The organism is Streptantibioticus silvisoli (assembly GCF_027947535.2).
GTDB classification, from domain to species: domain Bacteria; phylum Actinomycetota; class Actinomycetes; order Streptomycetales; family Streptomycetaceae; genus Streptantibioticus_C; species Streptantibioticus_C silvisoli.
Map to the genome: position 1 here is coordinate 1 of NZ_JAAGKO020000019.1, position 57,671 is coordinate 57,671.

General features: G+C 70.2%; 40 protein-coding genes and 5 pseudogenes (1 of these 45 running past the window's edge). 18 read left to right on the forward strand and 27 right to left on the reverse strand.

Annotated features, from left to right (window positions below; translation table 11 throughout):
• Positions 1-308: 308 nt before the first annotated feature.
• Positions 309-938, reverse strand: coding sequence for a TetR/AcrR family transcriptional regulator (locus POF43_RS14610; RefSeq protein ID WP_271313584.1), 630 nt, complete (start codon positions 936-938; stop codon positions 309-311).
• A 120-nt stretch (positions 939-1,058) separates the two neighbouring features.
• Between POF43_RS14610 and POF43_RS14615 the strand changes: the two genes are divergently transcribed.
• Positions 1,059-2,264, forward strand: a complete 1,206-nt coding sequence (locus tag POF43_RS14615) for a saccharopine dehydrogenase NADP-binding domain-containing protein (protein WP_271322259.1) — start codon at positions 1,059-1,061, stop codon at positions 2,262-2,264.
• Positions 2,265-2,396: 132 nt separating this feature from the next.
• Here POF43_RS14615 and POF43_RS14620 read toward each other — a convergent pair.
• Positions 2,397-3,032: pseudogene (locus tag POF43_RS14620) on the reverse strand (MFS transporter); the annotation flags it as partial.
• A gap of 91 nt (positions 3,033-3,123) precedes the next feature.
• Positions 3,124-3,699 (reverse strand): annotated as a pseudogene (locus POF43_RS14625) (hypothetical protein); the annotation flags it as partial.
• On the opposite strand from POF43_RS14625, the gene POF43_RS14630 reads away from it, so the two are divergent.
• The 6 genes from POF43_RS14630 (at position 3,647) to POF43_RS14655 (ending at position 9,930) form a co-directional block, all read left to right on the forward strand.
• Positions 3,647-3,832 (forward strand): hypothetical protein, encoded by a 186-nt coding sequence (locus POF43_RS14630; RefSeq protein ID WP_271322260.1) that lies wholly within the window; start codon positions 3,647-3,649, stop codon positions 3,830-3,832. The pseudogene POF43_RS14625 and the gene POF43_RS14630 sit on opposite strands and share 53 nt — an antisense overlap.
• A gap of 839 nt (positions 3,833-4,671) precedes the next feature.
• Positions 4,672-4,809: a hypothetical protein gene (locus tag POF43_RS14635; RefSeq protein ID WP_271322261.1), complete on the forward strand. Its 138-nt coding sequence runs from the start codon at positions 4,672-4,674 to the stop codon at positions 4,807-4,809.
• 483 nt (positions 4,810-5,292) lie between these two features.
• Positions 5,293-6,594 (forward strand): phosphatidylserine decarboxylase, encoded by a 1,302-nt coding sequence (locus POF43_RS14640; protein ID WP_271322262.1) that lies wholly within the window; start codon positions 5,293-5,295, stop codon positions 6,592-6,594.
• Positions 6,595-6,623: 29 nt separating this feature from the next.
• A complete protein-coding gene (locus POF43_RS14645; protein WP_271322263.1) occupies positions 6,624-8,084 on the forward strand; it encodes a S10 family serine carboxypeptidase-like protein in 1,461 nt (486 codons plus the stop codon).
• Between the two features lie 303 nt (positions 8,085-8,387).
• Entirely contained in the window at positions 8,388-9,548 is a 1,161-nt protein-coding gene (locus POF43_RS14650; protein ID WP_271322264.1) for a PLP-dependent cysteine synthase family protein, read from the forward strand.
• Between the two features lie 34 nt (positions 9,549-9,582).
• Positions 9,583-9,930 carry a hypothetical protein gene (locus tag POF43_RS14655; RefSeq protein ID WP_271322265.1) on the forward strand — a complete coding sequence of 116 codons (348 nt, stop codon included), beginning with the start codon at positions 9,583-9,585 and terminating at the stop codon, positions 9,928-9,930.
• A gap of 387 nt (positions 9,931-10,317) precedes the next feature.
• Here POF43_RS14655 and POF43_RS14660 read toward each other — a convergent pair whose 3' ends face one another.
• Positions 10,318-10,884: a Uma2 family endonuclease gene (locus POF43_RS14660; RefSeq protein WP_271322266.1), complete on the reverse strand. Its 567-nt coding sequence runs from the start codon at positions 10,882-10,884 to the stop codon at positions 10,318-10,320.
• Positions 10,885-12,612: 1,728 nt separating this feature from the next.
• Here POF43_RS14660 and POF43_RS14665 point away from each other — a divergent pair.
• On the forward strand, positions 12,613-15,741 hold the full coding sequence (locus POF43_RS14665) for a pectate lyase-like domain-containing protein (protein ID WP_282704588.1): 3,129 nt from the start codon (positions 12,613-12,615) through the stop codon (positions 15,739-15,741).
• Between the two features lie 416 nt (positions 15,742-16,157).
• On the opposite strand, the gene POF43_RS14670 is transcribed toward POF43_RS14665, so the two are convergent.
• On the reverse strand, positions 16,158-16,676 hold the full coding sequence (locus POF43_RS14670; RefSeq protein ID WP_271322269.1) for a hypothetical protein: 519 nt from the start codon (positions 16,674-16,676) through the stop codon (positions 16,158-16,160).
• A gap of 13 nt (positions 16,677-16,689) precedes the next feature.
• Here POF43_RS14670 and POF43_RS14675 point away from each other — a divergent pair, with 13 nt between their 5' ends.
• Positions 16,690-17,439, forward strand: a complete 750-nt coding sequence (locus tag POF43_RS14675) for a transposase (protein ID WP_271322277.1) — start codon at positions 16,690-16,692, stop codon at positions 17,437-17,439.
• 197 nt (positions 17,440-17,636) lie between these two features.
• On the opposite strand, the gene POF43_RS14680 is transcribed toward POF43_RS14675, so the two are convergent.
• From POF43_RS14680 to POF43_RS14690, 3 genes are all read right to left on the reverse strand, one after another.
• Complete coding sequence (locus POF43_RS14680; protein ID WP_271322270.1) at positions 17,637-18,398, reverse strand: SDR family NAD(P)-dependent oxidoreductase; 762 nt, start codon at positions 18,396-18,398, stop codon at positions 17,637-17,639.
• Positions 18,399-19,097: 699 nt separating this feature from the next.
• Complete coding sequence (locus POF43_RS14685) at positions 19,098-20,696, reverse strand: bifunctional 3-(3-hydroxy-phenyl)propionate/3-hydroxycinnamic acid hydroxylase (RefSeq protein WP_271322271.1); 1,599 nt, start codon at positions 20,694-20,696, stop codon at positions 19,098-19,100.
• A 957-nt stretch (positions 20,697-21,653) separates the two neighbouring features.
• On the reverse strand, positions 21,654-22,262 hold the full coding sequence (locus POF43_RS14690; protein ID WP_271322272.1) for a TetR/AcrR family transcriptional regulator: 609 nt from the start codon (positions 22,260-22,262) through the stop codon (positions 21,654-21,656).
• 328 nt (positions 22,263-22,590) lie between these two features.
• Here POF43_RS14690 and POF43_RS14695 point away from each other — a divergent pair.
• A pseudogene (locus POF43_RS14695) lies at positions 22,591-23,178 on the forward strand (transposase); the annotation flags it as partial.
• Positions 23,179-23,506: 328 nt separating this feature from the next.
• On the opposite strand, the gene POF43_RS14700 reads toward POF43_RS14695, so the two are convergent.
• Both POF43_RS14700 and POF43_RS14705 read right to left on the reverse strand, forming a co-directional pair.
• Positions 23,507-24,034 carry a hypothetical protein gene (locus POF43_RS14700; RefSeq protein ID WP_271322273.1) on the reverse strand — a complete coding sequence of 176 codons (528 nt, stop codon included), beginning with the start codon at positions 24,032-24,034 and terminating at the stop codon, positions 23,507-23,509.
• A 79-nt stretch (positions 24,035-24,113) separates the two neighbouring features.
• The gene (locus POF43_RS14705; protein ID WP_271322274.1) at positions 24,114-24,644 is read right to left on the reverse strand and encodes a recombinase family protein; all 531 of its coding nucleotides are present in this window, start codon (positions 24,642-24,644) and stop codon (positions 24,114-24,116) included.
• A gap of 290 nt (positions 24,645-24,934) precedes the next feature.
• On the opposite strand from POF43_RS14705, the pseudogene POF43_RS34875 reads away from it, so the two are divergent.
• Both POF43_RS34875 and POF43_RS14715 read left to right on the forward strand, forming a co-directional pair.
• Positions 24,935-25,081 (forward strand): annotated as a pseudogene (locus tag POF43_RS34875) (DUF255 domain-containing protein); the annotation flags it as partial.
• Between the two features lie 228 nt (positions 25,082-25,309).
• A pseudogene (locus tag POF43_RS14715) lies at positions 25,310-25,992 on the forward strand (site-specific integrase); the annotation flags it as partial.
• A 153-nt stretch (positions 25,993-26,145) separates the two neighbouring features.
• Here the strand turns inward: POF43_RS14715 and POF43_RS14720 are convergent.
• The 6 genes from POF43_RS14720 to POF43_RS14745 form a co-directional block, all read right to left on the reverse strand.
• Complete coding sequence (locus POF43_RS14720) at positions 26,146-26,565, reverse strand: hypothetical protein (protein WP_282704590.1); 420 nt, start codon at positions 26,563-26,565, stop codon at positions 26,146-26,148.
• Between the two features lie 20 nt (positions 26,566-26,585).
• Positions 26,586-30,659 (reverse strand): DUF6531 domain-containing protein, encoded by a 4,074-nt coding sequence (locus POF43_RS14725; RefSeq protein ID WP_282704591.1) that lies wholly within the window; start codon positions 30,657-30,659, stop codon positions 26,586-26,588.
• Positions 30,660-31,213: 554 nt separating this feature from the next.
• A complete protein-coding gene (locus tag POF43_RS14730) occupies positions 31,214-33,967 on the reverse strand; it encodes an ATP-binding protein (RefSeq protein ID WP_282704592.1) in 2,754 nt (917 codons plus the stop codon).
• 170 nt (positions 33,968-34,137) lie between these two features.
• Positions 34,138-36,159 carry a hypothetical protein gene (locus POF43_RS14735; protein WP_282704593.1) on the reverse strand — a complete coding sequence of 674 codons (2,022 nt, stop codon included), beginning with the start codon at positions 36,157-36,159 and terminating at the stop codon, positions 34,138-34,140.
• A 774-nt stretch (positions 36,160-36,933) separates the two neighbouring features.
• Positions 36,934-37,773, reverse strand: coding sequence for an RNA polymerase sigma factor (locus POF43_RS14740; RefSeq protein ID WP_271312718.1), 840 nt, complete (start codon positions 37,771-37,773; stop codon positions 36,934-36,936).
• Entirely contained in the window at positions 37,770-38,645 is an 876-nt protein-coding gene (locus tag POF43_RS14745; protein ID WP_271312719.1) for a haloalkane dehalogenase, read from the reverse strand. Before POF43_RS14745 ends, POF43_RS14740 begins: the two co-directional genes overlap by 4 nt.
• Positions 38,646-38,955: 310 nt before the next feature.
• On the opposite strand from POF43_RS14745, the gene POF43_RS14750 reads away from it, so the two are divergent.
• Both POF43_RS14750 and POF43_RS14755 read left to right on the forward strand, forming a co-directional pair.
• Positions 38,956-39,453, forward strand: a complete 498-nt coding sequence (locus tag POF43_RS14750; RefSeq protein ID WP_271312720.1) for a hypothetical protein — start codon at positions 38,956-38,958, stop codon at positions 39,451-39,453.
• Positions 39,454-39,935: 482 nt separating this feature from the next.
• On the forward strand, positions 39,936-40,067 hold the full coding sequence (locus POF43_RS14755) for a hypothetical protein (protein ID WP_271312721.1): 132 nt from the start codon (positions 39,936-39,938) through the stop codon (positions 40,065-40,067).
• A gap of 322 nt (positions 40,068-40,389) precedes the next feature.
• Here POF43_RS14755 and POF43_RS14760 read toward each other — a convergent pair whose 3' ends face one another.
• Positions 40,390-40,728, reverse strand: coding sequence for a helix-turn-helix domain-containing protein (locus POF43_RS14760; protein WP_271312722.1), 339 nt, complete (start codon positions 40,726-40,728; stop codon positions 40,390-40,392).
• Between the two features lie 1,252 nt (positions 40,729-41,980).
• Here POF43_RS14760 and POF43_RS14765 point away from each other — a divergent pair.
• The 4 genes from POF43_RS14765 (at position 41,981) to POF43_RS14780 (ending at position 47,595) form a co-directional block, all read left to right on the forward strand.
• Positions 41,981-42,283, forward strand: coding sequence for a response regulator transcription factor (locus POF43_RS14765; RefSeq protein WP_271312723.1), 303 nt, complete (start codon positions 41,981-41,983; stop codon positions 42,281-42,283).
• 681 nt (positions 42,284-42,964) lie between these two features.
• Positions 42,965-44,257: a histidine--tRNA ligase gene (gene hisS / locus POF43_RS14770; protein ID WP_271312724.1), complete on the forward strand. Its 1,293-nt coding sequence runs from the start codon at positions 42,965-42,967 to the stop codon at positions 44,255-44,257.
• Positions 44,258-44,348: 91 nt separating this feature from the next.
• Positions 44,349-45,428 (forward strand): S66 family peptidase, encoded by a 1,080-nt coding sequence (locus POF43_RS14775; protein WP_271312725.1) that lies wholly within the window; start codon positions 44,349-44,351, stop codon positions 45,426-45,428.
• A gap of 364 nt (positions 45,429-45,792) precedes the next feature.
• Complete coding sequence (locus tag POF43_RS14780) at positions 45,793-47,595, forward strand: AfsR/SARP family transcriptional regulator (RefSeq protein ID WP_271312726.1); 1,803 nt, start codon at positions 45,793-45,795, stop codon at positions 47,593-47,595.
• A gap of 5 nt (positions 47,596-47,600) precedes the next feature.
• On the opposite strand, the gene POF43_RS14785 is transcribed toward POF43_RS14780, so the two are convergent.
• From POF43_RS14785 to POF43_RS14830, 10 genes are all read right to left on the reverse strand, one after another.
• On the reverse strand, positions 47,601-48,293 hold the full coding sequence (locus POF43_RS14785; protein ID WP_271312727.1) for an aspartate/glutamate racemase family protein: 693 nt from the start codon (positions 48,291-48,293) through the stop codon (positions 47,601-47,603).
• A complete protein-coding gene (locus POF43_RS14790) occupies positions 48,290-49,483 on the reverse strand; it encodes an acyltransferase (protein WP_271312728.1) in 1,194 nt (397 codons plus the stop codon). Before POF43_RS14790 ends, POF43_RS14785 begins: the two co-directional genes overlap by 4 nt.
• 58 nt (positions 49,484-49,541) lie before the next feature.
• Entirely contained in the window at positions 49,542-51,050 is a 1,509-nt protein-coding gene (locus POF43_RS14795) for a class I adenylate-forming enzyme family protein (protein ID WP_271312729.1), read from the reverse strand.
• A 54-nt stretch (positions 51,051-51,104) separates the two neighbouring features.
• Positions 51,105-51,923, reverse strand: coding sequence for a sugar phosphate isomerase/epimerase family protein (locus tag POF43_RS14800; RefSeq protein WP_271312730.1), 819 nt, complete (start codon positions 51,921-51,923; stop codon positions 51,105-51,107).
• The gene (locus POF43_RS14805) at positions 51,920-52,660 is read right to left on the reverse strand and encodes a class I SAM-dependent methyltransferase (RefSeq protein ID WP_271312731.1); all 741 of its coding nucleotides are present in this window, start codon (positions 52,658-52,660) and stop codon (positions 51,920-51,922) included. The genes POF43_RS14800 and POF43_RS14805 overlap by 4 nt, the downstream gene beginning before the upstream one ends.
• Positions 52,647-54,068, reverse strand: a complete 1,422-nt coding sequence (locus tag POF43_RS14810; protein ID WP_271312732.1) for a pentapeptide repeat-containing protein — start codon at positions 54,066-54,068, stop codon at positions 52,647-52,649. The genes POF43_RS14805 and POF43_RS14810 overlap by 14 nt, the downstream gene beginning before the upstream one ends.
• 96 nt (positions 54,069-54,164) lie before the next feature.
• Complete coding sequence (locus POF43_RS14815; protein ID WP_271312733.1) at positions 54,165-54,830, reverse strand: PIG-L deacetylase family protein; 666 nt, start codon at positions 54,828-54,830, stop codon at positions 54,165-54,167.
• Positions 54,818-55,738: an NAD-dependent epimerase/dehydratase family protein gene (locus POF43_RS14820; RefSeq protein WP_271312734.1), complete on the reverse strand. Its 921-nt coding sequence runs from the start codon at positions 55,736-55,738 to the stop codon at positions 54,818-54,820. The genes POF43_RS14815 and POF43_RS14820 overlap by 13 nt, the downstream gene beginning before the upstream one ends.
• Before the next feature lie 49 nt (positions 55,739-55,787).
• Positions 55,788-57,089 (reverse strand): UDP binding domain-containing protein, encoded by a 1,302-nt coding sequence (locus tag POF43_RS14825; RefSeq protein ID WP_271312735.1) that lies wholly within the window; start codon positions 57,087-57,089, stop codon positions 55,788-55,790.
• A gap of 4 nt (positions 57,090-57,093) precedes the next feature.
• Positions 57,094-57,671, reverse strand: the 3' portion of a protein-coding gene (locus tag POF43_RS14830) for an ATP phosphoribosyltransferase regulatory subunit (RefSeq protein WP_271312736.1). The gene runs 622 nt beyond the window's last position; only the last 578 of its 1,200 coding nucleotides appear in the window; the start codon falls outside the window, past its right edge; its stop codon occupies positions 57,094-57,096.

The following is a 57,671-nucleotide window of genomic DNA, read 5'->3' on the forward strand; positions in this document are numbered from 1 at the left end:
GTCGGCGGGGGCTGCGACGTGGTTGGCCGGAGCCTCGACGCGGGCGGCCGGAGCCGAGGGGGTGTGGTGGTTGCCGGGGGGCGGCGGGGGGTTGAAGGCGGTCGGCGCGCGGGTTCATGCGGTCGGCGTGGCCGGAGCCTGCGGGCAGTGGCGCCGAGCGACGCGCCGGCCGGGTGGGGTCGCTCGCGGCGCGGGGGCTGCGACGCGGTCGGCGGGGGCTTCGACGTGGTTGGCCGGAGCATCGACGCGGGCGGCCGGAGCCGAGGTGGGGCGTGGTGGTTGCCGGGGGGCGGCGGGGTGGCGACGCGTCAGCGGTCGCCCTCCGCGGCCGGCGTTTCCCGGAGGGTCGCGGCGGCCGGCGTCTCCCCGAGCGTCGTGGTGGCCAGCGTGTCCCGCAGGGTCGCGGCGACGGCCCACAGGTGGGGCGGGAAATCGCCCTTTCCCTGTGCGTCGACCCAGCGGGCGAACGCGTTCTGGAAGGCGACCGTGGCCAGTTGCGCCACCAGTCCTGCCGTGTCCGCGTCCACGCCGCGCCGCAGGAGCGCGTCGCGGATCGCGGTGGTGATCGTGGCGAGCTTGGTGCGCTCGCGTTCTTGCAGGTCCTGGCTGCTGTCGATCACGGCACGGCGTTCCGCGGCGTGGTCGACGTGGGCGGTCAACCGCGTGCCGACCCGGGCGAGCGCGTCGAGGGCCGCGGACAGCGGGGAGGCGGCGCCGTCGGCGTCGAGTACCGCCTCGGCCACCGCGACGGGCAGTTGCCCGGAGCCCGCGAACAGGACCTCGCGCTTGTCGGGGAAGTAGCGGAAGTACGAGCGCCGGGTGATGCCGGCGCGTTCGGCGATCTGCGTCACGGTCACGTGGTCGTAGCCGTGCTCCCGGTAGAGCTCCAGCGCGGCCTTCGTGAGCCGCTCTTCCGTCCCGGGGTCCCATCGCGCCATGGGCCGACCCTAGCAAAGTGATGTCTCAGTGCGTCGTCGGTGCTAGCCTGAGTGATGACACAGTGAGACATCAGCGCGGGACAGGACCCCAGCGGCCCGGCCCGGCGGAAAGGACCCCCGATGCCGCAGAACCCGCGGACCGACGGGCAGCCCGACGAGCGGATCGACGGACAGGCCGACGAGCAGGCAGATGAACGGACCGACGAGCGGATCGACGGACAAACCGACAGACAGACCGACGAGCGGGCCGATGAACGGACCGGCGAGGTGTGGATCCTGGGCGCGACGGGCCGGATCGGCCGTGCCGTCGCCGCGCGCCTCGTGGCGCGCGGACGCACTCCGGTGCTGGTCGGACGCGACCGGGAGCGCCTGCGCGGGGCCGCGGCGGATCTCGGCCGGGGCGACGACGTGCGGATCGTCGTCGCCGACACGGCGGAACGCGTCGCCGCCGAGATCACGCGCCGCCGGCCCGGCGTGGTCGTCAACACCATCGGCGACTACGCCGCGACGGCCACGACGATCGCCCGTGCCTGCATGCCGGGCGGGCACTACGTGGACCTGGCCGCCGACCTGGCCGCCGTCCCCCGGTTGCTCGGCCTGCACGACGAGGCGACCGCCGCGGGCAGCACGCTCGTGACCGGCGCGGGATTCGGTGTCCTGGCGACGGAGGCCGTCGTGGCGAGGCTGTGCGAAGGCCGGCCCACCCCGCGCGAGGTACGCGTCGACGCGCTGTCCTCGGTGGCCACCGAAGCCGGGACCATGGGCGCCGCCTTCGCCGGTTCCGTCGTCGGCGCGCTGACCACCGGCGGGCGCCGCTACGACAACGGACGCCTGGTCAGGACCCGGCTCGGCGCGAACCCGCGAGAGGTCACCCTCCCCGACGGGCAGCGCGTGAAGTCCGCCGGCGCCCCCTCGGCCGAACTCGTCGCCGCCCGGCGGGCCAGCGGAGCGCCGTCCGTCACCGTCACCTCCGCACTGATCCCCACCTCGCCCGCGGTACGCGCCGCACTGCCGGTGCTCGGGCTGCTGCTGACGGTTCCCGCGCTGCGGCGCCGGGCGGTCCGCCGGCTGGCCGGCACCCCTTTCGAAGCCGCGCCCCGGCCGCGCCGGCACTCCTGGGGACACGCCGTCGTGACCTGGCCCGACGGCACGAGCCGCGAGGGGTGGCTGCGCGCGGCGGACGGCATGGACTACACCGCCGACGTCGTCACGGAGACCGCCCTGCGCCTGGCCGGTGGCGAGGCCCGCCCCGGCGCGTACACCCCGACCGCCGCGTTCGGCCCCGACCTCGCCGAGGCGGCCGGGGGAGAGTTCCTCCTGGACTGAGGGGGCTCGGGGCGGAGGCGTCTCGGGGCGGAGGGCGCCTGGGCGGAGGCGTCTCGGGCGGAGGGCGCGATCCCGCGCCGGTGCGAACGCTGCGTACGGGGGCGGTGCGAGCGCTGCGTACGGGGCCGGTGCTCAGCTCGTCACGGGCACGCGGCGTACCAGCACGGCCAGCAGGGCCGCGAGCACGCACATGGCGCTGAGCACGAGCCACACCGAGGTGTACGAGCCGGACGCCTCCCGGGCCAGCGCGCCGACGAAGGCGGACGTGCCGGCCCCGAGCTGGTGGGCGACGTTGGTCCAGCCGAAGACGATGGGGCCGTCCTCGCGGTAGCGCATCCGGCACAAGGCGATCACCGGCGGCACGGTGGCCATGTCCACCAGGCCGTAGACGATCACGAAGGCGATGACGGACGGCCCGACCGTCGTCGCGAGCACGCCGGGCAGCAGGATCAGCGTGACCGCGCGCACGCCGAAGTAGACGGTCAGCAGCCGCCGGGGATCGAAGCGGTCGGTGAGCCAGCCGGAGGCGAGCGCCCCGACGGTGGAGAAGACGCCGATGAGCGACAGCAGCGAGGCCGCGACGGTGGCCGGCATGTGGTGGTCGCTCGCCGCCGGGACGAAGTTGCTCCACATGATGCCGTTGGTCGACGCGCCGCAGACCACGAACATCCCGGCCAGCAGCCAGAACATGCCGGTCCTGGCCGCGCCGGACAGTACCCGTACGGTGCGGATCGCGGCGCCGGTCTCGGGGGCCGGCTTGGGGACGAACCCGGGCACGGACCACGTACGGCCCGCAGGCCGCGGTCAGGTAGCGCCCCAGCTCCATGATCAGCCGGCACCGCGGGTGGCGCCGGGCGAAGTCGCCGACCACCTCCCGCATGCCCTCGCCCAGCCGGGCGAGGTCGGGGTCGCTCTCGCCGTCGAAGTGGGCGACGCCCAGTCCGCCGCCGACGTCCACGGTCTCCAGCGGGATGCCGAGTTCGCCGGCCAGCCGCTCGGCGGCGGCCAGGATTCCCGCCGTGTTGCGCACCACGTCCGCCGGTTCCAGGAAACGGGCGCCCATGTAGGCGTGCACGCCCTGGACGCGGACGTGCCGCAGCCGCGCCACGGCGTCCTTGGAGTCCCGCAGGATCTCCTCGTCGATGCCGAACTGCCGCGGCTTGCCGCCCATGGCCGGACCGGAGCCCCTGGTGGCGAACGACGGGTTCACCCGCAGGACGACCGGGCACCGGCCGCGTCCCCCCATCGTCGGTTGCCGGCGGCCGGGATGTGTACCGGGGCGGATCGGTGGCATCCGCTTCCTATTGTTCAATGCCGCGTCCGACTCCCCGTCACGCGAATGAGGAAGCGAAGGTGTCACGATGTCCCAGTCTTCTCCCCGGATGAACACCAGCATCAAGGGCAACGTCATCTCCGGGCTGATCGCCCTGGTCATCTACGTCGTGATCGCCCTGGCCACCGGTGACAACCCCGGTGCGGCGATCGGGGTCGGGGTCGGATTAGGAGTAGTGGTCTTCCTGCTCTCCTTCGCCATCAGCCGCACCATCCGCGCGAACCGGGCCCGTTGAGGCGAACCGGCCCGTTGAGCCGGGGTCCGTCCGGCCCCGGCCGACGCGTCGGCACACGGCAGGCGCCGGGGTGGACGGAGCTGCCCCGGTGCCCGTGTCCGCCGGGGCCGTGGCAGGTGGCGTCGGCCGGGGGTGACGTCGTGCCGCGGGCGTGCGGTTGCTCCTGGCATCCTTCGGCGGGCGTCCGTACGATTCCCCGCCCGCCAGGCACGAGGACGACCTTGAGCGGGGTGCGCGGCCGTCGCAGATCGGGTGGTGAATGATGCGGGATCAACCACCGGGCCGCCAGGGGGCGTAAGGCGGCAGACCGTGCTCCCGGGCAACGGGTTTTCGGCCGACTTCATCGGTTCGTGGAAGGGGCGGCGACGACTGAAGGCGTCGAGGCCGAGGCGTCCGTCGCAGGCGGTCCTCACCGTCGATGCGTGAGCAGGGCGCCCGGTCAGCGGCCGAACGTACGACCTGCGAGCAGCCGAACCCGCCGGCAGCGCCACGGACGCACCGCCGGCCCCTTCGCCGGACGGCCACCGGGGCACCGGCCGAGCACGACGATGCCGTGCCCACCAGGCCCCGGGCCGCCGCCCCGCCGCCGTCGGTCGGGGCCGGGCCGTCGCCCTCGGTTGCCAGCTCATCCACCTCGGCCAGGACGGCGGCGGGCCGTCCCGCCGCGTCCACGTCTTCGGGTACGCCAGCGACCTTCAGCGGGTCGAGCTGCTGTACACCTCTCTCCTGCTCCGGTCTCTCCCGCTCCGGATGAGCACGGCCCGGCGGCTCAGCCCGTCCCGCCGGGCCACGGTGCGCGTGCCTGGCGGCGCTCCTGGCTTCTCGGCTTCGTCGGCCGGGTGGGCGACCGCGTCGAGCAGGCCGAGCGCGACGCACACGAAGAGGCCGGCGCCGAGACCACCGTCACCGGCCGCGGTGCGGCCGTGGTGCTCGCGGACCGCAGGGCCGTGGTCGAGCGCAACTACCGCCAGGCGTAGCCGCGTTGCCGAAATGGCGGCCCCACCACCATGGCCGGTGACGGATACGGGTCGGGTTGGGTCGCCGGCAGCCGGGCCGACATCGGCGGCCGGCGGATCGGCCGTGCCGCCGCCGGGGCCATCGGCGCGTAACCGCACCGCGCCGCGGAGGTGCTCGCCGTGACCTCGGCGGTCGCTCCGGCCGGTTTCTCCGCGCGCCGCGGAGCGGTGGAGCCGCCGGGCACACCGGAGTGACCGTTCGCCCTCCTTCGCCGCCTGCCCGGTCGCAGACCGGTGGGTCACAGGCTCAAGGAGTCTCGTCACGTTGACCGTCGGCGGGATCTCGATTTCACGTGCGGGGAAATGCGGGGCAGACGCGGAACGGTGTTCGACGGCAATCGCATGAGTTCGGCCCCTCGGTCCGGGAGTCACCCGTATGGATGGTTGTCCCGGTTGGGTGAGGCAACGTCGGGCGGATTCATGCGCGATTCGGGAAGATCGTGCATGGGTGCAGCCGTGCCTGATGGTTTTCTTCGCACGGAAGGACGCGTGAGCATGGGCCGGGACGAGAAGTGGTGTGACAGTCATCTCAAGAAATTCCTCAGTGATGTCCAGGATTGGTATGACCAAAACAAGAACGGTTTTCAGACCGATTTTGACGTGGCGATCAAAGGTGTGAAGCCGTGCCCACCGGAACTACAGGGTGCCCAGAAGGAAAAGGTCTGGAAGGATTGGCAGCAGGCAACGATCAAAACCCTGATCGACTTCTTCACAGAATGGTGCCAGTGGGGCTGGGGGCAAGGCGTTCACGAGGGGCTGGACTATATCGAGAAGTTCAGCTGGATCAACTACCACAACGATGCCGGCACGGACTTCATGATCAAGGGCCAGGGCGCTGTCATGCTGGCCGAGTTCACGAAGCTGCAGGGCGAGCAGATGGACGACGAGCGGTCGGAGAAGCTCGTCCAGCAGTGGATCGAGGAGCTCGGCCCGAAGACGATGGCCGACTACCGGCCGGGTGACTGGTCGACCTACAACAAGTTCTTCATCAGGGAATTGAAACCCGGCGTGCGGCCGATCGCCGCCCCGCTCGACCCGAGCGTGGTGGTCGCGCCGACCGACTGCGTCATCAACATGGTTGTCGATGAGCTGACGGATGAAACACTGATCCCGGTCAAGACGGTGGCCATGAACGTCCACACTCTGCTGCACGGCTCCCGTTACGCGAAACACTTCACCCACGACAGGGACGGAAATCCCGGTGGTGGTACGGCCGTTTCGTGCATTCTGATGCCCGACACCTATCACCGGTACCATGCGCCGGTGGGTGGTGAGGTGGTGGAGGCCCACGATGACATCGCCGGCGCCTACTACGGCATGCAGAACTTCCCCGACCTGGTGAACAACGGGAACGTCGGCTACGGGTACGACTACAAGGCATTCTCTGATTTCCGACGCGGGTACGTCATTTTCAAGACCCCGTACCTGGATCACACCGGAAAGCCGGATGGCGAGGGCTACGTCGGCCTGGTGCCCGTCGGGCTCAACTCGATCGGGTCCGTGCAATTCCTCGACAAGTTCAAGAACGTCAAGCACGGCCAAGCCGTCGCGGTGGAAAAGGGTGACGAGATCGGCTGCTTCCAGTACGGCGGGTCGCTGAACATCCTGCTGTTCGAGAAGGGGCGCTTCCCCGCGCTGCAACTTCTCATGGGGCAGCGCATCGGCGTCCTGGACGACCCGGGCCGGTCCAAGAAGTACTTCAGCCGGTCGTACCGCGCCCGGTCGTCCCGCACGTCGACCCTCTGACGCCGACCCCCGAACGGAAGGTGAAAGCCATGCCGCGCAGCCCCGTTTACGGCATCCCGGCCAACGTCGCCGGCACACAGCGCATCGGGTTCTACCCCAGAATCCCGCATCCGGGCGAGGGGGAGGACGACACTCCGAAGACGGTCCGCTCCTACGCCGGGTATGTGGACGTCAACGGCCCGGGACCGGCGAAAAGCCACCTGTTCTACTGGTTCTTCGAAAGCCAGACCTGCGACCCCCACCGGGAGCCCGCGGAGCAGAAGAAGCTGATCGAGGACACCCCGCTGCTGATCTGGCTCAACGGCGGCCCCGGGGCTTCCTCCTCGGCGGGCCTCTTCCTGGAGAACGGCCCCCTGCGCATCGCGGGCGACGCCGCCGGGACCATTTCGGTGAGCCCCGACAGCTGGAACCAGGAAGCGCACGTCATCTACTGGGACCAGCCCGTCGGCACCGGGTACAGCTACTGCGAGACGCCGAAGACCTATGTCCAGGACGAGGGCACCCTCGCCACGATGTTCTGCGAGGGCCTGGAAAAGTTCTACGCGACGTATCCGGAGTACAAGTCCTGCCCCCTGTACGTCTGCGGCGAGAGCTACGCGGGAAAGTACGTGCCGGCGATCGCTCTGGAGATCGCCGAACACGCGGACATCGAACTGGCGGGCATCGCCGTGGGCAACGGCTGGATCAAGCCCGAGCTTTCGGTCAAGGTGATGATCGACTACGCCTATGCGTCCGGACTCCTCGGTAAAGGGCAGCAGAAGGCCCTGGACACGTTCTACAAGACATTCAAGCGCGTCCTTGAGGAAGGCGAGAAGGATGCGGACCTTCAAAAACTGAAGCAGGCCACCGACCTCGGCAACGGGCTGGTGAACGCGGTCCTGGCCTGTGGGGGAGACTTCGACGTCTACGACGTACGGCGCTGGGACGACCAGTCCGCCGGGGCGTTGAAACCCTATATGGACAGCGAGGATGTCAGGAAGGCCCTGAATGTGCATGATGCGGGCGTGGGCTGGCAGTTCGCCGACAACTCGGGTCCGGTGGCCGTGGCGCTGAAGGCCGACAACATGGCGGACGCCTCCCAGAAGTACGCCGCAATCATTGACATGGGCTACAAGGTCCTGCTCTACACAGGGAACTTCGACACCGCCTGCGGATACCGCAGCACCGAGGAGATCCTGGACGCCATCGTCACTCCGCACGACGCGTGGCATGCGTCCCGCCGACTGATCTGGAAGCAGGCCCAGGGAAACCCGAAGGGCTTCGTTCGCACCCTCAAGACCGATAAGGCGGGCACGTCACCCGGAAAGAACGTGACACAGGTGGCCATCCCCGACTCCGGACACGAAGTGCCGGCCTACCAGCCGCAGATCGCCCGGGAGATGCTCTACAACTGGCTCTTCGACCGCCCCTTCTTCGGCCAGGACCCGCAGAGCGTGGTCGAGGGAATCCTGGACAAGGCCAAGAAAGACGCTGCCGACGAAACGGGATGAGTGCGCCCGTGCACAGGGCGTGCCCTCCTCCGGCCAGGGGCGGGTTGGCGGCCACCATCGGTGAGCCGCCTTGTACGTAAGCCGTGCGGATGCCGGGTCCGGGCCAATTCGTCCCGGCGAAGTGGCGTCGGCGCCCGGTGGTGCCCGAGCCGTTTCCCGGTTCCTGGGATTGCGCCGCAAGGATGAACCGTGCACGTCGTCACCTGTCGCATCCCGCCCTCGCGATGGTGGCGCTGTTAGTCATGACCGGGTGCCGTCCCCTTCTCGCGGGCGGTGAACTGCCGAAGCCGACGGAGGTTGTCGATGAGTGTCACAGAGCGGGCGAAGGTGCTGGACGGGACCGATGACGACGACCTGTCGGACAGGTACCGGGACGAACGCGACTGGGTGGCCGGGCGCATCGAACTCATCCGCGGCCTCCCCCACGTGGAGACACCGCTGATCGAAGTCCCGCTGCCCGCCAAGCTCGACGGGCTGCGGCTGTGCGTCAAGAACGAGTCCGTCCACCCTTCGGGCAGCCACAAGCACCGCCTGGCCGAGGCGCTGTTCACCAACGCACTCGCCAGTGGGTGGCTGCGCAGCGAAGGGCCCGTGGTCGAGGCGTCCAGCGGTTCCACGGCCATCTCCGAGGCGTGGTTCTGCCAGCAGCTCGGCCTGGCGTTCGCCGCGGTGGTGCCCAGCGGTACGGCCAAGGAGAAGAAGGACGCCATCCGCGATCTCAACGGCAACGTGGTCGAGGCGCCGCCGGGCGCGGACCTCTGCGAACACGCCCGGCAGTACGCGCTGAAGGTCGGCGGCCACTTCATGGACCAGTTCACCTACGCGGAGCGGGCCTACGACTGGCACGGCGAGCACGGCCTCGCGCCGGAGCTGCTCGGCGCGGTGGACCCGGACTGGTTCGTGATGGGCGCGGGCACCGGCGGCACCGTGACGTCCGTGGGCCGCTACGCCCGCAACACGGGCCGCAAGGTGCGCGTGTGCGTGACCGATCCGGAGAACTCCGCGTTCTTCGCCGGCTGGCGGGACGACAACCCGAAGGCCACGGACAAGGGCTCGCGGATCGAGGGGATCGGCCGGCCGAGAGTCGAGCCCTCGTTCCTGTTCCCGATGGTCAACCGGATGATCCGGGTGTACGACGCGGCGTCGGTGGCGGCCATGCGGGTGGCCGCCGACCACCTGGGCTTCAGGCCCGGCCCCTCGACCGGGACCGGCCTGTTCGGCGCGCTGCGGATCCTGCACGGCATGCAGGACCGCGGTGAGCGGGGAACGGTCGCCACCCTCATGTGCGACGACGGCTCGCGCTACAACAACGAGTACTACAACAACGACTGGTGCGCGGCCCACGGAATCGACTTCGAACCCTGGCTGGACCCCATCACAGAGTTCTTCCAGACCGGTGACTGGCGGCCGCCGACCACCTTCGACACCGCTCCCCGGCCGAGCGACACCCTCTGGAACATGTGACTCCGTCGCCACCTGCGGAAGGACCGCTCACCCCATGAACCGCTTGCGCGCCCTCGGACACCGTGCGGCGACCACGAGTGCGGCCCTCCTCACCGGCGCCGCCGTGCTGGCCGCTCCCACCGCCGCACACGCCGCCGACCAGGAGCCCGTCTACACCTGCCAGTTCGTCCTGGCCGACTCGATCAACCGCGTCGCGGGAGAGGACTGCACCGGTGGCCCCGCCGGCTACGAGGGCGCCGGCGACATCAGGACGGCCGGCAACGACACCGTGTGGAAGTGCGCCCTGCTCGGCAGCGCCAACGACACCGCCCGCCCGGGCAGGCTCACCGTCGTCGGCCTCGTCGGCTGCGAACAGCCCGGCGGCGACGTGGTGTCCGGGTAGGACTGGGGGCAGGGGGCGATTGCCCACCCGGCCCGGCCTCCTCGGGGAGCGGTATCTGCGGGCCCTTCGTCATGCGCTGTGCTCCAGTTGCTACGCGAACCTGGCCGCGGGGGAAGTGCGCGGGGGCGGTCCGGACCGTGCGTTGCTCCGGCGCGGTGAGATTCGGTCGACTGGGGCGTGGGGGCCGGAGGGGTTCGAGGAGGCTGTTGTCCGTGGGGTACGGCCGGCTACGGCCGCATGCCGCTGGTGCCGGTGAATTCGCAGGCCCGGTAGTCGGTGGCGCTCGCGGTCGGAGGTGAGCCAACCGCAGTGAAATGACCCTCCTGGCGCTCCCGGAGTTTCCGCTTTCCTTTGTGACCGGTCACGGAGAAGAATCGTCCGGAACTGTCAGATGGTCCCCAGGTCGACAGTGACGGAGAAGGGTGCGGCAGCCTTGATCGCACCGGGGAACATCTCGCCGTCCCGGTAGGTCCTTGTGGCGGGGTCGAGAACGTAGGTGTACGTGATGGGGACACCGGTGGCTGCCTGTTCGATCCGCCAGTAGAAGGGGATGCCGGCCTTGGCGTACTGGTCCACCTTCACGATGCGGTCGGTGGTCTCCGAGCCGGGTGAGACGACCTCGACGACCAGGAGCACGTGTTCGGGGCGGGTGGGTGTGACGTCGATGGTCTCTGCCCGGTAGACGACGACGTCCGGACGGCGATTGGTGAGCGGAACGTCCTGCAGGCGGACGTCGAAGTCCGTGTCGGCGTTCCAGTCCGAGCCCGCGGCGGTGTCCAGGGCATTGGCCAGGATTCGGGCCAGCCGGGTGCGCCGCTTCGACGCGCTCGGGCTCACGACGACCATCCCGTCCACGATCTCGATGCCGGCGCACTGCTCCTCGGACCAGGAGTCGTACTGCTCCACGCTGATCTGCGCGTGCATCCACGCGGGCGCGACCATCTCAGCGGTCATGGCACACCTCCTTCGAGGATGCTCGTTGGTTCTGTGCTGCTCGGCTCAGCGTACTGTCCTGCGTCGTCAGGACACCCGCTTTGGAGGGGAACGTCCACGCCCGGGTGGACGGCCCGTGGGCTTCGTCCGTCGCGTCGTCGAAGTGGAGGTGCGGAGGCTTCCCATCTCCGCGCCCTGCGGTGCGGGAGGCTGCACAACATGAACCGCCTGCGCCGAGCCCGACTACCTCATGCAGGTGGCGGAGGACCCCGATGGTTCCCGGCGCATGCCCTCGCCCGTCGCCGAGATCGTCCGGGCCGCATCCGGGTGCTCGGCGAGTGACGTGGGCCTGGGAGTGCCTCCCCCTGCGAGGAACAGGTGATGGGTGGTGCGCCGCCGGCCTTCGTCTGCGGAGTCGAGAAGGGGGCCGACGAGTTGGTTCGAACTGCGGAAGCCCTCTATCTCGACGGGACCTCGTACCGGGGTGAGATCGCCAGGAGCAAGACCGCCGATGTCCCTTGGGCGGCATGTTCGCGCCCGACAGCGAGATCGGCCTTCGTGGGCAGCTGAGGGACCCGCCGGCACGGGCGGTGGCGCGGGCTACGCCCAAGACGTCACTACGCCCCTGACGGCCGTGTCCAGCAGGGAGACGATCGGCTCCGTATCCGCGGCCGACGAGGCCTCGGGTACCCGTCCGGCCGCGTGAAGAGGTGGCCGTCGTTCTGCCGGTCCGGTCCGGCACTCTGCCTCTCCTCGGCCTGACGCCGACGGTGTGCGTGCAGGAAGGCGACGCGGGAGTTCGGCAAGGCGTTGCGCCTCTGGGGCCGCGATCCAGGAAATCGCATGAAGTCCGCTGAGGTGTGGGGCGTAAGGGTGTTCGCGCCGGAGGCGTCCTTGGTCCCGGTGCAGGCGCAGAGGATTCGCCCGAGGCGGTCATTTCGCTCATCAGGTGCTACTGCCGTGTCCGGGAGGCGCCGAGGATCGTACAGACCCGTGCCAGGCGGCGGGTGGCAATCCGCGGACCAGCATGGAAGACGGTCAAGGGGTTGCGCTCACGGACACCTGCGGCCTGCACGGGCAGGGCTTCACCGCGCCGGCCCGGCCTGCCCGATCACCCGTCGCCCCGGGGCGCGGAAGGGTGGATCCATGCTCTGCCACGGGTGGCGGAGTCGCTTCCCGGTATGCCCGGGTCGCTTCCCCCGGCCACCGGTGAGTGCTGGTTGGCGGCGCGGGGGCCGCCGGCGTGGTGGGTTCGAGCGAGGCGCTCATTCGGATGACCCGATCCCTCTGATCGGGCAGGCGTGGCGCGAAAGCGAGGCGAGAAGTCGCGTTCGCATATATGAATTGTGGTCGCCAGCGTGAACTACTGGTAACGATAAGCGTGTCCTCGCGACGGCGTCAATGCCCCGCGGTTCCGAAACCCCCCCTCGCCGCACGGGACGGGCAACCTCGTCGCACGGGGACGCGCAACCTCGTCGCACAGGACGGGCAACGGCGACGCACGGGACGGGCAACCTCGCCGCACGGGACGCGCAACCTCGTCGCAATTGGACCCGCAACGGCGACGGCCGAATCTGACACGACGTCTTGACGGTTCACGCCGGGGGCAACTAACTTCCGAGCACGGTCGTCAGGAAAGCTTCCTAACCGTCCCTGTGTGCGAGAACCGGGGGCGGCCGCGCATCCTCCAGTCCGACCTGCAGCCGGACCGATCCGGCCAGAATCTGAAGGCTTCTCATGAGATCACTCATGCCAACACGGAAGCCGGGCGGCCGCCGCTTCGGCATCCGCACGTTGCTCCTCGCCGGAGCCACGCTGCTGGCGTCCGCCGGCCTCGCCGTCACGACGCCGGGCAGCGCGTCCGCTGCCACCGACACCGCTCTTCCCGCGCACGTTTTCGCGCCCTACTGGGAGTCCTACAGCGGGGACAACGCCCTGACGGTCTCGCAGCAGTCGGGATCGAAGTACCTCACCGCGGCGTTCATCCAGACCGCTGGCGCCGGCTCGTGCACGGCGTACTGGGACGGGGACACCAGCCAGCCGATCTCCTCGTCCACCTTCGGCAGCCAGATCTCCTCGATCCAGGCGGCCGGCGGCAACGTGATCCCGTCCTTCGGCGGCTACACGGCCGACACCACGGGCACTGACATCGCCGACAGTTGCACAAGCGTCAGCGCGATCGCGTCCGTGTACGAGAACGTCATCACCACCTACAACGTGCCGCGCATCGACCTGGACATCGAGCAGGACTCGCTGACTGACACGGCCGGCTACGAGCGGCGCAACGAGGCGGTCGCCGAAGTCGAGTCGTGGGCCGCGGCCAACGGGCGCACGATCCAGTTCTCGTACACGCTCCCGTCCGACACCACCGGCCTTGACTCCACCGAGCTGCCCATCCTGCGGAACGCCGTCTCGGTCGGCGCCAAGGTCGGCGTGGTCAACCTGATGACCTTCGACTACTACACCGGCACCTCGCACGAGATGGCCACCGCGACCGAGACCGCGGCGTCAGGCCTGGAGAGCCAGCTCGCCTCGCTCTACCCCTCCGACGCCGCCTCGCAGCTGTGGGCCATGATCGGCGTGACCGAAATGCCTGGCATCGACGACTACGGTTCGGGCGAAACCTTCACCGAGGCCGACGCCTCAAAGGTGCTGAGCTGGGCTGGGAGCGAGGGCATCAACACCCTGTCTCTCTGGGCGATCGAACGGGACAACGGCGGCTGCGTCGGCACGGCCGGATCGGACAGCTGCTCCGGCATCTCCCAGCCGACCTGGTACTTCGCCAACGCGTTCGAACCGTTCACCACTTCCTCGGGCGGCTCCACGCCGGCAGGCACGATCGTCGGGAACCCGTCGGGCCTGTGCCTGGGCGACAGCGGCGGATCGACCACGCTGAAGACGACCGCGGACATCGACACCTGTGACGGTTCCGCCGCTCAGAGTTGGACCGCGTCCGGCGGCACGCTCGTCGACGGCAACGGCCTGTGCCTGAGCGTCACCGGCGCCTCCACGGCGCCGAAGGCGACCGCCGAGGTCTATACCTGCAACGGCAGCGTCAGCGAGAACTGGACGGTCGAGTCGAACGGCACCATCGTCAATGACAACTCGGGCCTGTGTCTGAGCGTGGTCGGCAGCGCCACCACCACCGGCTCGATCGCCGACATCTACACCTGCAACGGCAGCGCCAGCGAGAACTGGACGATCTCGACCGGCTCGTCACCGCCCTCAACGCCAACCTTCGGCTCGAACGTGTACGTGTTCAACACCTCAATGTCGACCACCACGATCCAGAACGACATCAACGCCGTGTACGCGACGCAGAAATCAAACCAGTTCGGCACCCAGCGCTACGAGCTGATGTTCGAACCGGGGACGTACGACGTCACCGTCCCGGTCGGCTTCTACACCGAGGTCGTCGGACTCGGTCAGAAGCCGACGCAGACCGTGATCACCGGTGGTGGGATCTACACGGACGCGAGCTGGAACGGCGGCAACGCCACCGAGAACTTCTGGCGCGACGTCGAGAACATCACCATCGACCCGTCCTCCGGCAGCACCGAATGGGCCGCGTCCCAGGCCGCGCCGCTGCGCCGGGTGCAGATCGACGGCAAAGCCGTGCTCGCCGACAACAACGGCTGGGCCTCGGGCGGCTTCATCGCCGACTCGGTCGTCACCGGCCAGGTCAACGCCGAGACCCAGCAGCAGTACATCTCCCGCAACGACCAGTACGGCAGCTGGACGGGCTCGAACTGGAACATGGTGTTCGTCGGCGACACCGGCGTTCCCGGAACGAGCTTCCCGAACCCGCCGGACACCACGGTCAGCAACACCCCGGCCGTTGCCGAGAAACCGTACGTCTACGTCGACTCCTCCGGGAACTGGGACGTGTTCGTGCCCTCCGACGAAAGCAACTCGCAGGGCACGACATGGGCGAACGGCAACACGCCGGGGACGTCGCTGCCGCTGAGCGACTTCTTCATCGCGACCCCGAGCGACACCGTCAGCGACATCAACAACGCGCTCGCGGCCGGAAAGGACCTGCTGTTCACCCCGGGCGTCTACCAGATCGACGGCACCATCCAGGTCAACAACCCGGACACCGTGGTGCTCGGCCTCGGTCTGGCGACGCTGGTGTCGAACGGCGGCAACACGGTCCTGTCGACCGCGGATGTCAACGGCATCCGTATCGGGGGGCTGCTCTTCGACGCCGGAACGACGAACTCCGCCGAACTCGTGCAGATCGGCCCGGCCGGCTCCTCCGCCGACCACTCGGCCGACCCGACGATCCTGTCCGACGTCTTCGCCCGGATCGGCGGCGCAACGGTCGGGCAGGCATCGGAATCACTGGTGATCAACAGCAACAACGTCATCGGTGACGACCTGTGGCTCTGGCGCGCCGACCACGGCAACTCCGGAACCGTCGGCTGGACCACCAACGTCGCTCCCAACGGCCTCGCGGTCAACGGCGCGAACGTCACCATCTACGGACTCGCCGTCGAGCACTACCAGCACATCCAGACCCAGTGGAACGGCAACGGAGGAGCCGTCTACTTCTACCAGAGCGAGATGCCCTACGACCCGCCGAACCAAGCGTCCTGGATGAACGGCTCGGCGGACGGCTACGCCTCGCTCAACGTCCACTCCACCGTCACCGACTTCCAGGCATACGGCCTCGGCGTCTACTGCCTGTTCACGGACACCAGTATCCAGTCCGCCAACGCGATCACCGCACCGAACACATCGGGTGTGCAGTTCCACTCGATGGTGACGATCTCGCTGGGCAACGGCGCGGGTGGCATCATCGACAACATCATCAACGGCACCGGCGGCCGGGTGGGCCCCGGTACGACCAAGGAGGACCTCGCCAGCTACAACTGAGGCACCCGACCACCCTGACGACCGGCCCAGGCATCGTGTGCCCCTGGCACATGCCCTGCCCGGCGGGTGGCGGAGCAGCCCGCGTAGGCGATGGCGGGCCGACCGGTCATGGCGATGACCGGTCGGCCCTGGATGACCACCGCGGGCTGCGCGGCGACCGGTTCGGGGGCGGGCGGCGGTGCGGTGTCCGGTCCGGTGGTGGCCGAACCGGCCGGCACCTCACGGCCGGGCGGCCAGAGGTTCGGCGGCCGGCACGCCGGTGACGGCCCCGGGCCTCGGTCCACCCCACCGGCCCGTCCGGCGTCGTGCCCGCGCCGAGCAACCGGACGGCCCCGCCCGGCACCCGCACATCGATCGGGGTCTCCACCAACAGCAGCGGCCGGCCCTGCCCGTCGCAGAGTTGGAGCACCGAGCCGTCACCGAGCGACCGCAGCCGCAGGTCGGGCCCGGCGGCGGCCAGGGCCGCGGCGAGCGTGCGCGGGTCGGGCATCCGCAGCGAGGTGGCGAGCGTACGGTCGGCGCAGGAGTCCCCGGGGCGTTGAGCCGCTGGGCCCGAGCGGACGAGGATCCGGCGCGAACGCGACGCTGTTGAGCGGCGGAATATCTCGGCGGACCGGTCCCGGAACGCCGTCTGCGCCGTCCCGGACCGGCCGTTCGGCGGTCCGCGCCATCAGGATGTAGAGGTGCACGGAGCCCGCCAGCGCCAGTGGCGCGAGCATCGACAGCCCACCGACGACACCGTCACCCAGGTGCAGGGCGGACCGTCCGGCCTGCGGTCCGTGGTTCAGCGTGATGGCGTGCAACGCGTTCGCGCCGAGGCTTGGGCTGGTGGCCGCGAGGAAGAGGAACCAGGCGTACAGCCGGGCACCGAAGTGACGGTGACGAGGGAGCAGGATCGCTCGCACGCCGTACGCGATGAACCCGCCGATGAACACCGGGAACAGATAACTGAGCCCGCGGTTGTTCGGTCGGCTGGTGACCGCGTTGCGCCGTGAGGGTGCCGAGGCGGTGCGGCGGGGGTGGCCGTGGGGTCTGCCGCTGGAGGACCGGGTACTGCTGGTGGCCGCGTACTGGCGCACGAACCTGACGCTGCGGCAGCTCGCGCCGCTGGTCGGGGTGTCGAAGTCGGCGGCCGACCGCATCGTCGACCACCTCGGCCCGTGTCTTGCGCTCCGGCCGCGTAGGCGGTTCCGCAAGGAGACCGTGCTGATCGTCGACGGCACCCTGGTGCCCACACGCGACCACGCCGTGGCCGAGCGGTCGAAGAACTACCGGGGTTCCACGAACCACCAGGTCGTCATCGATGCCGACACCCGCCTGGTCGTCGTGATCGGCCGACCGCTGCCCGGCAACCGCAACGACTGCAAGGCGTGGGAACTGTCCGGTGCGAAGAAGGCGGTCGGCCGCACCATGGTGATCGCCGACGGCGGCTACCGCGGAACCGGCCTGATCATCCCGCACCGACGCGAACGCGGCCGGGCCGAACTGCCGGCCTGGAAGGAAGAACACAACACCTCCCACCGCAACGTCCGTGCCCGCGTCGAGCACACCTTCGCCCACATGAAGACCTGGAAGATCCTCCGCGACTGCCGCCTGAAAGGTGACGGCGTCCACCAGGCCATCCTCGGCATCGCCCGACTCCACAACCTCACCATCGCTCGATCGCCACCCCGGCTCCAGACAGAACCATGCCCATGATCAACGCTTAGGCAGGTAACTGACACCCGACCTGATCGCGCACGCCGTGGTCTTCGTGGCCGGCGATGAGGGGCCGCCACGACACGGAGGGCGGCACCGGAAGTGCGCGATCGCCGCTGGCGCGTGATCGCGCCGGGATCGTGTTTGCCATGTTCTGTTCTGGCAGCGTGAACCCCGACCTCGGCGCGATCATCGGCTCACATGCCCCCGTCGACCGCCAAGGTCGAACCCGTCACGTAGGACGCGTCCGGCGAAGCGAGGAACGCCACGGCCGCAGCGATCTCCTCTGGCTGCGCGAGACGGGCGAGGGCGACGTTGGGGAGGATGTCGCTGCCGTCCTCGTCCTTGAGGGTGAAGCCGGCGTAGTTCTCGGCGTTCTCGGTGGCCATGTCGGTGGCGGTGCCGCCGGGCGCGACCGCATTGATGGTGATCTTGCGGTCCGCCAGCTCAACGGCCAGCTGATTCACCATCGTCGAGACGGCGGCCTTGCTGGCGGCGTAGAGGGTGTGGTTGCGCACCGCCATCTTCGTACTCGCCGACGAAGTGAGGACGATCCGACCGCCCTCTGGAAGCACTGCGGCGGCGGCCTGCACGACAAAGAGCTGGCCGCGCACGTTGGTGTCGAAGACACGGGCGAACTCCTCAGGCGTGATCTCCGCCAGCGCGCCGAAGTGCTCGATGCCAGCGTTGCTGACCACGATGTCGAGCCCGCCCAGTTGTTCGACGGCCGTCGCGGTTACCCGCGTGATGTCGGCGGGATCGCTGACGTCGCCCTGGACGGCGATGACCTTCGTCGCGGCGCTGTCGAGCCGGTGGACCAGTTCCTTCGCTCGCTCGGCGTTCGACCGGTAGTTGATGGCCACCGATGCGCCCTCCGCGACGAGGCGGCACACAATCGCCGCCCCGATGCCGCGACTGCCGCCGGTGACCAGAGCCTTCTTGCCCGCCAAACTGCTCATATGCTCACTCCTTGCCGTATTGGATAATTTTTCCCGGTTTCACAGTCCGCTTGCCCTGCGCGGTCCAGCACAGGGCTCGCCCCACGTCACAAAGGAGGATTCAAGATGCCCCCAGAGCCTGCTGCGTTGCCGCCGCGAAGCGGACTCGACGCCGCCGCCGGTGTCCCCCCACCGGGCTTCAGGCGACGCTCAAAAAAATCGCCCGCGAGGCCAGGGCGGTCATCGCCACGCCCTGCAAGCAACTCGCCGACTGCGACGAACCGCCCGTTGCGCCGGCCCCCGCGCGTTCGTTCTTGTCAAGGCCCTTCGCCGCTATGACCGGCGACCACGGCGCCGCGCCGCTGGAGGCGGTACGGACGTTCCCACTGCGCCTGCTGGAGCACCGCAACCGACTGCCCCTGCTGTTCCTCGGCACCGGACGCGCCGCCGGGGGGACCGCCCCGAGGACGCCCTTTTCGCCGACGCTCTCGACGTGGCGCTGCGCCACAGGGGCGCCGACGCCACGGTCCGGCCCCGTCTTACCGCAGTCGACCTGCCGTTCGCCGGGACAATGCTGGTCCGTGCCCTGCATTCCGGCGGACGTGGCGGCAGGCCGTACGGGTACCCCATCGTCTGGGGGTCCGCGGGTGGGCCGGCCACGCAGCAGCTCACCGTGCCGATGAGCTCCGACGGGCTGGACCGCTGCCTCGGCTCGGCGACTCACGCCGCAGGCACGGCCGCCGGCAGGCGGAGCTGCGCTGCCAAGGAGAGCACGAGCGCGTCGGTATCCCCGATGTCCGCGGACGCACCGTAGACCTGCATGTCGGGGCGCACCAGCGCCACGGTCGCGCCCAGCTCGCCGAACCAGCGGGCGTAGGTCCCCTCGACGTCGCGGTAGCCGTCCGCTCCAATCATCATCCCGATCCCGTCCAGCTGGTTCCAGACTTCGCGCGCCCGATCTGACAGTCTGGTGAGCGGGTCGACGCCGTCACCGATCAGCACGAACCGGCCGGAGCCAACGAGGTCGTCGAGCAGCCCAGTCACACCGTCCTTCTCGACCAGTCCCTGCCACGAGGGGAACCCGGCAGTGGGATCGTCGACACGCAGGCAGCCAGGACCGAGCCGCCACTGGGACTTCATGCCCGGCGCATCCGTGCCGTCACCGTCACGCATCGCAAGGAACTGCGCGACCCGCGCCTCAACGGCTTCCCGGCCGGTGGTGCACGTCAGCTGCCCGGCGGCGACCGACGCCTCCACGATCTCCCGCACGTGGGGCAGGCGCTCAGTGGTGTAGCTGTCGAGCAGTTCGGGTCCCGTCGTGCCGGTGAGTACCAGGTCTAGCCGCCAGGCCAGCGCTACGGAGTCGCGCACACCCGAGTTAAAGCCCTGCCCGAGGAACGGCGGCATCTGGTGTGCAGCATCGCCCGCCAGCAGCAGGCGCCCGTCGCGCCACGCATTCGCCCACCGGCCGCGGAACGTGTAGACCGCTGAGCGCGCCAGCTCGACGTGCTCTGCGGTGACCTCCCAGCGCTCCAGGAGGTCCCACACCACGTCGTCGTCGGTGAGGTGGGCGGGATCGTCACCGGGCAGGACCATCAGCTCGAAGCGCTGCCGATCCTTACCGGCCGGCGCCAGCGTGGCGGGCCGGTCGTAGTCCAGGACGTGCCCGAACAGGTCGAGCGGTTTCCTCCCGGGCCGCAGCAGCGTGTCGATCACCAGCCAGCTCGACGAGAAGCCGGTGTCGGTCACCTGGGTGTCCATCAGCGAGCGGATCACGCTGTTCGCGCCGTCGCAGCCGACGACATAGCGGGCGCGCGCGGTAACGGGATCGCCCGCGCGCGGCTGGTCGCCATCGATCGGGTCGAAGGTGACCACGGCGCCCTCGGCGGCCTGCTCGACCGCCGTCGCATCCCAACCCCGGTGCATCTCGATAAGCGGATGAGAGTCGCACACTCGCCCGAGCACCCCATCGACGTCGGGCTGGTGAAACCCGACCATGGCCGGAAATCCCGACTCCCCGTCACCGGGAAAGGTCACCACCGCCAGTTCCTCGCCGCCGGGCGCGAACAGCGACGTCGAGACCTTCCCGCGTTCGAAGTTCAGGTGGGGCGCAAGCTCGTCGAGCAAGCCGACGGCCTGGAACGTCCGCACCGTCTCGTGGCTCATCCCGGCCGCGCGCGGCAGCGGGAACACCGTCTGCCAGCGCTCGTAGACCGCGACCGTGCGTCTGCGCTTCGCCAGCAGGAGCGCCAAGGTGAGCCCGGTGGGGCCTGCCCCGACGATCACCACCTCGGTGTCGCTGTGCTTTGTGCCGTCCATGATCCATCTCCCGGCTGGAGCTTCACCTCTGATGCTTCAAAGGTACATCACTGTACCCATTGCAAACAAGGCAGTCGGGCCGCTTGCACGCTGCATCTCTCCAGCACCGCACGGTCGGTTCTGAAGCCAGCCATGCGTCAGTCGGACGCGCTCGGATCCTGGTGCCACCCACGTCGGCTGGATCGGAGCCGTCGGATCGCTTCGTCGACGAACGGGTGCACAACGTCAGTCCAGTCGAGCACCCCGGCGCCCCCAACCACGACGGCCCTCCGGTCGAAGATCATCACGGCCTCGCCGGCGGATCCCACACCGTTTACGAGTGCGCATCTGCATCCTCCGCCGCGAAGCGCTCCGCGTTGTCCAGGAGCGCGAAGGCCTGCTACACGTGGTGGCCTGACGCGACGATGCAGATCCGGGGTCCCATGGGACGAGAGTCGGCCCAGTCGTCCACGTCAAAGCGGTTTCCGGCAATTGGACGAGTTCCACCGGCTGGTCCGAACCACCAGGGAGCCTGGGCTGTCTGAGCGCGGTCCGGTTCACCGCGAGCCCAAAGCGCTGACGACGGTCGCGATCCCCTGTAGCTGCGTGCCGGGCCGCCAGAGTCCGCGTCGACCCCACGGCCGCAGGAGGGTGATCGGATCGAGGGCAAGATCCGATCTGGGGCGCATGGCCGCGACGATGCCGCTCACGGCAGCTTCAGGCATCGGGATGGACGCAGCCGGACGTCGTCGACGAGGTCATGGCCGAGGCGCCGAGGTGAGCCGCCGGCGACGCCGCGTTCGGCATCGGGTTGGGAACCTGCGCCGAAATGTGGGCCTGACATGCTGGACCGAAATCCGCTGCCGGGAGACCTGCGGGCACCCGGCGCCGACGGATCCATGGCGATGGCGGGAGAAGCACTTGGTCTGACGGACACTCCCGCAGGCCGCGCCCCGCCCGGGGCGAACACCGGCCATGCTAGATCGCCTCGGAGACCCCGTCCCTGGCGTAGGTCTCGCTCTGCACAATCGACAGCAGCACCCGGTCGACGAACCGGGCCGCGGTCTCCTCGCTGATGGGCTCGGAGCCGAGGCAGAGCTGATGGAACGAGACGGCGCTGATGACCATCAGGATCTCGGGGTCCAGTGCCGACGGATTGGCCTCACCGCGGGCGATGGCCTCAAGCAGCAACTGGCGCAGACCCGACAGGCTGGCCGTCATCAGCCGTTCCCGCAGCTCGGCCAGCGAGTCGGGATCCCGATAGGACTCGGCGACGACGCTGCGGGCCGCGCGCCCGAGCGTGCCCTCGAATTGACTGACCCGCGGAAGGTACTCGATGAGATCGGTGCGCAGGTCACCGGAAGAGGTGAACGAAACCGCGGTGGGCACGAACGGCGCGATCGAGTCGTAGATCATCTGATCCTTGTTCGACCACCGCAGGTACAGCGCACGCCTACTGGTACCGGCGCGGCGGGCCACCCCGACCATCGTCAGGCCCTGATAGCCGAGCTCGGCCAGCTCCTCGCGAACGGCCTCGCACACCGCGTCGCTGACGTCGGCCGTGGATCGTCTCGTCCTCTCGCTCACCGAACCAGACTAACGCGGCGGGGTCAGAGGCGTTTCGGATTGACGATGACGACCGCCCTGGCACGCTTTCACCGCTCGTCATCGCGCCGCGTTCCTCCTGACTGCAAGCACCACGCCGGTTCCTTACGAGCTGGTGCGTGATTGCGGCGGCGATGTGACTGGCTGATCGGGGGCGTTTGGTCGGCTGGTGGCGGTGCGGTCGGAGATGTGGTCGGCCGGGGTATTGCTGCCCGCGGGGCCCGGCCGCAGCAGGGCGGGGCTATCCAGGACGGCTCCGACGCCGTGATCACACCAGCCACACCAAGATCATCCCAACCCCACCGGCACTTACGGGACAACGCCTTCGGCGGCCGACCGCATCGTCGACCACCTCGGCCCGTGTCCTGCGCTCCGGCCGCGCAGGCGGTTCCGCAAGGAGACCGTGCTGATCGTCGACGGCACCCTCGTACCCACACGCGACCACGCCGTGGCCGAGAAGTCGAAGAACTACCGATACTCCACCAACCACCAGGTCGTCATCGATGCCGACACCCGCCTGGTCGTCGTGATCGGCCGACCGCTGCCCGGCAACCGCAACGACTGCAAGGCGTGGGAACTGTCCGGTGCGAAGAACGCCGTCGGCCGTACCACGGTGATCGCCGACGGCGGCTACCGCGGAACCGGCCTGATCATCCCGCACCGACGCGAACGCGGCCGGGCCGAACTGCCGGCCTGGAAGGAAGAACACAACACCTCCCACCGCAACGTCCGCGCCCGCGTCGAGCACACCTTCGCCCACATGAAGACCTGGAAGATCCTCCGCGACTGCCGCCTGAAAGGCGACGGCGTCCACCACGCCATCCTCGGCATCGCCCGACTCCACAACCTCACCATCGCTCGATCGCTACCCCGGCTCCAGACAGAGCCATGCCCGTGATCAATTACGGGACAACGCTTAGTGGCGTGCGGTCCTCGCATGGCGCGTCACTGCTTCCAAACGGGGGTGAGTCTCTTGGGGCCCGGCGTCTTGTTCCCCCTCTTTCCGGCGTTACTTGAATTGCGGCGAATGCTTCAAACAAGACGCCTCGCTTCTGTTCGAGATCGTACTATCCGGCTGGCCACTTCTTGGTTACGTCGCCCGGTGCTTCATTTCCGACCTGGGTGGCCATTTAAAACTGCTTGCACTCCCGGCGTAGTGTCTTCACTTCCTTTTCCAGCTTTGGTGCCAGTCGGTAAAACATCTCGCTACTGATATTGTCTGCGTTTCATTGCTGCTCCAACTCGGCCAGTTTGTCTGCCCTCTGCGTAAGCTGAACTGCCTTCGGCCATGTGATGTCAGGCGAAATGAAAGTTGCCTGAGCTTGCTTCAGCTTCGCCATGAGCAAGCGTTGAACTTGCTCATCCACCATGGGCCCTGAGATTGAGTTGCGAGAGCATGTGGTGCGGGTGTAGACGTAGGGGCTTCGCTTGCTGCTGGTTTTCGACCCGCCCATCGGGGTGTTGCAGACTCGCGTCACCTGCGTACCGTCTGCTGCCTCATCCGGGAATCGGTACTGGCAGCGCAGCAGCGACGAGCTGAGGTATTTGATCGTCTTCGGTATGCCGGTGATCCGTGGAGTGCAAGAACCGCGGGCGAGGTACGTGCTTCCATCCCCGAAGGTCGCGCACAATGCACTCCACTCCTCCGGTGCGCAGACCGGTTGCCAAACACCCACGATCGGAGAGCCGTCGTCATCCAGGACGAGGACGCCACGGTTCGCGCGATAGCCACACACCCGTGGAGCGGTCATCATCTGCGTGACGGTCTGCGGGATGATCTCACCGCCCCGGCTGCCCCTCAGCCCGAGCCGTTGGCCTCGGCGCACAAGGTGCTCACGCCTTCCCCCTGATCCGCTCGCGGATCGCCCGGGCCAGAAAGCCCGCTTCGTCCGGCCGCAGAGTTGTCCGGTCCTCCTCCCAGCCGAAAGGGCGGGGGCCGCTGTGGGGGAGGCCGTCGAGTATGCGGTCCTGGTGCCAGTCGCGGGTGCGGCGTTTCTTCTTCAGGGACTCCGCCTTGTTCACGGCCGCCATGACACCGGTCTTGATGATCTCGCTCTCCTCGGTGAGATCCATCGGTCCCGACGGGGTGTAGAAGCGCCGACTCGTGTCGAGCGTCAGGGCGTCCTCGAAGTCTTCCCAGTCCCGGGCTGTGCGTTGCACGCCGTCCTGGTCCACGCAGATGACCCCGTGCACCGGGTAGCCCTCGGGGGTGTGCCCGCGCCGCAGGTCACGAAGCATCGCTAGAAAGTCGGTGCGCACGACGCCCCGCTTCGAGGCCGGCAGGTCGTTGTCGGTGTACCGGTGGACGATCACCGCGCCGTGTCGAGTGGCGTTCCTGTTGCTGCGGCGGTGCTGGTTCGCCACGCCTTGCCAGCCGACCACGACGACGTGGCGGCCTTCCTCCGGTTGTGCTTGCGCCAGTCGTCGCAGATCCGGGAGTACGCCATGAGGAAGGCCGAGTGCGGGCGGGCAAGCTCCGCTGGGGAGCGAGGCCGGCGGCCTTGCCTCGCAGGTGAAGATCGGTTGGGCCTGTCGTGTCGCTTGGAGTAGGGCCGACAGCCTCTGGATTGGGTACTGCGTCTTCTTCCCGGCTCCACGGCCTCGCAAGGTGGGCCGCACGGACCCGGTCGTGCGACGATGCCGGGAAGAACCGCCTGGCCGACGCGACCTCCCCGTACCTCCTCCAGCACGCCGACAACCCCGTCGACTGGTGGCCGTGGTCGCCCGAGGCGTTCGAGGAGGCTCGGCGGCGGAACGTGCCCGTGCTGTTGTCGGTGGGTTACTCCGCGTGCCACTGGTGCCAGTGCACTTAGACAACCAGGTAGCTGTGACCTGGGATGTTCACAGGGAGCGTCAGTATGGACACGTACGACGAGGAACTTGGCCACAAGATAGACGCCTGGGTCCGGGAGCAGCTGACGGCTTCGCCGCAGTGGGCGCCCGAGCAGTACATCAGCATTAGTTAGGCAGCACCTTGAAGGCGAGGCTTTGTCCACCCAGCGCGACGGGTAGGTGAGGTGAGAGCACGCGTCCGCGAAGAGGAGAGCCCGCGCAACGGCGCCGCAATGTCCGCATGGGCACACCCCGACCCCGCTGCTTCGAACCCTCACCGCCCAGGAAGCCCGCGCATTCCTCGCGGCCACCCACGGCCACCGGTTGCACGCGCTGTTCGAACTCGCCCTCCACGCCGGACTCCGCAAGGGCGAACTCCTCGGCGGAAGACCGCGCCACGGGCACCGCCGCCATCCGCTGCACACCCCAGCGCGCCAGCGCCGGCGGTTTCGCCACGCTGCCCACCAAGACGCGGGCCTCCGAGCGTCGCATCGCCCTCCCCGCCCGCTGCGTCCCGTTGCTGAAGCTCCACCACGAACAGCGGCAGGGTGAGTGCAGGGCAGCAGGCACGACATGGCAGCACGGCGGGCATGTGTTCACCGCTACGCAGGGTGGACCGATCGACCCGACCAATCTCACCCGCGCCTTCATAGTGCTCCTTCGCAAGGCTGGCCTTCGCCGCATCCACTTCCACGACCTCCGGCACTCGACCGCAATATTGCTCCTGGATCAGGGCGTCGAACTCGTCGTGATCAAGGAACTCCTCGGTCACGCCCACATTGGCGTCGCCGCCACCGTCTACGCCCACGTCCGACCGTGCCGCCAGCAAAACGCCATCGGCGCCCTCAGTATCGTCCTAGGCAGCCCGGAGACCACCGAGAAGGCCAACGGTGACGGCGCTGAACTGCCACGCTGCACCGCGCGTCCGCTGACGTTGCCGTCAACTACTACCTTCACCCCAAACAGAAGCTCCGCCAGGACACAAATGGCGGGCTTCTAGTTTGCCTCAGCGACTACTGATGTTCGCCGCCTTCTATCCCGTCTCGACTCTATAGCGCGCTCGGAGTCTTGCCGCGAGAGCAGATGCCCCTCCGATGCCGGCGTCAATCTCCACCGACCACCAGGTGCTGTCGCTCGCAGTTAGAACCAAGGGGAATCCTGCAAAATCGCCCGCAGTGAATCGTTCTGGATCAAGCAGGCGATGTTCTCCTGCTGCTACGAGCAGCAGATCGAAGCACTGGCGGACACCGGTCGCGAATTCCCGAACCTGAGTCCACGACATGACATACCCCTGCGGCGAGGAAGCTATCTTCTGCCGGAAATCTGCATATTCCAGACCGGTCGCCCCCTGCACAATCCCGTCAAAGTCGAGTACAGACCACACCCAGTTGTTGTCCGGGACAAGGGAGAGTAGGCTGCCGAGACCGACTATTCCGCCTTCAGTGTCATGCATCCGGAATTCTAGAAGTTCGCTCATCGGTCACCCCAATCCAACGGTTCCGCGCCATCGCGGCTTCGGGTGCCGCCGGTCACGTTTTCATTCCAGGGATGCTGATGCGGATTGTCATGGTTCTGCGGCCTCCCGTGATCAGTAAAGTCGACATCCCGGACGGGTTTTTCGTCTGCATCGAACTCTCGGGCCTGAGCGTACGGGGGATTGCGCCTGCTTCCCTTCACCCCAAGTTGTGTGTGTGGATAGCCGGCGGCCGCCGGATCAGGAGCTGGCTCACCAGTCCGAGGATCCCTCGGAAGCTCTCGGTCGGGAAAGCCCCGAGGTGTATTGAAATTTTGAACGAGTACCGGTGTCTCGCCCGCCAGCACATAACACGTATGAAGGTCGGCCTCGGCAGGGGAACTAGCGTTCTGGTCGGTGGGGCTCAAGCCCAAGGGGTCGGTTTGAGCGAACGGATTGCCGACGTAGGCGTTGGCGTTCGGTGCTGCTGTCAGGCCTAGGGGGTCGGGGGTGGTGTAGTGGGCGATTTCGGGGTCGTAGTAGCGGTGGTAGTTGTGGTTCAGGCCGGTTTCGGAGTCGTGGTACTGGCCGGGAAAGCGTAGGGGGCAATGGACGCCGCTGTCGGGGGTCGCTTCATGTATTCCCCACAGAGTTGCGTTTTCATGCCACGCAACGCGCCCGTCGGTGGTGACAAGTTCTCTCGGAGTGCCGAGGTGGTCGGTGATAATCGCATAAATGGTGTGCTTGGGATCGTCCGATAGAGGACGACGATGGGTCTGGGTGACGGCCCGGTGCGTGCCGGGTTGCCAATCCCAGCTAATGGCAATGGAGTTGGCGTCCTCGGGGTGCTGGATTTCCTCCGCGAGGCGGGTGCCGTCCCAGGTGAAGGCCGTGCGATGCCCCGCCTTGCTGTTGGACCCGAGGCGGTGTTTGCCCGTTCGGCGGCCGAGGGGGTCGTAGGTGTAGCGCCAGCGGGTGCCGTCGGGGGTGGTGACTGCGGTGAGGCGGTCGTCGGGGTCCCAGGCGTACGTGGTGACGTCCCGGCGGCCGGAGAGCGTGCGGCGGACGGTTCGGGTGCGGCGGCCCTGGGCGTCGTGGTCGTAGGTGGTGCGGCCGGCCCGGCGGACGCGGGTGGCGGTGTGGGTGCGGGCGCCGATGGTGGTGGGGTCGGCCGGGGGTGCGGTGGTGTGGGTGAGGTTGCCCAGGAGGTCGTAGGCGTAGGTCTCGGTCCAGGTGTCGGAGCGCACCGCGGTGACGCGGCCGGCGGGGTCGAGGTCGTAGTGGCGGGGGCCGGTGAGCAGGTCGGTGATGTGGGTGGGGATGCCGTCGGCCCGGTAGGTGTACGTGCGCTGCTGGAGGATCTCGGCGGTTGCGCCGTCCGTGGGATGCGCCTGGACGGTCTGGGCGGTCAGGCGGTGGTCGATGTCCCAGGTCTGGGTGAGGGTGGTCTGCGTGCCGAGGGTGCGGGTGGTCTCGCGGCCGGCCGGGTCGTGGGTGAAGGTGAGGGTTTCGTCGGCGGTGCTGAGGGTGCGGGGGCGGCCGTTGGCGTCGTAGGTCCAGACGGAGCGGACGCCGGTGGAGGTGGTGCGGTGGGTGCGGCGGCCGAGGAGGTCGTAGGCGTTGGTGAGGATGCGTCCGTCGACGTCCTCGGTGAGCACGCGGCCGCAGGCGTCGTAGGTGAACTGCACGGTGCTGTCCGGCGAGGTCGCTCGGACGAGGCGGCCGGCGGAGTCGTGCTCCAAGGTGGTGGTGGCGCCCTCGTCGTCTGTACGGGCGATGGTCCGGCCCATGGGGTCACGGTGGAGGCGGACGGCCTGGCCCGCGCCGTTGACGCGTTCGGTGAGGTGTCCGGCGGCGTCGGTGCGGTAGGTCAGGACGCGGCCGTCGAAGTCCTGTTCGCCGGTGAGGCGTCCGGCGGGGTCGTAGGTGTAGGTCCAGGTGTGGTCGTGGGGGTTGGTGACGCGGGTGAGGCGCAGTTCGGTGTCGTAGGCGAAGGTGTAACGGGCGCCGTCGGGGGCGGTGCGGGCGGTGAGCAGGTCGAAGGGGCCGTAAGCGAACGTGGTGTCCTCGCCGAGGGGGCCGCGGTGGCGCAGGAGGTTGTTCTCGGCGTCGTAGGTCCATTCCTCGCGGGCGCCGCCGGGGTGCACGCGCCAGGCGGGGAGTCCTTCGGTGGTCCAGCCTGCGCGGGTGGTGGCACCGACGGGATCGGTGATCGCCGTGGGACGGCCGAAGGCGTCGCGTTCGATGCGGGTGGTGTGGCCGAGGGCGTCGGTGATGGTCAGCGGGAGCCCGGCGGCGCCGGTGGTGCAGTGGTGGCGGTGGCCCAACGCGTCGGTGGTGCGGAGCAATCGGCCCTGGCTGTCGTGGGCCCAGGTGGTGGTGGCGCCCGCGGGGTCGGTGGACGACACGGGGTTGCCGCGGTCGTCGTAGGTGTGGTGGCGGGTGGTGCCGTCGGGCTGGGTGACGCTGGTGGGCTGGTGGAGGTCGTTGTAGGTGAGGGTGTGGGAGGCGCCGTCGGGGCGGTCGAGGCGGACGACGTCGCCCCGGGCGTCGCGGATCAGCCGGGTGGTGCGGCCGAGTTTGTCGGTCCAGGACAGTAAACGGCGGTAGCGGTCCTGCTCGATCCGGACGCTCGCGCCGAGGGTGTCGGTGATCGCGACGACCTGGCCGGTGTCGTTCCAGTGGTGGACGGTGTCGTGGCCGAGGGAGTCGGTGACCGTGGTGGTGCGCGCGGGGAGGTCGTAGTGGAAGCGGGCGGCCATCAGGCCGTCGGGGCCGCCGGTGCGGATGACGCGGCCGGCCGCGTCGAACGTGTAGTGGTAGCGGACGCCGTTGCGGTCGGTCCAGCCGGTGATGCGGTCCCGGTCGTCGTAGGTGAAGGTCAGGGGCTTGCCGGAGGAGTTGGTGACGCTCGTCAGCCGGCCGCGGCCGTCGTAGGCGAGGGCGACCAGGCGGGTGCCGACCCCGGTGCCGTCCAGCAGGCGCAGGGCGGTGACGCGCGGGCCGGCGGAAGTGGTTCCGGTGTCGACGGCGATGCGGTAACCGCCGCTGTGCCGCACCTCTTTCGGGCGTCCGTCGGGGTGGTAACGGAACTCGATGCGGTGGTTGTTGCGGTCGGTGACGGCGGTGATCCGCCGGGTGGAGCCGCGGGGGGTCGGCACGGCGGACGCGGTGGCGAAGTGCCGGGTGACGCCGGTGAACGGGTCGTGGATCCGGATGCCGTCGTCGTCCTCGGTCAGCGGGTGCCGGGCGCCCTCGGTGGGCAGCACGCTCTCGCCGGGGTGGGTGGGGCGCGGGTAGTGCAGGACCGCGCCGTCCGGGGAGGCGTAGTGCACGCCCCCGGCATCGACGTCCACGCGCTGGTCGAGGGTGGAGGACCAGGAGCGCCCGAACCACAGCCCCTTGAGGTAGTGGGAGGCGTGCGACCGCTTGAGGACCAGGGGGAGGATGCCGGGCAGGGCGGCGTCGACGTGGGAGAGGAACATCTCGCCGGTGACCACGTCCACCGGGTCGCTCGCCCCGACCCGCTCGTGGTTCTCCACCGACTCCTGGACGGGGGACTCGATCCCGGTCAGCGGTTCCTGCGCGTCACCGCCCCGGAGGCGGACGTCGGGCTCTTCCGCCTCAACCTCCGGCGCGAGGGCAGGCGGTAGGGCGGCATCGATCCCGTCCGCATCCGTGTCGGGGGACGGCTGCTCGGCGTCGGCGGGCGCGCGGGTCGGGATGGGCGCCTCCGGGGTTCCGTTCTCCACGAGGACGGTGTCGGCCTCCGCTGCGGCGAATACCTCCGCCCCTTCGCCGGAAAGGATTCCAAAGGCTCCTGCGGCTTCCGTCCTGTCGACGCCGGCCGGTGTGCTGTCTGCCTCCGGTGTGCCGGGGGAGTCGTGATCGCTGCTCGGCCCCTCCGGCGGGCTGCCGTCATGCCCGGAGATGTCGGTGGTGTCACCGTCGGTCGGCTGTCCTTCCGCGGTCGGCGGGTGTTCCGGGCCTCCGGGCTCGATCCGGCGCGTCTCGGCGTTCTGCGCCCGGTGGGCGTCGTCGGAGCCGGTGGCCTCCGCAGCGGCGGGGGTGGGAGGCGGCTGACCTGCGTCCAACGGGTGATGGGCATCGAGGGTGCTCGCCTGCGGGGGAACGTCGATGCTGCTTGTGCTGGCGGAGTCCGGGATGGGGGCGTCGGTCGGGGGTACATCGGGGGTGTTCGTGGAACGGATTGCCGGGTTCGATTCGGTGGTCGCGTCGAGGTCGGCGGGTGCTCCTTCGGCTTGAACCGGTCCGGGAAGCTCCGACTCCGCCGGAGAAGCCGCGCCCGCGAACTCGGCCTGTCCCACGCTGGCGGGCAGTTCGTCGCCGCTGTCTCCCTCCGCAGGGAAGGGCATCGCCTCGGGCGACTCGTCGTGCGTCCCCGGCAACTCCCCAGGAGGCTGAGAGGCCCCGACGGTCGGCTCACCGCCCGGCCACACTGCCCACGGCAGGGGCAGGCGCGACTCGTCAGCCGGCGGGGTGTCAGCAGAAGTGTCCGGGCTGGAATTTTCCCCAGCGGGCGGGGCGTCGGGGGCATCGAAGACGGCCGCGTCGGGTGGCGTGGCCGGCGCCTCGTCCGGGGTGGACGCAGGCGGGTCGTCGGGCGCCCCCGACGGGCTGTCCCATCTCATGAGCTTCCCTTCGCGGGAGCCGCGGGCCGGACGTCGCCGTAGAGACGGGTGTTCGGCCAGTCGGAGGTGAGGTGGAGGAAGGACAAGGTGTTCTTCAGCCGGACGGCGGGATCGGGGTCGCCGTCCAGCAGTGCGGTCGCCACGTCGACGGCGGCGGGCACGGCATGCCCGGCAGTGACCTCGGACGCCGGTTTGCGGTTGTCGGGGTGACACTCGAACGCCCGGAACTGCTGGGCGGTGGTGGCGCCGGGCAGGTCGAGCCCGCGGCGGCGCCACGCGGCCGTGTCGGGGTGTGGTCGGTCAGCCGTCGTGGCCGTGACGAGAGCGCGGCAGATGTCGACCCAACGGAACGGTCCCGCCTGCCAGTTGGTTTCTGCGCCGTCGCAGGCCGTCTGTGCGCCCGCCAGTTGGCCGCGGGCGACGGAAACGAGGTGTGCGGCGAGTCCTGCGGGGTCGTAGTGGAGGGCCAGGGCGGCGTGGCGGGTCTCGACGGCGGTGTGGACGCGGTGGGCGACGGCGCATTGCAGGGTGCGGGGCCGGCTGCGTTCGCGCAGTCCGGCCAGCCAGTCGGGGTCGGGCTTCGGAGAGGGTTCGCCGGCGAGGTGGGCGACGGTGAGGAGTTCGAGCCACAGGGTGAGGCGTGCGTCGTCGGCGAGGCGGCCTGCCTCGGTGATTTCGCGCAGGGTGCAGGGCCGGGCCTGGCAGAGCGGGCCGCAGGCGACGCTGCGGGGCTGGACGGGCGGGACGTGATCGGCGTGGGTGGCGTCCTCGGTGTCCTCGCGCAGCGGCATGGCGGTGAGCAGGGGGCGGTCCATGCCGTCGGTGAAGACGGCGGCGCGGCCGGACGGGAGGGTGACGAGGTGGCGGGACTGCTCGTCGGTGAGGTTCATCGTGGCGCCGACCGTGTCCCGGTCGTCCTCGGCCGGGAGGCGGTGGACGATTTTGACGGCGGAGTTCTTGATGACGTCCGGGATGATCTTCGACGGGATCTGCTCGGCGACGACGACGCCCTCGCCGTAGGCGCGGATCTCGGCGAGCAGACCCGCGAAGAGCTCGACGGCGTGCGCGGCCGGGCTGCCCGGCTCCGCATGGCGCAGGAGCCGGTGGGCCTCTTCGATGACGGTGACGTGGTGCAGGCGGACCGGGCCCGCTGTCGCGCGGTGGCGCAGGTGCTCGGTGATGCGCAGCAGGACGGCGCCGATGAAGAACGCCTTGTCCTGGTCGTTGCCGATGTCCTCCAGTTCGAGGACGACGTTGCGCTCCAGGAGGGCTTCCATGTCGAGGGGGTGGCCGCCTTCGAAGAAGCGGCCGGGGGTGCCGAGGCGGAGGCTGGCGATGCGGACGTCGATGAAGCCGCGGACGTTGTCGGTGATCTCCCGGCTGTAGCCGATCTCCTCGACGACCTGGAGGGCGGCACGGCGCAGATCCCCGAGTGTGGGATAGCGGGGCTCGATGGTGGGGTTGATCGGTTCGCTCAAGGTGACGTCCCAGCCGGCTTCGCGGTAGCAGCGGGTGAGGGCGTGGGCGAGGACCTGGGGGAAGGGCTCGGCGGCCTCGAAGGCGGCGAGGAACAGGGCCCTGACGAGGTCGATGTGGGTTTGCAGGGGGAAGCCGGGCTCGGGTTCCAGGGGGTTGAGGCAGGCGGGTATGACGTCGGGGTCTCCGGGGCGGATGACCAGGACGGTGTCGTGGCCCCGGAGCCGGCCGGCCATCCGCGCGTACTCGGACTTCGCCGGCTCGATCACCAGCCACGGCACGGACGGGTTCCGGCGGCTGAGTGCCTCCAGCAGGGTACGGACGCTCTGCGACTTGCCCGCGCCGGTGGCACCGCAGACGAACGCGTGCCGGTTGAGCGTGGTCAGCGCGACCGGCAGGGGAGCGGTCGGCGCGTCGTCGTGATCGAGAACGTGCCCCAACTCAACGCCCTCATCGACGGTTTGGGCTTCCGGGGTGACGTCGAAGGTGGAGCGCTCCACCATCCGCACCCCGGGAACCTCTGTTCCCGGCACCTGCGCGAGCGCGGAGAGCAGGAACGACCCGGAGAGGAAAGGGGATTGCTGGTCGCCGCCGCTCCAGGAGTTGTCGGCCTTGGTGTCGAGCGCGGTCGCCAGGCCGTCGACCGGTGGGAGGGGCGCGAGGGCGTAGGGGGTGGCGGTGAGGTCGAGGCCGGCGATCAGGAGTCCTGCGACGCCGGCAGCCGCACCGGGGTCGGGGCCGCCGGCCAGCAGGTGGGTGCGCCACATCCCGGTCGAGCGGGCCGCGCGGGTCTCGCGGTGCAGCCGGGCGAGACGTTCGGCGCGCACGGTGTAGTCGGGCGAGGAACCCCGGGCACGCGCGTCGCGTTCGGCCGCCGCGAGCCGGGCCGCCTCGCGCTCCAGCTCGTCCGGCGGAACCGGGTACGCCAGCAACAGCCAGGCGAACGGGCCCTGCCAGGCCCCCAGCAGGCTCTCCTCCAGGAGTCCTGCGGCGGGCGACGGTGTCCGGTCGGGGTTCAGCAGGGGAAGGAGGGCGTCGACGGTACCGGCCAGCGGCGACCACCAACGGTGTGCGGCCAGGCCGGCGGCAGCTTCCGCCGGGGCGAGGGGGCGACCGCGGGTGCCCGGAGGGAACGTGAGAGTGGTGGGACAGGTCCGTGCGGCGGGGGTGGTCGCGCACAGTACGGTGACCGGCCCGCCGGCCCGGGTGCGGGACCAGGACATCAGCAGCGGCCGCCCACCGGAGGCCAGGTTCCGGTGGTAGGCGGCGACCACGGCTGCCTGTCGGTTGGCAGGGCGAACACCGGTCGCCGTTCGGGGGTCAGGTGAGGGCGCCGGTCGGTAGATCTCCTCGACCCGGCACAACGGGCCCGCTATCTCCAGCCAGGGGGCGACCGGATTCCTACCGGGCCGGGGAAGAGGGACCGGGAGGGAAGGAGGAAGGTTCATGGGAGCCGCCTCGGCCCGCTGCGCCGAAGCCCGGCCCGTGAGGCTGCCTGGGTGAGAGCCTTGCCGGCGTTGCGCAAGCTGTCGGCCCCCCATCCGCCGCTCGTCCGCTCGATCTCCGGACGACGCGGGCCGGGGACAACGGCGTGCTCCTGCGGCGGACGAAATGACTCCGGGGGCGGCACGGATTCTGCCGGGTTCCGGCGCAGGAGGGCGATCTCCGGGTTGATCTCCACCGGCCCGACCCGGGTGTGCCCGTCGCTGTGGTCGACCAGGACCATGGCGTAATCCGGCAGTTGCTGAAGTGTTCTCGGCTCGACGGTGTGCTCGAAGACGCGCTGGCGGGTGCTGGTGTCCGACCAGCTCGTGCCCGCAGCCTCGTTCACGCTGCGGCCCCAGTTGCGCGAGATGTTCCACGTATAGGAGTCGGACGTACTCCACGTGCGGGAGCCGGAGCCGAGGAAACCCGGCCCGCCCCCGCCTTCGCTGGACCCCTTCCCCGTGGTGACACTCTCGCCCAGCGAAGCGCCGTCCGAGATGCCGAAGCTGTGCGTCTCGTTACCGCCGAAGGTATGGGCCAGCTGAGAGACCTCGAAGCGGTGCTCACGACCGATGAAGTCCGCCGCCCGCGCCGCCTCCTCGTGGTTGCCGAGCCGCATGAAGCCCACCGGTCCCGCGCCCAGCAATCGCGCCACCGGCTCGCGCAGATGCCGGAACATCACCACCAGCCGCACCCCGCGCCGCTCGCACATGTCCGACAGCCGCTCCACGTGCCGGACCGCCAGATCGTCCGCGCCCGCGACCACCAGGGTCGCCACCATCCCGCCCAGCACCTGCCGAGCCGCCCACGCCACGATCAGGTCAGCGAGGAACTCCCCACCGCTGCTGCGCCATTCGGTCGACATCACCACACACCGCAACTCCGCATGAGGACGGGCGGAGCTGCGGCTTCCCAGCTCCCCGAGCTGATGGGCGAACGCCTCGATCCGCCGCAGACTCTCCGACGAGCGCATCCGGTAGTCCTCGGAGAACAACTCATCCATCACCAACCGGCGCTCGGCGTCGCCCAGTTCACCCTCGCGAGCCGGCTCTCCCAGCAGCACCCGCAGCCCGGCGGCGATCCGCGGCATCGACAGACCACCGGGCTCAAGGGCCTCGCACACGGCTGTCAGCAGCCGAGTGTCCATCATCCGTTCACCCCGGTCCGCATCCTGTAGACCCCCGTAGAGCGACTCCACGAACAAGTTGGCCAATACCCCAGCGTTCAAGCCCACGATAAGGTCGCTAACCGCCATATCCATGGGCAAAATCTGTACATCGACCGATGTACCCGCAGCCTCCGCACCCCGGGCGAACTCACGCACCACCATCTCGCCCGACAGGTCCAGCACCGTCACCGCGCCACGATCCGTGAGAGCCGAGGAGCCGAACACCGTCACGAACGCCTCCCACCCCCACGAACTCCCGCCCACCACATCGATACGCGCCCACCCCGGCGCGACCGCCACCTGCTGCCACTCCTCCAGCAACGCCACCCGCCGCCGCTCCGCCACCTCGAACACCGCACGCCGCTGCGACCACTGCGCCCGTCGCACCCGCAGAAGATCGCGGTGACGCTTGCGGCGCCAGGAACCGTAGGAGCGCACCGCCGCCAGGTGCGCGACCACCGACAGGCACCACACGAGGCCCGCCGCGACCCCGAAGATCACAGCACTCAGGAACAACACGGGCAGCTTGAGGGAACTCACGGAATGGACAGTGCGCCATACCATCCAGGGCAATCCCGCCACCGATCCGAGCAGAACGACGTGCCTGATCCGCAGAAGGCGGGCCAGCAGCTTCGCCCTCGCGTTCACCTCGTACGAGGTCCGGTCCTGCGAGGCATCCCCCTCCGGCGGCTCAGGCTCTTCAAAGGGCCGGAGAAAACGGTTCCGATCGCTGAAGACCCACCCCAGGCGCTCACCCGAAACGAACAGCGCACGCCACGGCCCGCCACCTCCCGTGCCCCACGTGCCCGACACCTGCGCACCCCCGTGGCGTCATCGGGCCCTCGCACCCGAGTCCAGGACCTCACCGCACGACCGAACAGCTAACGCTGCATCAGATTCCCAAGGTGGAACAGACGTAGAACCAGCCATACCGGGAGGACGCATGCGCGCTCGACGGGGCGCCGGGACATCCGCACGGCGTACGGCCGGGTGGCGGCGGGTGCGACGGAGCGGGCGCCAGGTGAATCGCTTTGCCGCTGCGGCCTCTGCCTACCTGCTGTGCCGGGCTTCAGCCGTGAGATTGAACCCGGGAATCACGCTGACGTACGCGGACGACAGGCTGAGCCGGGCCGAAGCTGAAGGGGGCAACGCGCGCGGTGCGCAGGACTACTTGGCCGCGTACACCGTCGCGGTGCACAAGACCGGCCCCGTGCTTCGACAACTCTTCGCACAACCCGACCTGGCAGCTGGGATGTACACCACGGTTCCCCCCAGCAGTCGGCGCCGTTCGCGATCGTGCGGCGGGACCGCGTGGAGTTCGTCAACGGGCAGAAGATCGAGTTCGACCACCAGCGGGGCCTCCCCGCGCCGGCCGACGCCCCTGGTCCGCGGAGGACAGGCCGTGCAGGGACCGCATCTACGTGGCCACCTTGTGGGTGCTTGGCCACCCGCCCGTCCGTCAGGGCGGGACCAGCATCATGTTGAGGGTAGGCGTCACGTGCGAATCGCTCGCCGTCGGCGGTTGGTGCTTCAGCAGCTTTACCTTAATCAAGCCACTTTCCCGTTCACGGCCTCGGCATCTGCAGGTCATTCCAGCAACGGAAACCGTCCGGACCGGAGCAGCGCCACGATGGCGTCGACCTTGGCCTGCGGTGCGGCATAGTCCGGGTGCGCCCGCAGGACGGCAGCGGTGTCGTGCAGGCGGTGGAGCTGGGCTGCGGCTTCTGCCACGCCGCGACCCGACGGGCTGACCGGATGTGCGGTGAACGATGGCATGCGCTGGTTGATGCGGCTGGTGGCGACCGCTTTCGGTACCCGCCGGGCGCAGCGGCAGAACGCTTCAGGGTTCACGAGACCGCACGTGGACTCCATGAACGCGCGGATCCGGTGCCGCGCCCTCTGCAGCCGTTTGCGGTACGCCGCCGGGCTGGTTTCGAGTATCCAAGCCGCATCCGTTGATGAGAGCTCGAAGATGTCGCCGAGCACGAAGGCCACCCGCTCGCCGCGCTCCAGGCACTGCAGCATCGACTGGGTGCAGGACAGCCGCACCTCCTCGGCCAGCACCGCGGCCTCCGGGCCCTGGTAGTCGACGTCCGCCAGCCCGTCGGCCAGGTCGGCCCGGAACTCGTCAAGGCTGAGCTGCTGCGCCTCCCGCGGGGTCTTGCGGCGAAGGTTGAGCAGGTAGTTGACGCCGATCCGGTACGCCCAGGTCAGCAGCTGCGCCTCGCCGCGCCAGGACGCCAGCCGCGTCACGACCCGGATCAGGATCTCCTGAGTCGCGTCCTCGGCATCGGCCGGCCGCCACGTCATCCGCAGCGCCAGCCGGTAGAGCGAATCCTGTAGGAGGCGGACCACCTTCTCCAGGGCTGCCTTGTCGCCGTCGACGGCCCGCGCTACCAGTTCGGCTTCGTCCGCCTCCGCGCTCACGGCCTCGCCGCCTGCGTGACCAGCGCGTGCCGACGCAGCCAGTCCGCGATGGCCGCTCCCATCGCCGCAGGCTGGTCCTCAGGTATCTGGTGGCCGCCCGGCCCGACAGATACGACTTCGACACCGGCGAAGCTCTCCGCAGCCCAGCCGACCACCTCGGGCGACCCCAGTCCCACGCCGCCCTCCACAGCCATGATCAGCTTCGGCACCCCGGGAGTCCCGGCCATCCAGCGACCGCAGCCGAGAATCACCTCAACCACCTCGGCGGGCTCGCCGTCGAGCGGGAACTCGCGCGTCCAGGCCAGCATCGGCTTCCGCGAGGCTGGCTCGAGGAACGGCGCCCGGTAGACGTCGAGATCGACCGCTGCCAGCCCACCCGCCACACCGCGGGCCAGGTTGACCTCGACGACCATGTTGTCCTCCATGACCATCTTTTCACCCTCGGGTGAGCGGTACGCGCGGAACAGCCCGGCGACCGGGGGCGCGAGTTCTTCCGAGCGCACCGGCCGCAGGAACGTCTCGGCCACCGCGATGCCCCGGACCCGCCCGGGATGCCGAGCTGCCCAGTCCATCGCGAGCGTGCCTCCCCAGTCATGGCCCACCAGCACCGCGTCGTCCAGGCTCATCGCATCGAACCAGGCGTCGAGGTAGCGGACGTGGTCGGCAAGACGGTAAGCGAGATCGGGCTTGCCGGACTCGCCCATGCCGATCAGGTCCGGCGCCAGGCACCGGGTCTGGCCCGACACGTGCGGAATCACGTTCCGCCACACGTACGACGAGACGGGGTTGCCATGCAGAAACACCACCGGGATGTCGCCGGTGCCGGCGTCGCGGTAGCTCATGAACGAATCGAGCACCTTGATGTTGGCCATGACGCGGATCCTTCCTCGTGAAAGCTCTTCTCACTCGGTTGGACACGCGCTGTCGTCCACTGTGACCGCGTCAACGCAGAATTCCCTCAGAGCACGTGACAAAATTTCGTAGGGCTGGCCTGGCGGGGGCAGTGACCGGTGTGCTGATCCAGCCGTGTGCATGGCATGAGCATGCGGCCGTGGATCGTGGACGATGACCTGTGGGCGTTGATCGAGCCGTCGTTGTCGCCCTGGCCGGAGCGGGCTCCGGGTCCCCGGCCGGTGGACGCTCCGCGCCACGGTCGCGGAGGCGCAGCGCCTGACGGACGGGATGCCGAACGCCCCGAAGCTGGACGAGGACCAACTCGGGCTGTGGGAAACACGGCCCGAGCGCCCTCCCCGGGCCGGCACCATCGACCTGCTGTGCCGGCTGTACAGCAACAACGCCCAAGGCCTCGGCTTCACCGGCGACTACAAGAACATCAACCAGCCGGCTCCCATGACGGGGAACGCCCGTCCGGAGACGCACCGGGTGCCGGTGCCGGCCAACTCGATCGAACGGTTGGCGGAGGAAGCACGCAAGCAGCTGGACCGCACCCGCGCTCGCGGAACCGTGACGCCCGCACAACTTGACGCGCTGGAGGAGCGGTTGGTGTGCCTGCGGCACGAGTACCTGTTCACCCCGCCGACTCCGATGCTCGCCACGCTGCTGGCGGAACTCGACGAGGTCCGTGAACTCGCCGCGGAACGTCAGCCGGCATCCATGCAGAAGCGGTTGTCCGAGATGGTCGCGCTGCTGGCGACATTGGTGGCCGACGTACTGATCTAGAAAGTCGGTGCGCACGACGCCCCGCTTTCGAGGCCGGCAGGTCGTTGTCGGTGTACCTGTGGACGATCACCGCGCCGTGTCGAGTGGCGTTCCTGTTGCTGCGGCGGTGCTGGTTCGCCACGCCCTTGCCTGCGGACCACGACGACGTGGCGGCCTTCTTCCGGTTGTGCTTGCGCCAGTCGTCGCAGATGCGGGAGTACGCCGTGAGGAAGGCCGAGTGCGGGTGCGGGCGGGCGAGCTCCGCTGGGGAGCGAGGCCGGGCCTGCTGGACGTAGACGACGGCCTGCCTGCTCACGGTGAACTCCCCTTCCCGGAGTCGTGGCCGGATGCGGTCCGGCGCAGCGTCGGTCACGCTGCTGGCCGAGTCGGCGCCGTGCGGCTGGGATCGCGGTCTGATCAGTCAAACGCGGAGAGCAGCCGCGTGTTTGCGCCCGGTGTCCGGGAGGGCTGCTTGCCCCGCCGTACGGATGTCAGTCGGTGTCGTGAACTCGTCCGCCACCACCCCGGTCCGCACCCGCCACTGCGAGGTGTTGAAGGAACGGGGGATGTGCTGCACCTTCGCGCGCCTGGCTGTCCTGGACGCGCTGTCCGCCGCCGGGGTGCCCTATCGGTGAGGACCGCCCAGCGCCAGCGGCTGGACGCCTTTAGTGAGCGGCCGGACGTCTCGACGGTCTACTACCGGACGGTGGAGCAGCTGACCCAGGGGGCGAGCGGGAAGCGGGCTCGTTGAGCCCTGCGCAGTCTGCGGTGTCGGTACCCGCCCGGCAACGGGGCCGCGTCACCTTCTCGGGGACATCCAAAGGTCCTGATCTCCGGCCGGGTCAGGACCTTCGTGCTGCCGGCCCGTGTTCTGTACACAGTCCGGGCGGGGGAGTGGCCGGACCGTTGCACAGACAGAAAGCAGAGTGGCCCGGAACGTCGGCGTTCCGGGCAGTGTCAGGCCGCGGTCGTGGTGCTGCCCGGCTCGGTGGCCTTGTGGTGTTCGGTGTTGATGCGCTGGGCCTGTTCGAGCTGGTCTTCGAGGATGACGATGCGGCAGGCGGCGTCGATGGGGGTGCCCTGGTCGACGAGTTCGCGGGCGCGGGCCGCGATGCGCAGTTGGTAGCGGGAGTAGCGGCGGTGGCCGCCGGCGGAGCGCAGCGGGGTGATGAGGCGGGCCTCGCCGATGGCGCGCAGGAAGCCCTGGGTCGTGTTGAGCATCTCGGCGGCCCTGCCCATGGTGTAGGCGGGGTAGTCGTCATCGTCGAGACGGCCATAGGAGTCGTCTGCTGTCATCTGTTCCTCTCCGGGGACGCGTGGAGGGGCCCTGGTGCCATTGGCACCAGGGCCCCGAAGGAACTGCTACACCATCTGCCGGCCCTGGTACTGCGCCGGCCTACTGTGTCCGCACCGCCGCCGGGGGGCTGGCAGGGGGCGCGGGGATCGCGGTTGCTCGACCGGAGACCACCTCACTATCGATGTCCTGCGGTACCCGGGCTCAAGTCGTCCGCCCGGGCGATCCTGATGGCGCTCGGTTCCTCCGTTCTTCCCTCTTGGTCGGCACTTACTGAAGGGACTTCATCCTGCTGGTACTGCTCACTGCCGGTGATGCGAACTGCTGTGACCTGGGTAAGCGTCACCCTTCGGCAGCCAGCCCCGTCGCCCGTCGTGCGTCTGCTCTGGCTTGGAACCCCACTGCCGAACCTCCCGGTGCGCGCGTCCGCAGCCGACGCCTTCACCGAGGTGCTGCCCACTGACTTCACTGCTGGGTACTGCGAACCGCACTTGCCGGTACTGCCACCGCGTCAACCGCGGTCCTGCTCACGGCGGCCCCTGATCACTGCGGGCCACCCGGTCCGGTCGCCAGTCCCGTCGCCGTCCTGCAACAACCCTGGCTTCGAAACTCCGCCACCGCACCGTCCTGCGAACTGCACCTTCTTGTACTGCCTTGTACTGCTGGCCGGCAGTTCGTCTCTGCCAGGCCCTGTCGATCTCGGCTACGAGAGAAACCATAACCACCCCACCGCTCAATGTCTACTCCGGCCGCCATAGATTTCCGCGTGTCTGGCGGTGCGGTAATCGAGCCCCAAGGGGTGAGGGCGGGAGCGGACGGTCGGCGTCGGGTTGGTGGACCGCAAGCGGAGCACAAGCCCCGGGGCAGCCAGTTGCGGTATCAGGTCATGTCGATCCAGAGATCAGGGGTGACTCGATCTGCAACGCGCTGGCCGAACTCCTGGGCACGGAGAAGGGGTTGGGCGTCGTCGGCCCCGCCGGCACCGTGACCGAGACGCTGCGGCTCGCCGCCGGGCACCGGCCGGACGTCGTCCTGCTCGACGTCGACATGCCGGGCGCCACCACCCGCTGTCCACGATCCGCCAGTTGCGGCAGATCCTGCCGGACGTGCGCATCCTGGTGCGCACCCAGCGCGGCGGACCGGCCTGACGCAGTCGCTGGTGCCGCTCTGCCCGGAGCTTCCCGTCGAAGGCGGTCACCCACCGGGCGGTGTGCGCCGCCGTGCGCGCGGCCTTGGGCGGCCGACGGGAGCGAGGTGACGATACTGCTGTCGGCGGACGGTCTGATCGCGCCCCCGGCGGCCGGGGCGCTCTCGCCGCACGAGCGCGAGGTGATCGGCCGCGCGACGCAGGGCATGAGCAACTACCAGATCGCCCGGTGCCTGGACATCGCGGAGAGCATCGTGAAGCGGCACATGCACAGCGTCTTCTGCGAACTCGGGGCCCGCTGTCGCGTCGAGGCGGCCAACCGGGCGGTCGAACTGGGCCTGATCGACCCCTCGGTCCCGATGCCGTCCCGGCACGCGCCGACAACGGCCCGGGGCCCGCACCGGCCGTAGGCACCCGTGGCCGGTCCCGGGGCTCCGTCCCGTGGAACGCGCGGAGCAGGACGGGCGGCCACGACGCACGGCCGATTCGCGGCGAAGACGGTTCAGTGCCACGGCCGCCGAACACGTCGCCCTCACCGAAGCCGGCGACAGCGGCATTCCGCGTCCCGGTGCAACTCCGGCCCACCGCGCCGAAATTTCGGACCGCCGCCGACCGCGGCGCGCACTGCGGGTTATTGCCTTTTCAGGAACCGCCGCCGCGTACGCGGCGGCAGAACACCGCATCCACCGACCGATATCAGGCGTACGGCTTTCCTCACCCGAAAAGCGAATGGCCCGCCCCGGGACGCGGCGGCCGGGCGCCGCACGGGGGCCACGCCCCGGGTCCTTCACGTCGGAGGTGTCCCGTTCCCGGCCCCGCCCACGTTCCGGCCGGACGACGGGCCGGGCCTGCGCCCGGGGTCGCGCGGCATGCGCTGGCGCCGGGGGACCGGCCGCGCGCCGCGCGGCGGTGCGCCACGGGACTGTCCCGCGCGCCCCCGAGGAGCGCCGCGCCCCGCACGGCGGGGCGGCGCCGCCCTGTGGGGCACCGCGCCGCCCGGGGTGCCTGTAGGCTGACGTGGCTTCACGTGCCGGATAGTTTCGGCTTTCCCGCACGGACACCTATCGCACCTCCTTGGAAGGGCCTTTCTGGTGGGACGCTTGCTGCCGACAACTCCGTATCGCGGGACGAGGGACTTTCTCCCGTCAGAGATGTCCGTGCGGCAACAGGTCTTCCATCGGCTCTACGACGCGATCGAGCGCTTCGGCTTCGTCCGTTACGACGGCCCCATCCTGGAATCCGCCGAGATTTACGAGGCGAAGTCCGGCCAGGAGATCGCCGATCAGCAGCTCTACTCCCTCACCGACCGGGGAGACCGCCGGCTCGCCCTCCGGCCGGAGATGACCCCGTCCGTGGCCCGGATGATCGCCGGCAACGCCGGGCAGCTGCAATTCCCCGTCCGGTGGTACAGCCACGTCATCTGCCACCGCTACGAGCGCCCGCAGCGCGGCAGGATGCGTGAGCACCTGCAGATCAACGTCGACATCTTCGGGTCCGACAGCGTCAACTGTGAGATCGAGATCTTCGAGCTCATTCACGACATGATGTCCGCGGTCGGCGCCACCCGGGACATGTGGGTGCTGCGCGTGGGCGACCGCGCGCTGCTGGAGAGCATCCTGACCGATGTGGTCGGGGTTCCCGCCGACCGGCTGCAGGCGACCACGTCGCTGATCGACCGCTGGGCGAAGTCCTCACCCGAGCAACTCGTCGCCGATGCCGGCGCCCTCGGGATCGACGAGAAGCAGTTCGGTCTCCTCGACGACGTACTCAACAGCGGGTCGGCCGTCCTGGAGCGGGTCTCCGACGAGGCTCGCGAGCGGTCCATGCTGGCGCGGGTCCTGAAGAGCAGCGCCGCCGACCTGATCACCTTCGACCCCTTCATCGTGCGCGGCCTCCAGTACTACACGGGAACGGTCTTCGAGGTCTTCGACCAGCATCCGAAGAACAACCGTTCGCTCTTCGGCGGCGGGCGCTACGAGGACCTGGCCGGCCTCTTCACCACGAAGCGGATCCCGGGCATCGGGTTCGGCATGGGCGACGTCACCCTCCACGACTTCCTGGAGGGGCACGGGCTGCTGCCGACCCCGCGGGCCGAAGTGGACGTCGTCGTGATCCCGCTCAGCCCGGACCTGGCGACGGACTCCCGGATCGTGGCCCACGACCTGCGGCAGTCGGGTACCCGGGTTTCCACCCCGCTGGAGCCGCGCAAGCTGAGCAAGGAATTGGCACGTTCGGACGCCTCGGGGGCCCGGGTCGCGGTCATCATCGCACCGGACGAATGGGAACGGGGCATGGTCGCGGTGCGCGACCTGACGTCCCACGAGCAGACCGAGGTGAGCGCCGCCGACGTCGTGGCCGAGGTCAACAAGCTCCTGCGGTGCTGAGTCCGGCTCCCTCCGTCCCCGGACCGCCCGTACCCACGGGCGGTCCGGGGACGTTCGCGCCGTCCGGCCGCACCGGGGCCGGGAGGCACTAGTGCCCCAGCCCCCCGGGCGGGCGTCCCGCCCCCGTACGGCGCCGGCCGTCCGGCCGCCGAAGCCCTGTCCGGGCGACGAGGTCGCCGTCGTCTCACCGTCGCGCGGCCTGCCCGGCGACCTGCCGCTGCCCTATGAACTCGGGCTGCGCCGGCTGCGGGAGGACTTCGGTCTGCGGCCGGTGGAATACCCCACCACCCGGGGCACCGGAGCCGACGCGCAGGCGCGGGCGCGGGACGTCAACGCCGCGTTCGCCGACCCGCGGATCAAGGCGCTGATCGCCAGCGTCGGCGGCTGGGAGCAGATCACCGTCCTGCGGCATCTGGACCGCGACCTGATCCGGGCCAACCCGAAGCCGTTCTTCGGGTACAGCGACAACACCAACCTGTTGTTGTTCCTGCGCGCGCTGGGCATCGTCAGTTACCACGGCGGCATGGTGATGACCCAGTACGGCAGACCGGGCGCCCTTCACCCGGTGACCGCGCACTCCCTGCGGGCCGCCCTGTTCGGCGCGGGAGAGTACGAACTCCCGGAGGTCGGCGCGTTCAGCGAGACCTCCGGTCCCTGGACGGACCCGGCGACCTTCGCGACCGAGCCCCCCGCGGAACCCGCCGACCCCTGGTTCTGGCACAACCCCCACGGCGTGGTCGAGGGCGCCGGCTGGGGCGGGGACCTGGAGATCGTGTCCTGGCTGCTGATGGCGAACCTGGCGATCGGTGACGCGGCGGACTACGCGGGCGGGGTCTTCTTCATGGAGACCGCCGATTCCATGCCCAGTGCCGAGAGCGTGTACGTCATTCTGCGAAGCCTGGGAGAAAGAGGGATCCTGGGGCAGTTCTCCGCCGTCCTGGTGGGGCGGCCCAAGACCTGGTCACGCGCGCACAGGCTCGGCGCACCGGAGAAGGCGCGGTTCCGCAGGGACCAGCGGGCTGCGGTGCTGCGTGCCCTGTCGGAATACGCGCCGGACTCCATGGCCGTGTTCAACGTCGACTTCGGTCACACGGACCCCCAGGTCGTCCTCCCGTGCGGCGGACGGATCAGGGTGGACGGCCCCCGCCGGAAGATCGTCGTCACCTACTGACGGCGGGCGAAACCCCCCGGGACCGGTACGGCCGGTCCCCGCCCGCGCAACCCGCGTCCGTCCGCCCCGGAACACCGTCGGCCCCGGGGCGGACGACGCGAACACCGCATGCCCCGGCGCGACGTCCGCACATGAGGCGTTCCCCCTCGACCGCACCGGACTCGACGCGCACGAAATCTCCTCGGCGCGCGCCCGGGGGCTTCGCCCGCCCCACCCGACACCGCCGCTTTCGTGGGGGGTCGCCGCGGCCCGACCACCTGCGAAGCAGTGAGTGCAACAACATCAACTACTCTGACGCAAGCCACTTTCCCCCTCTTCCGGGAATTGGGGTCACAGCACACCAGCTCGTGCAAGGAGAACCAGCATGGAAGTCGGGATACTCGGCCAGTTCGTGATCACCATGGCCGGTCGGCCCGTCGAGATCGCCTCCCGGAAGCAGCGGTTGCTCCTGGCCATCCTGCTCACTGCCGACGGTACGCCCGTGCACGCCGGCACCCTGACCGACGCCCTCTGGGGCGAGCTGCCCCCGGTGTCCGCCGCGGCCAACCTGCGCCAGCACCTCTACCGGCTGCGGTCGGCGCTCGGCGGCGACCGGATCGTGCGGCTCGGCGGTACCGGCGTGCGGATGCGTCTGGACGACGTCTCCGTCGACGCCCGGCGCTTCACCGAACTCGCCACCGCAGGCGAGGACGCTTTGACCGCCGGCCGGCCGGACACCGCCCGCGACCTGTTGGGCGAGGCGCTCGGCCTGTGGCGGGGCGTGCCGTTCGCGGAGCTGGCCGCCGAACCGGCGCTGACGGCCGAGGTCACCGCGCTGACGGAGCGGCACCTGTTAACCCTTCAACGGCGCATCGACGCGGACCTCGCGCTCGGCCGGCACAGCGACGTGGTACCGGAGCTGACGAGGCTGGTGACGGCCCATCCCTACCAGGAGGCCTTCTACGCCCAGCAGATGCTCGCGCTCCACCGGTGCGGCCGGACCGCCGACGCGCTCGCGGTCCTCGCCCGGGCGCGGCGGATCCTGGCCGGCGAACTCGGCCTGGAACCCGGCCACGAGCTGCGCGCTCTGGAGCGGTCGATCCTGCGCCAGGACGAATCCCTCCGGCTGCCGCGGACCGCCGGTGGGAAGCCGCCGGGACGACGGCGCCCCGAGCCCCTGGGCAAGCCCGCCGAACTGCCCGCCTCGGTGGCCGACTTCACCGGCCGCACCGCCGAGACGGCTCTTCTCGACACGTACTCCGGCGAGCTCGCCGTCGCGGTCGTGGGCCCGGCCGGCGTCGGCAAGAGCGCGCTCGCGGTCCACTGGGGGCACACGGCCGCCGACCGGTTCCCCGACGGCCAGCTCTTCGTGGCGCTGCACGGGTTCAGCACCACCGGTCCGGCCGAACCGATCGACGCGCTGGCCCGCCTGCTGCGTGCCCTCGGGATGCCGGCCGACCAGATACCCAGTGACGTTGACGAGGCAGCCGCCCGGTACCGGTCGATGCTGGCCGGGCGCCGCATGCTGGTGGTGCTCGACGACGCCCGCTCCGCGTCACAGGTACGCATGCTGCTGCCCGGCCGGCCGGGCAGCCTCGCCGTCATCACCAGCCGGCGCCGGCTGTCCGGGCTCCTCGCGCACCACGCGGTACGCCGGATCGCCCTGGGCCCGCTCCCCACCGGAACGGCCGTCGGGCTGCTGCGGCGGATGCTGACCCCGGCCCGGATCGACGCCGAACCGGACGCGTCCGCCGCCCTGGTGCGCGCGTGCGGCTGCCTTCCGCTGGCCCTGCGCATGGCCGCCGCGAATCTCACCGACCAGCCCGGCCGGAGCATCACGGACTACGTGGCCGAGCTGCGCCCGGGGTACCGGCTGGTCGGTCTGAGCGACGTCGAGGACGAATTCACCCTGCGGCTGATGTTCGACAGCTCCTACGCGATCCTTGACGCGACGACCCAGTTGGTCTTCCGGAGGCTGAGCCTGGTGGCCGGGCCGGACTTCACCGCGGAGACCGCCGCGGCCGTGGCCGGTGTGCCGCTCGACGACGCGTCGGCCGGCCTGGCCCGGCTGGCCGACGCGCACCTCGTCGTGGCCCGGGCCCCGGGCCGGTACACCTTCCACGACCTGGTCGGCGAGTACGCCGCTCTGCGGCACGGCTCCGGCACCCGCGAGGGCGCCGGCCCATAGGGACGTCACTCGTCGAGGGCCGCCGCCACCAGGGCCTCCAGGTGCACCAGCGTGGTGTCCAGCACCGGAACGCCGCACGCCGCCGTGTCCACCACCAGGTTGAACTCGGTGCAGGCGAGCACGATGCCTTCGGCGCCATCGGCCACCATCCGCCCGATGACGCGGTGGATCGCCGCTCCGGTCTCCGGCCGCACCACTCCGTGGCACAGCTCGTCGTAGATCGCCCGTCGCACGATCTCCTGATCGTCCTCGCCGGGCAGGGTCAGGTCGATCGATCGCGCTGCGAACCGCTCCCGGTACGCCGCCATCCGCATGGTGATCGGCGTCCCTAGCAGGCCCACCCGGGTGACGCCGAGTCCGGCCGCGCGCGCCGCGTTCACCTCCACCAGGTCGACGAGTGGTACGCGCAGCGCCGACCGCACGGCCGGCGCCACCTCGTGCATGGTGTTGCAGGCGATGCCGATCAGATCGGCGCCCGCTTCCTGGAGGGCCACGGCCGCCCCGGCCAGCCGGTCGCCCGCCGCCGTCCATTCCCCGGCCAGTTGCTGCCGCTCGGTGAGGGCGTAGTCGTCCGACCAGATCAGGATGCGAGCCGAGTGCGAGCCGCCGAGCCGGGCGTTGACCCCTTCGTTGATGCCGCGGTAGTAGGTGATGGTGGACGGCCAGCTCATCCCGCCGAGCAGCCCAATCGTCCTCATCGTGCCACCGCCGCGGCCCGCAGCCGACCGAACCCGGGCGGGTCGATCGAGACGAACGGCCGGGTGTCGCCGCACGGCATGGCGTGCCGGCGCAGCTGGTTGCGCAGGTCCTCACCGAGTGCGTCGGGCAGGCCGTGGAGGGCGCCGGTGCGCAGCCCGAAGGCCGTCACCGATCCGGTCGCGGCCGGCGCCAGGTCCGGCCGGTCCTCCACACTGACGATGATCAGCGTCTCGTCCGCGGCGGGCACCGGCAGCGGCGCCGCGTCGCACACCAGCACCACACGTGTGGTCCGGGTGCCGCCGGGGTCGCGCACCAGCAGCTCCGCCCTCGGGGAGTCGTAGTCGGCGGCGATCACCCGGCAGCCCTTCCAGCGAAGTTCCCCGGCCCAGATCCGGAGCACCTCGACGAGTGCGTCCCGGGCTGGCTCCCCGGTCACCGGCCGCCGGTCGAGCTGTCGCTTGACCTTGGCCGGGACGCCACCGGCCAGCACGTCGGCGGGCAGGTCACCGGTCACCACCGAGGCGGCCGCGACCACGGTGTTCTCGCCCACGTGGACCCCCGGCAGCAAGGTCACGTGGAAGCCCAGCCAGGCGTTGCGGGCCACTTGGACCGGGGCGTACGCCGGCCGGGTGCCCTCCAGCGGGCCGTGCCCGAAGTGGTAGCCGTGCGTCCAGACGGCCAGGTACGAGCCGGTCCCGACGTTGTCGCCGATCTCGATGAGGCAGTTGGAGTTGAGGATGGCGAACTGCGAGATCGTCACCCGGTCGCCGATCACGACGGTCGCGGTCGAGGTGGTGGTGCCGCCCATCCCCACCGTTCCGCCCTCGCCGAAGTAGAAGAGGCGGCCGGCCCGGAAGTCCCGGCACAGTACGTCGACGCCGGCACAGATCCGCCCGACGTCACCCACGGCGAAACGGTCGGCGGCCAGTACCCGGACGTCGCGGTGGATCTCGCACCCGTCGCCCAGGCGCAGGGCCGACGCGCGCAGGTCCGCGCCCCGGCCGATCGACGTGCGGGCGCCGATCTCCACGGTATCGGCGACGATCGTGACGTCGTCGCCGAACGTCACCTCGTCACCGACGACGACGCTGTGGGCGAAGATCCGCACGTTTTTGCCGATCCGGCACGACGGCGGCAGGGCGGTCGGGTCGAACGCGGGCGGCGGCTCGGCGAAGGTCGGTGGTTGCATGGCTGCTCCGTTGTGATGGTCGGTCGGGACGCCGGCGTCCCGGCGCGGGGGCGAGCTTCTAACGGTCCTGCGCCGTCCGCTGCCTCACCAGGTCGTGGCCACAGACCCGGTCCACTTTTCCGGTGCGGCCGAGGGGCAGGCTGTCCACCCGGTGCACGACGTCGGGCAGCTTGCCCCGGTCCAGGTGCCGCCGTCCCCAGTCGCGCAGCGCCGAGATGTCGGGCGACTCTCCGGTGACCGCCATGATCAGGTGGATCCGTTCGCCGAGGACCGGATCGGCGAGCCCGACCGCCAGGGCGCCGTGGCATCCCGGGTAGCCGCTGTAGACCGCCTCGATCTCCAGGGGCGCCACCTTGATGCCGCCGCGTACGATCAGGTTCTTCGTCCGGCCCACCAGGCGCAGCCGGCCCTGCGGTGTCCACTCGGCCAGGTCGCCGGTGCGGAACCAGGAGCCGGACATGGCGGCCGCGGTGGTCTCCGGGTCGTCTAGGTAACCCGTCATCAGGTAGGGCGTGCGCAGCAGCAGTTCGCCCGGCTCGCCCTCGCCGCACGTGCTGCCGTCCGGCCTCGCCACGCGTGCTTCGACGCCGGGCGACGGCCGGTCGCCGAGGGTACCGGCGCACGCGTCGTACCGGTCGGGGGTGAGGATGAAGTCCGAGGTCGACGTCTCGCTGAGCCCGAACACGTCGGCGATCCCCGCGTGCGGGAACAGCTCCCGGAACCGGCGCCCGAGTCCGCTCGGCAGCGGTTCCCCGCCGGCGATCCACGTGGTCGGAGAGCCCGCCGCCGCGCAGGCCGCAGCCAGGTCCGCGCCGTCCGGCGCCTCCTGAACCTCGCGCAGTATCAGCCGGAGCATCGTGGGCACCACGGGGATCCTGGCCACCGGTCGCGCGAGGTTCTCCAGCACCTGCCGGGCCGCGAAGCGCTCCACCAGGTGGACGGTGCCGCCGGTGGCGAGCGTCAGCAGGGACGTCCAGTGACAGAACGCGAAGTGCAGTTGCAGGGGCTGGAGCGTGGTCTCGCCCGGCGCGAACGGCAGCACCGACTGGATGGCGGCGAGCTTCTCGGCGAAGGCACGATGGGGCACCACCACGCCCTTGGAACGCCCGGTCGAGCCGGAAGTGAACGCCACGAATGCCTGGTTCCGGTCCAGTTCGGCGGGGACCTTCAAGGCGGTGTCCCGCAGGATCGCGTGCACCGGGCCCGCGCCGAGGGCTCCCCGCCATTCGGCCGGCAACGGGCCGCCCGTGACGAGGACCTCGCTCCCGGTACGGTCGGCGATCTCGCGCATCACGGGCAGCGGCGAGGACCGGGCGACCGGCACCGCGACGCCGCCCGCGGCCCAGACGCCGGCGATGGCGGCCAAGTCGTCACGGGTGTTGCCGACCGCCACGAGGACCGCACGGCCGCGGACGCCGGTGAGCCGGCGGCCGTTCTCCGCGGTCGCTTCGGCGAGGGCGGCGTAGGTCGTCTCGCCGTCCGCGGCACGGATCGCGACCTCGCCGCCATAGCGCTCGCCGGCCGCGAGGACGAAACGTTCGAGACGGTGCTCGGGGGGCAGTTCCACTGGTGTGTTCCTTTCCGGACCGGCGCCTGCGTGCCGCTCCGGCCCGACGGAGTGTCAGTGCTCGTGCTCTTCGAGTCGCGCGCGGACCCAACGGGCGCTGGCGGCCGCCGTTTCGGCGTCCACCGGACCGTGTTCCAGGACCACCACGTCCGGGCGGGCGACCGCCCGGGCGTGTGCCAGCACCCCGGCCAGGTCGAGCGGGCCCGGGCCGGGCGCCCCGGCCGACGCCGGCCGGCGGTCCGGTGGACGCGCGGTCCGGGACACCCCGTAGAAATGCAGGCTGCGGATGCGCGGGCCGAGCGTCTCCAAAAACTCGGCCACCCTGTCCGGGCCGCCGAGCCGGTGCGCGTGCCCGACGTCCAGGCAGAAGCCGAGGAGGGGGTACTCCGCGAGCAGCCGCGCGTAGTCGGCGGGTGCCCGCAGCAGCGGGTTCGGCGTCAGGTTCTCCAGGAGTACCGGCACCCCCGCGTCACGTGCCCGTTCCTGCAGCGGACCGAGGAACGCGGCACCGGCCGCCGCGAACCCGGCCCGCGGGTAGGGCGGATACGGGCTCGGGAAGTGCACCACGACGTGTGCGGCGCCGATGCGCGCGGCCAGGTCCACCGTGCCCAGCGCGAGGTCGAGGGCGAGCCGGGCCTCCGCCGGGTCCGGCCCGGTGGGCGCGTACCGGGTCAGCGGTGTCCGCTCGTCGTACGGGGTCGGGCAGTGCAGGGCCGGCTGGATGCCGTGCCGCCGGCAGAACCCGGTGATCGCCTCGATCGCCGTGCTGGGGTAGTTGTAGAACTCGACCACGTCGGGCCGGTATCCGAGCAGTCCGTCCAGGTCCTCCTTGTCGGACAGGACGCTCGTGGAGACCCCCAGCCGCGCGGTCACGGCGCTGTCACCTCCAGGATCGCGTGGCTGTGGAGCAGGCGGCCGCCGTTGACCGTGGCCGCCTCGCCGTCCACGTCGACCGTCCAGCTGTGCAACGGGTCGGGCGACCAGCGCTCGACCCGGCGGTCGAGCGCGTAGGCGTGCCACGTCCAGCTCAGCCCTGACCGCAGCAGGTGCTGCTCGACCGTCCGCTTCGACCAGGTCGTCCAGCCGGTCTGCCAGTCGCCGGACGCGTCCGGCCTGCTGTCGCGCATCCGCACGAGCACGTCCACCGGCTCGTCGTTGAAGAGTCCGAAGGCCACCAGCCGGCCTCCCGGGCGCAGCGTGGACAGCGCGGGTTCGATCCAGCAGCCCGGGTCATCGAAGAGCGAGTGGATGCCGAGCATGGTCGTCACGTCGAAGCCGGTCGGCAGGGTCGCCGCGTCGAGCAGGTCGGCGACCGCGAAGTCGGCGCCGGGCACGTTCGCCCGGGCCGCCTCCACCACCGGCGCCAGCAGATCGACGCCGGTGCACCTCAGGTTCGGCCGCTCGCGCGACAGGTACGCCACGAAGGCGCCCGCCGAGCAGCCGATGTCCAGGACCCGCGCGCCGGGTCTGCCGGCGATCGACGCCCCGGCCACGGCGGCCACGGCGGCGAAGTAGGGCTTCTCCGGCGCGCCCCGTTCGGCCAAGACGTTCCGGTCGACGCTGCGCGGGCCCCCACCGGCCCAGGCGTCGCGCAGATCAGGTCGATCCATGGTCCTCGCCCTTCAGCGCGTCGGCGAAACGGCGGATGAAGCTGAGCAGCACGGTCGCCGACGGCGTCCCGGTCTTCGCCAGGGCCTCGGTCAGTCCGGGGCAGCGGTCGACGAAGAACGGCGGCTTCACACCGTCGATCCGCAGGCCGCCGCAGTCGACCTTGACCCACGCCGACTGGAACAGCGCGGCGCCGGTCACGTCGGCACCGGTCAGGTCGGACTGGCTGAACCGGCTGTAGGCCGCGTTCACCCCGGTCAGGTCGGCCCCGTGCAGATCAGCGGCGAGGTAGGCCTGTACCAGGATGGCGCCGCTGAGCGAGGCGCCGCGCAGCGACATGCCGCGGGGCGGGTCGCCGGTGAGCATGGCCCGGTAGAGGTTCGCCTCGGACAGATCGGCACCGTGCAGGTCGACGTCGCGGAAGACGGCGCACCGCGCGGTCAGTCCGCGCATTCCGGCCTCGGCGAGCGCCGATTCGAAGACGTGCAGGTTCTCCGCCTGCGCCAGTTCCCATCGGCTGCCGACCAGGCTGGAGGCGCTGATCGAGCCTCCGACCAGGGTGGCGCCGTTCAGCAGTGCGCCGGGCAGGGCGCTCGACCGGATCCGGACGCCGGCGAGCGCCGCGCGGGTCAGGTCGATCCCCGGCAGGACGCAGTCGAGCACGTCGAGGTCGGTCGCGTGCAGGCCGACCGCACGGATTCGTTCGCCGCGGATGCCGGCCATCCGCAACCGGGGCAGGTTCGCGTCGGTCAGGTCGAGGTCGTCGGCCCCGACGGCCCGTTGCAGGGTCAGCCCCTCGCCGCCGGCCCGGCGCAGGCCGAGGCCGGCGAGGTCGGACTTGGTGATCACCAGCTGATCGACCTGGGCCCCGTGCAGCACCGTGCCGCGCAGGATGCACTCGTTGATCAGCGTCCCTTGCAGGTTGCTCTCGGCCAGTTCGGCGTCTTCGAGGTCGCACTGGTAGAACGAGCAGCCGGCGAGGTGGGCGCCGGTGAGCTTCGTGCCGCGCATCGAGCAGCCGTGGAACAGGCTGCCGGTGCCGTCGCGCATGCCCCGGAAATCGACCCCGTCCAGTTTGCAGGTCTGTGCGGCCAGGGCGTGGACATAGGCGTCACGCACGCTCGCGCCGGTCAGGTCGGTCCGCTCCATGCCGGGGCAGATCATCGTGCACCGGTCGAGCGTGGCGGACCGCAGTCTGGTGCCGTGCAGCGTCGCGCGGTTGAGCGTCGCACCGGTCAGGTCGGCGCCGGACAGGTCCCAGTTGCTGAGGTCGGCCTCGCTGAGCTGCAGACCGCGGCCGGTGCTCGCGAGCAGCGCGCGGGTCAGTGCGGCCACGTCCTCCAGCGTCTGGGTGCGGTCCTCGGCCATGTTCAGCTTGGCGAGGATGTCGACATGTTCCTGATCAGCCATGACGGTGCCTCCCGGTCGGGCCGGAGCGGTGGCCGGTGTGGGGGCCGGCGTGGGACAGGAGAGGGCCGGGCGCGTGCCGCCCGGGCAGGACGGCGGTCATCCGGTCCACCCGCCGATGCCGGACTGGCGGGCCACGGCGAAGCCCTCGGCGCGTTCGCAGCCGGCCATCGCTCCGTGCATCGCGTCGACCCGCTCGATGGCGTCGAGGTCCAGCGGCCGGAACCCGGGGCGGCTTTTCGCGTAGGGCGCGAGGGCGGCCGACTTGCGGTCGGCGACCGCGCCGATGTCGACGAACGCCGTCGGCCGGAAACGGGCGAACGCCGGCGTGCGGATCTCGCCGGGCCGGAACTGGTACAGGTCGTACCGGGCGTTGCGTCCGGCCGCCTGCACCGCGCGCGCGGTGACGACGTGGTCGGCGTGGCTGTCACCGTCCCAGTGGGTGATGACCAGACTCGGGGCGAACTCCCCGACCACCTCGTCGATCAGGGCCACCGCGCGGACCTCGCCCAGTTCGGACACCTGTCGGTGGACTCCGTCGGCCGCCCATCGCAGCGTGCAGCCGAGCACCTCGGCGGCCTGCTCCGCTGCGGCGCGGCGCTCGTGCGCCCCCGGCGGGGCCTCGGGCATCGCCAGCACCAGCGTCATCACCTCGGCGCCGGCGTCGGCCAGGACCGCCAGCGTGCCGCCCGCCGCGATCTCGGCGTCGTCGGGATGCGCGACGACGGCGAGCACCCGCCGGCCGGTGGCGGTCAATGCCGCCACCCGTAGAACGCCTCGGCCTTGGCCAGCACGCTCTCGTCCAGGCGGCCGTACCAGTCCAGGGACTCGGCCAGTGACGCCTGCCAGTCGGAGAGGCGGAGATCACCGAGCACGGTGGTCAGGTCGGTGATGTCCGCGGTGAGCACCGTGTGCGGCGTCTCCCCGGGTCGCATCGGCAGGTGGCGGACTCCGGCGGTGTTGCCGAAGTACGCGTTGACCGCGGCGCACACGTCGTTCACCGAGATCGGGACGCCGCTGCCGCAGTCCGGCAGGACGTCGGTCCGTTCGGCGCGGGTGAAGCGGACGGTCTGGTCGGCCAAATCGCGCGAGAAGACCATGTCGACGATCTGCTCGCCGTCGCCCCAGATCTCGATGGGGTACCCGAGCTTCGCCTGGGCGGCGAAAGCGGGGACGATCTTGCGGATGGGCAGCAGGGCCTGCCCCGGGCCGTACGCGTTGAACAGGCGGAGCGACATGATGCGGGTGTCACCGCCGGCCGCGTTGAACATGGCCGCGAACTGCTCGGCCGCGCTCTTGGTGACGGTGTAGGTGTTGAGCCAGACGTTCGGCTTGCCCGGATAGAACACGCGCGGCACGCCGGCCGCCGTGGCCTGTTCGAACACCGTCACCGTGCCGCCGATGTTGATGTCGATGGCCTCGTGGGTGGTCTCCTGGAGCTCGGCCGTGCCGAGGACGCCGGCGAGGTGGTAGACCTCGTCGGCGCCGGCGAAGACCTTCGCCATCAGGTCGGTGTCGCGGACGTCCCCGCGCACGTGCTCGGCGTCCACCAGCAGACCCTTGCTGCCGGGCGGCAGCAGGTCGACCTGGACCACCTCGTGGCCCTCGTCGAGCAGGTACTGCGCGATGGTGCTTCCGAGGAATCCGCTTCCACCGGTCACGATCGTCTTCAATTGATCCTCTTCTTTTCTGAGAAGGTCGTCCGGGAAAGGCGACGAGGCATCAGGACGGCTGGGCGCCGATTTCGAGATACCTGGCCGGACCGTCGGCCAGTTCCGAGCGGAAGGACCCCATGTTGTCGATGACGACGGGCGGCTTGTCCGCGTCGCGAACGACCTCGGGCAGTGCGGCGTAGGCGCGGTGCGCGGTGACGACGATCAAGGTCCCGAGCGTGCCGACCCCGCCGGGGAAGTCGAGCGGGCCGGCTCCGCCGCTCATCGTCCGCACCTCGTCGGCGGTGAAGTACGGGTCGTGCACCAGGGTTTCCGCGCCGCGCCGTCGCAGTGCCGCGGCCAGCGCGAGCCCGGGCGACCCCTCGGCGATCCGGACGTCCGGGGTGTAGCTGATGCCGAGGATCCCGTACGGGCCCGGGCCGGCGGACATCACCCACTCCGCGAGGAGGTCGGCGTACCCGGCGTTCCACTCCATCGCGGAGCGCACCATGGGCAGGGCGTCCGCCGCGGACCGGTCGACCGCGAAGTGCGGGCTGAGCGGGATGCAGTAGCCCCCGATTCCCAGGGACGGGTGGTAGGTCGGCACGTTCCACTTGGTGCCGGCCAGCCGCAGGACCTCCGTCATGTCGAGGTCCGGGTACGCGTCGCGCAGCTGGTTCGCGAGGACCAGGTCGACGTACCGGAAGAGGTTCTCGACGGGCTTGGTGAGCGCGGCGTGGATCCAGTCGCGGGCGAAGTGGACCTGCTCGGTCACCGGCGCGTAGAGGTCTGCGAGCAGACCGCGGGAGCGTTCGGCGGCCACGCCCACGACGCGGGGAAGCGTGCGCACGTTCATGTCGGGCGAGAGCATCCAGTCGCGCCGCGGCGCGGTCGCCAGGTGTACCCGGTCGTCCCCGGCGAAGGCCGGGCCGACCGACTCGGCGAGCCAGGACGGGCTGACCGTGCTCTCCAGCACCACCAGCGACTCCCTGGCGCCGTCGCGCGCGGCGACGAGGCGGGCGAGCACGTCGTGGAGGGGGCCGGTCAACGGTACGCCGTTACGGTCGGTGTTGACGCAGATGATGTGGACGTCCGCCGCGTGCCAGTCGGCGCTGTCGCTGAGCACGGCCGTCAGCCGGCCGCTGGAGAGCGCGTCGGGGTCGAGGTGTACGCGGTCCTCGAATCCGGGCAGCGGAACCCGGCCGGCGTTGACGGCCGCGACCCGGTCCCGGTCCACGTCGATCACCACCACGGGGAAGCCGGCGGCCACGAAGGCCTCGGCCGCGGACAGGCCGATGAAACCGGCTCCCCACACCGCGATGTGGGCCGAGCGCGTCCGTACCGCCTCCTGCAGCGTCCGGTCGGTGTCCATGGAGTCACTCCTCAACGTTCGTCAGGGGGACGGTCAGTTGGCGCGGCGCGGCGGTCCGGGCCGAGTGCTGGAGGGTCAGGGTCCGGCCGGCGCACTCCTGCGGGCCGACGACGGCGAACCAGGACTCGTCGGTCACCGGCAGGTGGCTCAGCACGTTGCCCAGCCGCGTGACGCCCCAGCGCTCCCGGACCCGGTAGCCGCTGCGGCGCAGCGCGGCCGCCGCGGCCAGGAAGAAGTCGTCGTCGGCGCACTGGAGGTCCAGCAGGTGGACCATGGGTGTTCCGGACGGCGCGAGCAGCGCCGCCATCCGTTCGGCCGACCCGGCCGTGCTCCAGCACGTCGAAGCCCCGGTGCCGAGGCCGCCGGCCAGCGCGTGGTAGCCGCCGCCCTCGGCCACCACCTGTCCGCCGGGATCGGTGATCTCGAAGCAGAGGTCGCTGCGGTACTCGGTGACGTCCGCCAGGTTCCAGTCGAGCCGGCACGGCAGACCGACCCGGTCCAGGTACCGCATGACGCGGTCGACCTGGGCGCCCCTGCCGGTCAGCGCCGGCTCCAGCGCGGTGACCTCCCGCAGTTGCGCGG

Excerpts from the sequence above, each read along its gene's own strand:
- POF43_RS14610 (WP_271313584.1), bottom strand. The coding sequence starts at position 938 with ATGGCGCGATGGGACCCCGGGACGGAAGAGCGGCTCACGAAGGCCGCG.
- POF43_RS14615 (WP_271322259.1), top strand. The coding sequence starts at position 1,059 with ATGCCGCAGAACCCGCGGACCGACGGGCAGCCCGACGAGCGGATCGAC.
- POF43_RS14630 (WP_271322260.1), top strand. The coding sequence starts at position 3,647 with ATGAACACCAGCATCAAGGGCAACGTCATCTCCGGGCTGATCGCCCTG.
- POF43_RS14640 (WP_271322262.1), top strand. The coding sequence starts at position 5,293 with ATGGGTGCAGCCGTGCCTGATGGTTTTCTTCGCACGGAAGGACGCGTG.
- POF43_RS14645 (WP_271322263.1), top strand. The coding sequence starts at position 6,624 with ATGCCGCGCAGCCCCGTTTACGGCATCCCGGCCAACGTCGCCGGCACA.
- POF43_RS14650 (WP_271322264.1), top strand. The coding sequence starts at position 8,388 with ATGAGTGTCACAGAGCGGGCGAAGGTGCTGGACGGGACCGATGACGAC.
- POF43_RS14655 (WP_271322265.1), top strand. The coding sequence starts at position 9,583 with ATGAACCGCTTGCGCGCCCTCGGACACCGTGCGGCGACCACGAGTGCG.
- POF43_RS14660 (WP_271322266.1), bottom strand. The coding sequence starts at position 10,884 with ATGACCGCTGAGATGGTCGCGCCCGCGTGGATGCACGCGCAGATCAGC.
- POF43_RS14665 (WP_282704588.1), top strand. The coding sequence starts at position 12,613 with ATGCCAACACGGAAGCCGGGCGGCCGCCGCTTCGGCATCCGCACGTTG.
- POF43_RS14680 (WP_271322270.1), bottom strand. The coding sequence starts at position 18,398 with ATGAGCAGTTTGGCGGGCAAGAAGGCTCTGGTCACCGGCGGCAGTCGC.
- POF43_RS14685 (WP_271322271.1), bottom strand. The coding sequence starts at position 20,696 with ATGGACGGCACAAAGCACAGCGACACCGAGGTGGTGATCGTCGGGGCA.
- POF43_RS14700 (WP_271322273.1), bottom strand. The coding sequence starts at position 24,034 with ATGATGACCGCTCCACGGGTGTGTGGCTATCGCGCGAACCGTGGCGTC.
- POF43_RS14720 (WP_282704590.1), bottom strand. The coding sequence starts at position 26,565 with ATGCATGACACTGAAGGCGGAATAGTCGGTCTCGGCAGCCTACTCTCC.
- POF43_RS14745 (WP_271312719.1), bottom strand. The coding sequence starts at position 38,645 with ATGGCCAACATCAAGGTGCTCGATTCGTTCATGAGCTACCGCGACGCC.
- POF43_RS14750 (WP_271312720.1), top strand. The coding sequence starts at position 38,956 with ATGCCGAACGCCCCGAAGCTGGACGAGGACCAACTCGGGCTGTGGGAA.
- POF43_RS14760 (WP_271312722.1), bottom strand. The coding sequence starts at position 40,728 with ATGACAGCAGACGACTCCTATGGCCGTCTCGACGATGACGACTACCCC.
- POF43_RS14780 (WP_271312726.1), top strand. The coding sequence starts at position 45,793 with ATGGAAGTCGGGATACTCGGCCAGTTCGTGATCACCATGGCCGGTCGG.
- POF43_RS14785 (WP_271312727.1), bottom strand. The coding sequence starts at position 48,293 with ATGAGGACGATTGGGCTGCTCGGCGGGATGAGCTGGCCGTCCACCATC.
- POF43_RS14790 (WP_271312728.1), bottom strand. The coding sequence starts at position 49,483 with ATGCAACCACCGACCTTCGCCGAGCCGCCGCCCGCGTTCGACCCGACC.
- POF43_RS14805 (WP_271312731.1), bottom strand. The coding sequence starts at position 52,660 with ATGGATCGACCTGATCTGCGCGACGCCTGGGCCGGTGGGGGCCCGCGC.
- POF43_RS14810 (WP_271312732.1), bottom strand. The coding sequence starts at position 54,068 with ATGGCTGATCAGGAACATGTCGACATCCTCGCCAAGCTGAACATGGCC.
- POF43_RS14825 (WP_271312735.1), bottom strand. The coding sequence starts at position 57,089 with ATGGACACCGACCGGACGCTGCAGGAGGCGGTACGGACGCGCTCGGCC.